Annotated in this window: 55 protein-coding genes (1 of these 55 cut by a window edge); 22 read left to right on the top strand and 33 right to left on the bottom strand. The window is 60.1% G+C overall.

All coding sequences use genetic code 11. From position 1 onward, the window contains the following. Positions 1–41: 41 nt before the first annotated feature. Positions 42–686, bottom strand: a complete 645-nt coding sequence (gene yihA / locus ACJ8HH_RS23225; RefSeq protein ID WP_019452177.1) for a ribosome biogenesis GTP-binding protein YihA/YsxC — start codon at positions 684–686, stop codon at positions 42–44. A gap of 505 nt (positions 687–1191) precedes the next feature. Between yihA and ACJ8HH_RS23220 the strand changes: the two genes are divergently transcribed. From ACJ8HH_RS23220 to hemN, 3 genes are all read left to right on the top strand, one after another. Beyond that, positions 1192–1395: a hypothetical protein gene (locus tag ACJ8HH_RS23220; protein ID WP_223182053.1), complete on the top strand. Its 204-nt coding sequence runs from the start codon at positions 1192–1194 to the stop codon at positions 1393–1395. Between the two features lie 25 nt (positions 1396–1420). After that, a complete protein-coding gene (yihI, locus tag ACJ8HH_RS23215) occupies positions 1421–1960 on the top strand; it encodes a Der GTPase-activating protein YihI (RefSeq protein WP_071883854.1) in 540 nt (179 codons plus the stop codon). A gap of 182 nt (positions 1961–2142) precedes the next feature. Beyond that, on the top strand, positions 2143–3516 hold the full coding sequence (gene hemN / locus ACJ8HH_RS23210) for an oxygen-independent coproporphyrinogen III oxidase (protein WP_033649750.1): 1374 nt from the start codon (positions 2143–2145) through the stop codon (positions 3514–3516). A gap of 34 nt (positions 3517–3550) precedes the next feature. Here the strand turns inward: hemN and ACJ8HH_RS23205 are convergent, their stop codons facing one another. The 4 genes from ACJ8HH_RS23205 to glnA form a co-directional block, all read right to left on the bottom strand. Further along, entirely contained in the window at positions 3551–3673 is a 123-nt protein-coding gene (locus ACJ8HH_RS23205; protein WP_015379453.1) for a YshB family small membrane protein, read from the bottom strand. 113 nt (positions 3674–3786) lie between these two features. After that, positions 3787–5199 (bottom strand): nitrogen regulation protein NR(I), encoded by a 1413-nt coding sequence (gene glnG / locus ACJ8HH_RS23200; protein ID WP_015379452.1) that lies wholly within the window; start codon positions 5197–5199, stop codon positions 3787–3789. 8 nt (positions 5200–5207) lie between these two features. Beyond that, entirely contained in the window at positions 5208–6257 is a 1050-nt protein-coding gene (gene glnL, locus ACJ8HH_RS23195; RefSeq protein WP_004931246.1) for a nitrogen regulation protein NR(II), read from the bottom strand. 193 nt (positions 6258–6450) lie between these two features. Beyond that, entirely contained in the window at positions 6451–7860 is a 1410-nt protein-coding gene (glnA, locus tag ACJ8HH_RS23190; RefSeq protein WP_004931244.1) for a glutamate--ammonia ligase, read from the bottom strand. 370 nt (positions 7861–8230) lie between these two features. Here glnA and typA point away from each other — a divergent pair, with 370 nt between their 5' ends. From typA to fabY, 5 genes are all read left to right on the top strand, one after another. Next, positions 8231–10054: a ribosome-dependent GTPase TypA gene (gene typA / locus ACJ8HH_RS23185; RefSeq protein ID WP_004931243.1), complete on the top strand. Its 1824-nt coding sequence runs from the start codon at positions 8231–8233 to the stop codon at positions 10052–10054. 166 nt (positions 10055–10220) lie between these two features. Next, a complete protein-coding gene (yihX, locus tag ACJ8HH_RS23180; protein WP_060452098.1) occupies positions 10221–10811 on the top strand; it encodes a glucose-1-phosphatase in 591 nt (196 codons plus the stop codon). A 51-nt stretch (positions 10812–10862) separates the two neighbouring features. After that, a complete protein-coding gene (locus tag ACJ8HH_RS23175) occupies positions 10863–11756 on the top strand; it encodes a virulence factor BrkB family protein (RefSeq protein ID WP_033649749.1) in 894 nt (297 codons plus the stop codon). Next, positions 11753–12190, top strand: coding sequence for a D-aminoacyl-tRNA deacylase (gene dtd / locus ACJ8HH_RS23170; RefSeq protein WP_016929644.1), 438 nt, complete (start codon positions 11753–11755; stop codon positions 12188–12190). The genes ACJ8HH_RS23175 and dtd overlap by 4 nt, the downstream gene beginning before the upstream one ends. A gap of 21 nt (positions 12191–12211) precedes the next feature. Beyond that, positions 12212–13159 (top strand): fatty acid biosynthesis protein FabY, encoded by a 948-nt coding sequence (gene fabY / locus ACJ8HH_RS23165; RefSeq protein ID WP_033636491.1) that lies wholly within the window; start codon positions 12212–12214, stop codon positions 13157–13159. Between the two features lie 36 nt (positions 13160–13195). Here fabY and ACJ8HH_RS23160 read toward each other — a convergent pair whose 3' ends face one another. Together ACJ8HH_RS23160 and ACJ8HH_RS23155 are read right to left on the bottom strand one after the other, a co-directional pair. Further along, positions 13196–14857 carry an AsmA family protein gene (locus tag ACJ8HH_RS23160; protein WP_060452099.1) on the bottom strand — a complete coding sequence of 554 codons (1662 nt, stop codon included), beginning with the start codon at positions 14855–14857 and terminating at the stop codon, positions 13196–13198. 128 nt (positions 14858–14985) lie between these two features. Then, positions 14986–16386: a nucleobase:cation symporter-2 family protein gene (locus tag ACJ8HH_RS23155; RefSeq protein ID WP_060452100.1), complete on the bottom strand. Its 1401-nt coding sequence runs from the start codon at positions 16384–16386 to the stop codon at positions 14986–14988. A 240-nt stretch (positions 16387–16626) separates the two neighbouring features. Here ACJ8HH_RS23155 and gltS point away from each other — a divergent pair, with 240 nt between their 5' ends. Then, a complete protein-coding gene (gene gltS, locus ACJ8HH_RS23150; RefSeq protein WP_033649747.1) occupies positions 16627–17838 on the top strand; it encodes a sodium/glutamate symporter in 1212 nt (403 codons plus the stop codon). 42 nt (positions 17839–17880) lie between these two features. Here gltS and recG read toward each other — a convergent pair whose 3' ends face one another. The 6 genes from recG to ACJ8HH_RS23120 all read right to left on the bottom strand — a co-directional run bounded on the left by recG (position 17881) and on the right by ACJ8HH_RS23120 (position 24572). After that, entirely contained in the window at positions 17881–19962 is a 2082-nt protein-coding gene (recG, locus tag ACJ8HH_RS23145; protein ID WP_033636486.1) for an ATP-dependent DNA helicase RecG, read from the bottom strand. Continuing rightward, positions 19959–20654, bottom strand: coding sequence for a tRNA (guanosine(18)-2'-O)-methyltransferase TrmH (gene trmH / locus ACJ8HH_RS23140; RefSeq protein WP_043148430.1), 696 nt, complete (start codon positions 20652–20654; stop codon positions 19959–19961). The genes recG and trmH overlap by 4 nt, the downstream gene beginning before the upstream one ends. Positions 20655–20659: 5 nt before the next feature. Beyond that, positions 20660–22771 (bottom strand): bifunctional GTP diphosphokinase/guanosine-3',5'-bis pyrophosphate 3'-pyrophosphohydrolase, encoded by a 2112-nt coding sequence (spoT, locus tag ACJ8HH_RS23135; RefSeq protein ID WP_019452189.1) that lies wholly within the window; start codon positions 22769–22771, stop codon positions 20660–20662. 18 nt (positions 22772–22789) lie between these two features. Further along, entirely contained in the window at positions 22790–23065 is a 276-nt protein-coding gene (gene rpoZ, locus ACJ8HH_RS23130; protein ID WP_004931221.1) for a DNA-directed RNA polymerase subunit omega, read from the bottom strand. A 54-nt stretch (positions 23066–23119) separates the two neighbouring features. Further along, positions 23120–23743, bottom strand: a complete 624-nt coding sequence (gene gmk / locus ACJ8HH_RS23125) for a guanylate kinase (RefSeq protein ID WP_033636481.1) — start codon at positions 23741–23743, stop codon at positions 23120–23122. A gap of 211 nt (positions 23744–23954) precedes the next feature. Further along, complete coding sequence (locus tag ACJ8HH_RS23120; protein WP_025304704.1) at positions 23955–24572, bottom strand: trimeric intracellular cation channel family protein; 618 nt, start codon at positions 24570–24572, stop codon at positions 23955–23957. A gap of 253 nt (positions 24573–24825) precedes the next feature. Here ACJ8HH_RS23120 and ACJ8HH_RS23115 point away from each other — a divergent pair, with 253 nt between their 5' ends. Next, on the top strand, positions 24826–25260 hold the full coding sequence (locus ACJ8HH_RS23115) for a DUF3574 domain-containing protein (protein WP_060388469.1): 435 nt from the start codon (positions 24826–24828) through the stop codon (positions 25258–25260). Between the two features lie 34 nt (positions 25261–25294). Here ACJ8HH_RS23115 and ACJ8HH_RS23110 read toward each other — a convergent pair whose 3' ends face one another. After that, complete coding sequence (locus tag ACJ8HH_RS23110) at positions 25295–26479, bottom strand: NupC/NupG family nucleoside CNT transporter (protein ID WP_004931212.1); 1185 nt, start codon at positions 26477–26479, stop codon at positions 25295–25297. Positions 26480–26840: 361 nt separating this feature from the next. Here ACJ8HH_RS23110 and ACJ8HH_RS23105 point away from each other — a divergent pair, with 361 nt between their 5' ends. Continuing rightward, complete coding sequence (locus ACJ8HH_RS23105) at positions 26841–27230, top strand: hypothetical protein (RefSeq protein ID WP_033636479.1); 390 nt, start codon at positions 26841–26843, stop codon at positions 27228–27230. 55 nt (positions 27231–27285) lie between these two features. Here ACJ8HH_RS23105 and ACJ8HH_RS23100 read toward each other — a convergent pair whose 3' ends face one another. Beyond that, positions 27286–28149: a YicC/YloC family endoribonuclease gene (locus tag ACJ8HH_RS23100; RefSeq protein WP_015379441.1), complete on the bottom strand. Its 864-nt coding sequence runs from the start codon at positions 28147–28149 to the stop codon at positions 27286–27288. Positions 28150–28275: 126 nt separating this feature from the next. Between ACJ8HH_RS23100 and rph the strand changes: the two genes are divergently transcribed. Together rph and pyrE are read left to right on the top strand one after the other, a co-directional pair. After that, positions 28276–28992, top strand: coding sequence for a ribonuclease PH (gene rph / locus ACJ8HH_RS23095; protein ID WP_025160305.1), 717 nt, complete (start codon positions 28276–28278; stop codon positions 28990–28992). Between the two features lie 96 nt (positions 28993–29088). After that, on the top strand, positions 29089–29730 hold the full coding sequence (gene pyrE / locus ACJ8HH_RS23090; RefSeq protein WP_060420218.1) for an orotate phosphoribosyltransferase: 642 nt from the start codon (positions 29089–29091) through the stop codon (positions 29728–29730). A gap of 31 nt (positions 29731–29761) precedes the next feature. Here pyrE and slmA read toward each other — a convergent pair whose 3' ends face one another. From slmA to coaBC, 3 genes are all read right to left on the bottom strand, one after another. After that, entirely contained in the window at positions 29762–30358 is a 597-nt protein-coding gene (slmA, locus tag ACJ8HH_RS23085; protein WP_004931203.1) for a nucleoid occlusion factor SlmA, read from the bottom strand. A 251-nt stretch (positions 30359–30609) separates the two neighbouring features. Then, positions 30610–31068: a dUTP diphosphatase gene (dut, locus tag ACJ8HH_RS23080; protein ID WP_033636478.1), complete on the bottom strand. Its 459-nt coding sequence runs from the start codon at positions 31066–31068 to the stop codon at positions 30610–30612. After that, the gene (gene coaBC, locus ACJ8HH_RS23075; RefSeq protein WP_033649757.1) at positions 31046–32263 is read right to left on the bottom strand and encodes a bifunctional phosphopantothenoylcysteine decarboxylase/phosphopantothenate--cysteine ligase CoaBC; all 1218 of its coding nucleotides are present in this window, start codon (positions 32261–32263) and stop codon (positions 31046–31048) included. The genes dut and coaBC overlap by 23 nt, the downstream gene beginning before the upstream one ends. A 183-nt stretch (positions 32264–32446) precedes the next feature. Here coaBC and radC point away from each other — a divergent pair, with 183 nt between their 5' ends. The 4 genes from radC to mutM all read left to right on the top strand — a co-directional run bounded on the left by radC (position 32447) and on the right by mutM (position 34705). Further along, positions 32447–33130 (top strand): RadC family protein, encoded by a 684-nt coding sequence (radC, locus tag ACJ8HH_RS23070; RefSeq protein WP_033654522.1) that lies wholly within the window; start codon positions 32447–32449, stop codon positions 33128–33130. A gap of 262 nt (positions 33131–33392) precedes the next feature. Further along, complete coding sequence (rpmB, locus tag ACJ8HH_RS23065) at positions 33393–33629, top strand: 50S ribosomal protein L28 (protein ID WP_004931195.1); 237 nt, start codon at positions 33393–33395, stop codon at positions 33627–33629. Positions 33630–33640: 11 nt separating this feature from the next. Next, the gene (gene rpmG / locus ACJ8HH_RS23060; protein WP_002442576.1) at positions 33641–33808 is read left to right on the top strand and encodes a 50S ribosomal protein L33; all 168 of its coding nucleotides are present in this window, start codon (positions 33641–33643) and stop codon (positions 33806–33808) included. 81 nt (positions 33809–33889) lie between these two features. After that, positions 33890–34705: a bifunctional DNA-formamidopyrimidine glycosylase/DNA-(apurinic or apyrimidinic site) lyase gene (mutM, locus tag ACJ8HH_RS23055; protein WP_033649742.1), complete on the top strand. Its 816-nt coding sequence runs from the start codon at positions 33890–33892 to the stop codon at positions 34703–34705. A gap of 3 nt (positions 34706–34708) precedes the next feature. On the opposite strand, the gene coaD is transcribed toward mutM, so the two are convergent. Genes coaD through waaA form a run of 3 tightly spaced genes read right to left on the bottom strand, consistent with a single transcriptional unit; the run spans position 34709 to position 37249 of the window. Next, positions 34709–35194, bottom strand: a complete 486-nt coding sequence (gene coaD / locus ACJ8HH_RS23050; protein WP_004931181.1) for a pantetheine-phosphate adenylyltransferase — start codon at positions 35192–35194, stop codon at positions 34709–34711. 3 nt (positions 35195–35197) lie between these two features. Next, positions 35198–35971 carry a glycosyltransferase family 2 protein gene (locus ACJ8HH_RS23045; RefSeq protein ID WP_041037400.1) on the bottom strand — a complete coding sequence of 258 codons (774 nt, stop codon included), beginning with the start codon at positions 35969–35971 and terminating at the stop codon, positions 35198–35200. Further along, positions 35972–37249, bottom strand: coding sequence for a lipid IV(A) 3-deoxy-D-manno-octulosonic acid transferase (waaA, locus tag ACJ8HH_RS23040; protein ID WP_025304695.1), 1278 nt, complete (start codon positions 37247–37249; stop codon positions 35972–35974). 125 nt (positions 37250–37374) lie between these two features. Between waaA and ACJ8HH_RS23035 the strand changes: the two genes are divergently transcribed. Further along, positions 37375–38388 carry a glycosyltransferase family 9 protein gene (locus tag ACJ8HH_RS23035; protein WP_048322028.1) on the top strand — a complete coding sequence of 338 codons (1014 nt, stop codon included), beginning with the start codon at positions 37375–37377 and terminating at the stop codon, positions 38386–38388. Positions 38389–38432: 44 nt separating this feature from the next. On the opposite strand, the gene ACJ8HH_RS23030 is transcribed toward ACJ8HH_RS23035, so the two are convergent. The 3 genes from ACJ8HH_RS23030 to rfaQ are packed head-to-tail and all read right to left on the bottom strand — an operon-like array spanning position 38433 to position 41742. Then, positions 38433–39533 carry a glycosyltransferase gene (locus tag ACJ8HH_RS23030; RefSeq protein ID WP_048322027.1) on the bottom strand — a complete coding sequence of 367 codons (1101 nt, stop codon included), beginning with the start codon at positions 39531–39533 and terminating at the stop codon, positions 38433–38435. A 2-nt stretch (positions 39534–39535) separates the two neighbouring features. Next, the gene (locus ACJ8HH_RS23025) at positions 39536–40663 is read right to left on the bottom strand and encodes a glycosyltransferase family 4 protein (RefSeq protein ID WP_033649737.1); all 1128 of its coding nucleotides are present in this window, start codon (positions 40661–40663) and stop codon (positions 39536–39538) included. Beyond that, positions 40660–41742 carry a putative lipopolysaccharide heptosyltransferase III gene (gene rfaQ, locus ACJ8HH_RS23020; protein WP_033649736.1) on the bottom strand — a complete coding sequence of 361 codons (1083 nt, stop codon included), beginning with the start codon at positions 41740–41742 and terminating at the stop codon, positions 40660–40662. Before rfaQ ends, ACJ8HH_RS23025 begins: the two co-directional genes overlap by 4 nt. A gap of 210 nt (positions 41743–41952) precedes the next feature. Here rfaQ and ACJ8HH_RS23015 point away from each other — a divergent pair, with 210 nt between their 5' ends. After that, complete coding sequence (locus ACJ8HH_RS23015) at positions 41953–42909, top strand: polysaccharide deacetylase family protein (protein ID WP_033649735.1); 957 nt, start codon at positions 41953–41955, stop codon at positions 42907–42909. 8 nt (positions 42910–42917) lie between these two features. Then, the gene (locus ACJ8HH_RS23010) at positions 42918–44012 is read left to right on the top strand and encodes a glycosyltransferase family 9 protein (RefSeq protein WP_033636468.1); all 1095 of its coding nucleotides are present in this window, start codon (positions 42918–42920) and stop codon (positions 44010–44012) included. 36 nt (positions 44013–44048) lie between these two features. On the opposite strand, the gene ACJ8HH_RS23005 is transcribed toward ACJ8HH_RS23010, so the two are convergent. From ACJ8HH_RS23005 to rfaD, 6 genes are read right to left on the bottom strand one after another with little or no spacing between them, the layout of a single operon-like run. After that, positions 44049–45026: a glycosyltransferase family 2 protein gene (locus ACJ8HH_RS23005; RefSeq protein ID WP_039569542.1), complete on the bottom strand. Its 978-nt coding sequence runs from the start codon at positions 45024–45026 to the stop codon at positions 44049–44051. Further along, the gene (locus tag ACJ8HH_RS23000; protein WP_033649733.1) at positions 45023–46264 is read right to left on the bottom strand and encodes an O-antigen ligase family protein; all 1242 of its coding nucleotides are present in this window, start codon (positions 46262–46264) and stop codon (positions 45023–45025) included. Before ACJ8HH_RS23000 ends, ACJ8HH_RS23005 begins: the two co-directional genes overlap by 4 nt. Positions 46265–46292: 28 nt before the next feature. Next, entirely contained in the window at positions 46293–47459 is a 1167-nt protein-coding gene (locus tag ACJ8HH_RS22995; protein ID WP_033654528.1) for a glycosyltransferase, read from the bottom strand. Further along, on the bottom strand, positions 47456–48421 hold the full coding sequence (gene rfaC / locus ACJ8HH_RS22990) for a lipopolysaccharide heptosyltransferase RfaC (RefSeq protein WP_033636464.1): 966 nt from the start codon (positions 48419–48421) through the stop codon (positions 47456–47458). Before rfaC ends, ACJ8HH_RS22995 begins: the two co-directional genes overlap by 4 nt. Before the next feature lie 2 nt (positions 48422–48423). After that, a complete protein-coding gene (rfaF, locus tag ACJ8HH_RS22985; RefSeq protein ID WP_033649730.1) occupies positions 48424–49470 on the bottom strand; it encodes an ADP-heptose--LPS heptosyltransferase RfaF in 1047 nt (348 codons plus the stop codon). 22 nt (positions 49471–49492) lie between these two features. Further along, entirely contained in the window at positions 49493–50422 is a 930-nt protein-coding gene (gene rfaD, locus ACJ8HH_RS22980) for an ADP-glyceromanno-heptose 6-epimerase (RefSeq protein ID WP_016929696.1), read from the bottom strand. A gap of 240 nt (positions 50423–50662) precedes the next feature. On the opposite strand from rfaD, the gene kbl reads away from it, so the two are divergent. Next, positions 50663–51859: a glycine C-acetyltransferase gene (gene kbl / locus ACJ8HH_RS22975; RefSeq protein ID WP_033636462.1), complete on the top strand. Its 1197-nt coding sequence runs from the start codon at positions 50663–50665 to the stop codon at positions 51857–51859. A 9-nt stretch (positions 51860–51868) separates the two neighbouring features. Continuing rightward, positions 51869–52894 (top strand): L-threonine 3-dehydrogenase, encoded by a 1026-nt coding sequence (gene tdh, locus ACJ8HH_RS22970; RefSeq protein WP_033649729.1) that lies wholly within the window; start codon positions 51869–51871, stop codon positions 52892–52894. A 41-nt stretch (positions 52895–52935) separates the two neighbouring features. Here the strand turns inward: tdh and ACJ8HH_RS22965 are convergent, their stop codons facing one another. The 3 genes in view from ACJ8HH_RS22965 to gpmM are tightly spaced (at most 9 nt apart) and all read right to left on the bottom strand, a layout consistent with a single transcriptional unit that may run on beyond the window. Further along, positions 52936–53889, bottom strand: coding sequence for a divergent polysaccharide deacetylase family protein (locus tag ACJ8HH_RS22965; protein WP_033649728.1), 954 nt, complete (start codon positions 53887–53889; stop codon positions 52936–52938). Between the two features lie 2 nt (positions 53890–53891). Then, positions 53892–55226: a murein hydrolase activator EnvC gene (envC, locus tag ACJ8HH_RS22960; RefSeq protein WP_049201812.1), complete on the bottom strand. Its 1335-nt coding sequence runs from the start codon at positions 55224–55226 to the stop codon at positions 53892–53894. A 9-nt stretch (positions 55227–55235) separates the two neighbouring features. Continuing rightward, positions 55236–55288, bottom strand: the 3' end of a protein-coding gene (gpmM, locus tag ACJ8HH_RS22955) for a 2,3-bisphosphoglycerate-independent phosphoglycerate mutase (protein WP_089186597.1). It continues 1492 nt past the right edge of the window; only the last 53 of its 1545 coding nucleotides appear in the window; the start codon falls outside the window, past its right edge; the stop codon is at positions 55236–55238.

The raw sequence follows: 55288 nt of genomic DNA, 5'->3' as shown, positions 1-55288 counted from the left end.
GCCGATGCGGCGAGGCATCGGCTCTGGCGTTCGGCCTGGGCTTATTCGCCGGCTTCGTCTTCTGGCAGCACTTCCGGTGGGATCTCGTTAAACCAGGTGTCCAGCTTCTGGCGCAGCTTGTCGACGCCGATCTTCTTCAGCGACGAGAAGGCTTCAACCTGGATATCCCCCATAAACGGCAGCACCGCTTCACGCACCATATTGAGCTGCGCCTTGCGTGCGCCGGAGGCCAGCTTGTCGGCCTTGGTCAGCAGCACCAGCACCGGCGTGCCGACGTCGACCGCCCACTGGATCATCTGCTGGTCGAGATCTTTCAGCGGATGGCGAATATCCATCAGCACCACCAGGCCTTTCAGGCTGTTGCGCATCTGCAGGTATTCGCCCAGCGCGCGCTGCCATTTGCGCTTCATCTCTTCCGGCACTTCGGCGTAGCCGTAACCCGGTAGGTCGACCAGGCGGATGCCGTCTTCCACTTCGAACAGGTTGATCAGCTGGGTGCGCCCCGGCGTCTTACTGGTGCGCGCCAGGCTTTTTTGGTTGGTCAGCGTATTCAGCGCGCTGGATTTCCCGGCGTTGGAACGGCCGGCAAAGGCGACTTCAATTCCTGCATCCCCCGGCAGATGGCGAATATCGGGTGCGCTGGTGACGAAATGGGTCACATGATAGTTGTAGTTCTTGCTGGTCAAAATTTTTCGTCTCCGTGAGGATGGCTAACTGGTTGGCGATTATAACTGCATCAGCGGTAAAAATGGCGTGTTTCTCGGTTTTTAAGCGGCGGGACGCGATAAAACGACAGTTATGCCGCGCGTACGTTGTGAGACATTTGCCATTCGAATCGCGGGTAATGTCGCTTTATTCGAAAGTGATGTTTCTGTTTTTATTTTAAAAACAATATGTTGTTTTTTCGTTGTAGGGAAATGTCGTCCAAATCGGCGTCAGGTGCCTTGAGCCTTGGCAACAATAACGTAAAGTAGTCGTTAACGCAGGGTTGCGCAGGATTAAGGAACATCCGGGAAGGATGACAAATCTCAGGGAATGCACAGGGCGTGCAATGAGTGCCAGGATGAACGCAACAGGAAGTGACCCTTTCGCACCGGAACAGGCGGCAGGCACATCGGATGGTGAAGTATTGGCAGTTTGGATGCCGGCAGGAAGCGCGCTCGGGAAGAGCGGATGCGAATGGATTGCGCCATGGACGATTTTTCTTTCAGGATGAAGGACGTAGTGGCAGGGAATGCGGTTATAGCAGAAGGAAAAACCGGGATGTTGCATGTGCGCAAGGAGCGCGTAACAGGAATACCCTTCGCAAGAAGGTGCGAAATAGGCGGCAGGTTTAACCTGCCGCCTTTTTTCTTTGTCCGCTTTCTGCTAGATTCCGCCGCAATTCTATACTGAATCTACATACCTAAGAGCACACGCTATGAACCAGCCATCAAAAGCACCTCGCGGCAGCGCGGCGAAGTCAAAAACGAAAAAGAAAAGCCGTATGGAGCTCGATCAGGAAGCGCGCGAGCGCAAACGCCTGAAAAAGCGCCGCGGCCACGCTTCCGGTTCACGCACCCAGGTTGAGTCCGGCAGCCAGAAGAACAAATCGGCGGCGGAAGCCAAAGATCCGCGTATCGGCAGTAAAGTGCCGGTTGCGCTGGTGGTCGACGAAACCAAAGTAAAGGCCAAACCGCAGCCGAAGCCAAAGGCCGAAGCGAAACCGCGCCTGTCGCCGGAAGAAGAGCTGGCGAAGCTGGAAAATGACGAACGCCTGAACGCGCTGCTGGATCGCATCGACGATGGCGAAACGCTGAACGCGGAAGAGCAGACCTATGTCGACAAAACGTTGGATCGCATCGATGTGCTGATGGACGTGTTAGGCATCGAACTGGGTGAAGACGACGACGAAGAAGAAGAGAAGCAGGAAGATATTCTGAAGCTGCTGAAAGGCGGCAACCCGAAAGACGCTTTTTAACACGCTATGTGGCTAATCCCGGCAATAGCCCTACTCTTGATGTGTTATCTGCTGTGGTTATTCGGTAAACTATGGCGGCTGTCTAAGCGCAAAGCGCGTTTTCGCAGCGCTTCCGTGGCCAGACAGCGCAGACAACCGCCTCTCTCCAGGCCCGGTAGAAAAAGATATCGGAAGGAGTGAGCATGTCAGAGCAGACGATTGTCTGGGATTTGGCCCTGATCCAAAAATATAACTACTCAGGGCCGCGTTATACCTCATACCCCACGGCGCTGGAGTTTAACCAGCGCTACGACGAAGCGGCGTTTCAACGCGCCGCTGCGCGTTACCCTGAGCGGCCGCTGTCGCTGTATGTGCATATCCCTTTCTGTCATAAGCTGTGTTACTTCTGCGGCTGCAACAAGCTGGTGACGCGCCAGACCCACAAGGCCGACGAGTACCTGAACGTTTTGGCGCAAGAGATCGCCAGCCGTGCGCCGCTGTTCGCCGGCCGCAAGGTCGGCCAGATGCACTGGGGCGGCGGTACGCCGACCTACCTGGATAAAGCGCAAATCAGCCGGTTGGTGGCGTTGCTGCGCGAACACTTTGATTTCCTGCCCGATGCGGAGATGTCGATCGAGGTCGATCCGCGCGAGATAGAGCTGGATGTGCTCGATCATTTACGCGTCGAAGGCTTTAACCGTCTGAGCATGGGGGTGCAGGATTTCAACAAGCAGGTGCAGCAGTTGGTCAACCGCGAGCAGGACGAAGCCTTTATCTTCGCCCTGATTGAGCGGGCCAAAGCGCTGGGCTTCCGCTCGACCAATATCGATCTGATCTACGGCCTGCCGAAACAGACGCCGGAAAGCTTCGCTTTCACGCTGCAGCGGGTGGCTGAATTGAATCCCGATCGCCTCAGCGTGTTCAACTACGCGCATATGCCGAACTTGTTCGCCGCCCAGCGCAAAATCAAAGATGCCGATCTGCCCAGCGCCCAGCAGAAGCTGGATATCCTGCAACAGAGCATCGCTTTCCTGACCGGCGCCGGCTATCAGTTCATCGGCATGGATCACTTTGCGCGCCCGGACGACGAGCTGGCAATCGCCCAACGCGAAGGCAAGCTGCACCGCAATTTCCAGGGCTATACTACCCAGGGCGACAGCGATCTGCTGGGGCTGGGCGTGTCGGCCATCAGCATGCTCGGCGACAGCTATGCGCAGAACCAGAAAGAGCTGAAGCATTACTATGAGAGCGTACCGGCGCAGGGCAACGCCCTGTGGCGCGGGCTGGCGCTGACGGACGACGATTGCCTGCGGCGCGATCTGATCAAAACCCTGATCTGCAATTTCCGGTTGGCGTATCAGCCGCTCGAACGGCAATACGGCATCGATTTCACCGCCTACTTCGCCGAAGACCTGCAGCTGCTGGCGCCGTTTGAACGCGATGGGCTGGTGGAGCGCGACGAGCAGGGCATTCGCGTCACGCCGCGCGGGCGCTTGCTGATCCGCAATATCTGCATGTGTTTCGATCGCTATCTGCGGCAACAGGCGCGCAGCCAGCAGTTCTCTCGGGTGATCTGAGGATGAAAAAACAGCCGCTGATGCGGCTGTTTTTTTAACTGAAGAAGTTAATCAGCGCGGCGCACAATACCGCGGCAACCGCCGCCTGCGGGGTGTGGCTGGCGGCGGAGCCCAGCTCCGCGCCCTGAGAAATGAATACGATGAATGAGTCCAGCATCGTCAACCTCCAGAGTGTGCGACACGATCATACTGCGCCCGCACCGGCTGTAAAGCCTGCGGTTGGCGTTTTTTTGTGCGCCGGACGGTGTTTTTCATCATCCATCCCCGTTCCTATTCCATACCCAGCTCTTTGAGCTTGCGGGTCAGGGTATTGCGCCCCCAGCCCAGCAGGCGCGCGGCTTCCTGTTTGTGCCCTTGGGTGTGGCGCAGCGCGGTGGTGAGCAGCGTGCGCTCCATTTCCGGCTGTGCTTCCGACAGCAGGTTTTGATGACCGGAACGCAGCGCGCGATCGGCCCACTGCGCCAGCAGCGTGGCCCAGCTGTCCGGCAGACTGTGGCTGGGGCTTTCCGGCGCGGCGGTTTCGAACAGCTCACCCGGCAGATCCTGGATCAGCACTTCCTGCCCGGCGGCCATCACCGTCAGCCAGCGGCAGGTGTTCTCCAGCTGGCGCACGTTGCCCGGCCAGGGCAGGCGGGTCAGCGCGGTTTCGGTTTCCGGGTGCAGGTTCTTGGCCTCGACGCCTAACTCTTTGGCGGCGATCTGCAGGAAGTGGCGCGCCAGCCGCGGGATGTCTTCACGGCGCTCGCGCAGCGGCGGCAGGTGTACGCGAATCACGTTCAGGCGGTGGAACAGATCCTCGCGGAACTTGCCTTCCTGCACCCGAAGCTCCAGATTCTGGTGCGTGGCGGCGATGATGCGCACGTCGACCTTCACCGGCGCATAGCCGCCGACCCGGTAGAACTGGCCGTCCGCCAGTACCCGCAGCAGGCGCGTTTGCACGTCGAGCGGCATATCGCCGATCTCGTCGAGGAACAGCGTGCCGCCGTCGGCCTGTTCAAAACGGCCCTGACGAATTTGGTTCGCGCCGGTGAAGGCGCCTTTCTCGTGGCCGAACAGCTCGGACTCGATCAGATCCTTGGGGATGGCGGCCATGTTCAGGGCGATGAACGGCGACTTGGCGCGCGGGCTGTGGCGGTGCAGCGCATGCGCCACCAGCTCCTTGCCGGTGCCGGATTCACCGTTGATCAACACGCTGATCGACGAACGCGACAGCCGGCCGATGATGCGAAACACGTCCTGCATCGCCGGCGCCTCGCCGATGATGTCCGCCGCCGGATCGCTGGCCGGCTGGCTGCGCACCGGCTGCTGCTGCTCCTGATAATGGCTGATGGCGCGCTCGACCAGCGCCACCGCTTCGTCGATATCGAACGGCTTCGGCAGGTAGTCGAAGGCCCCTTGCTGATAGGCGCTGACGGCGGCGTCCAAATCCGAATGCGCGGTCATGATGATCACCGGCAGCATCGGATGGCGCTGTTTGATCTGTTTGAGCAGCGCCAGGCCGTCTATGCCCGGCATGCGGATATCGGACAGCAGCACGTCGGGGGTTTGCGTGGCCAAGGCTTCCAGCACGTCATTGCCGCCTTCGAAGGTGGCGCAGCTCAGGCCCGCGCCGGTGAGCGCGCGCTCAAGCACCCAGCGGATGGAGCTATCGTCATCGACGATCCAGACTATCCCTCGTTGCATAGCAAACCTCACTGACGAATGGGCAGGTAGACCGAGAATTCGGTATGACCTGGCCAACTGTTGAATTCAATTTTTCCGCAATGCTGATCGATAAGATTGCGGGCGATGGATAATCCCAGGCCGGTACCGCCTTCACGGCCGCTGACCATCGGGTAGAACAGCGTGTCCTGCAGCTGCGCCGGCACGCCGGGGCCGTCGTCTTCGACGTCGATGCGCGCCGCCAGGCGGTAGCGGGTGCCGTGCAGCGTAATCTGAAACGCGGTGCGGGTGCGCAGCGTGATGGTGCCGCCCGCTTCGCCCAGCGCCTGCAGCGCGTTGCGGGTAATGTTCAGCAGCACCTGTTCTATCTGATCCGGGTCGTGGGCCATTTCCGGCAGGCTCGGATCGTAATCGCGCACCAGCGTGACGTTATCCGGCATTTCCAGCGACACCAGCTGGCAGACGCGCTCCGCGACCTGATGGATGCTCTGGGTAATGTGCTGGCCGGGCCGCTGTGGGCCGAGCAGGCGATCCACCAGATTGCGCAGCCGATCGGCCTGCTCGATGATCACCTTGGTGTATTCGGTCAGCGCCGGATCGGGCAGCGCTTTGGCCAGCAGCTGTGCCGCGCCGCGCAGGCCGCCCAGCGGATTTTTAATCTCGTGCGCCAAACCGCGCACCAGATCGCGGGCCGCCACCTGTTGGGCATGCTGCAGCTGTTCCTGGCTCAGGCGGCGCTGATTGTCCATCGGCGCCAGCTCGACCAGAATATAGCCTTCCGGCAGCGCCTGAGCGGTCAGGGAAAGGATATGCGCACGGCCGTCGACCACCAGGGTCACTTCGTTGTCGGTGAAGCCCTGACCGGCGCGCAGGCTTTCACGCATCAAAGAGACGTTCAGCGAAAAATAACCGAGCAAATCGGGCAGCGGCGTGCCGAACAGCTTGCGGGAGCTTTGCGCCAGCAGCTGCTGTGCCGCAGGGTTGGCGTAGTGAACCGCCAGAGAGTCATCCAACAGCAGGATGCTGTTGATGAGTGAATTGAGGATCTGCCCAGCATCGGGCAGCTTGCCAGTTGCCATACAGCAGACTCCTGCACCTTTTTAGTGCATCTATCCTACTCCATCCGGGATCGGCGCGGTATGGAATAGTTTTGCAGAAAATACGGTGGAGAAAAAAACCCATCCGAAGATGGGCTGAAAGTTTCCACGGCAACAAAAAAGCGATAACAAAAATGTGGGCGCCGTCCGCCTGCGCAGACGGCGCGGGTAGGGCTTAGACGCTGTAGTACAGTTCGAACTCAACCGGGTGTGGCGTCATGCGAATGCGGTCCATCTCTTCTTTGCGCAGTTCGATGTAGGCATCGATCGCATCGTCGGTGAACACGCCGCCGCGGGTCAGGAACTCGCGGTCTTCGTTCAGTGCGGCCATCGCCTCGTCCAGCGAGCCGGCCACTTTTGGGATCTCGGCTTCTTCTTCCGGCGGCAGGTCGTACAGGTTTTTGTCCATGGCGTCGCCAGGGTGGATCTTGTTGATGATGCCGTCCAGGCCGGCCATCAGCAGCGCGGCGAAGCACAGGTATGGGTTAGCCGCCGGATCCGGGAAGCGGGCTTCGATGCGGCGCGCTTTCGGGCTGGCGACCACCGGGATGCGGATGGACGCGGAGCGGTTACGGGCGGAGTAAGCCAGCATCACCGGCGCTTCGTAACCCGGCACCAAACGTTTGTACGAGTTGGTGGTCGGGTTGGCCAGGGCGTTGATCGCCTTGGCGTGCTTGATGATGCCGCCGATGTAGAACAGCGCGGTTTCAGACAGGCCGCCGTATTTGTCGCCGGCGAACAGGTTGGTGCCGTTCTTGGACAGCGACATGTGGCAGTGCATGCCGGAACCGTTGTCGCCGAACATAGGCTTCGGCATGAAGGTCGCGGTTTTGCCGAAAGCGTGCGCCACGTTGTGCACCACGTATTTGTAGATCTGAATTTCGTCGGCTTTCTTGGTCATGGTGTTGAAGCGGGTTGCCACTTCGTTCTGACCGGCGGTCGCCACTTCGTGGTGGTGCGCTTCAACCACCAGGCCCATCTCTTCCATGGTCAAGCACATGGTGGAACGCAGATCCTGCGAAGAGTCGACCGGTGGAACCGGGAAGTAACCGCCTTTCACCGCCGGACGGTGGCCTTTGTTGCCGCCGTCGTATTTTGTACCGGAGTTCCAGGCGCCTTCGATGTCGTCGATGGCCACGTGGGAACCGCGGATGCTGCTGCCGAAGCGGATGTCGTCGAACAGGAAGAACTCAGGCTCTGGCCCGAACAGCACGGTATCCGCGATGCCGGAGGAGCGCAGGAAGTCTTCGGCGCGTTTGGAGATGGAGCGCGGGTCGCGATCGTAGCCTTGCATGGTGCCCGGCTCGAGAATGTCGCAGCGAATAATCAGGGTAGGTTCTTCGAAGAACGGATCCAGAACCGCCGTGCTGGCGTCCGGCATCAGCACCATGTCAGATTCGTTGATGCCCTTCCAACCACCGATAGAGGAGCCGTCAAACATTTTGCCTTCTTCGAAGAAGTCGGCGTTTACCTGGTGAGCCGGGATAGTCACGTGCTGTTCCTTACCCTTGGTGTCAGTGAAACGCAGGTCTACGAATTTCACTTCATGCTCATTCAGCATCGTCAAAACGTGTTCAGCGGACATACTTAACTCTCCCGGTTTATCATTGTCGTCGTCGTGGAACGAATCTGTGGAACTGGCTTTTTTTCGCCTTGAAAAGACTAAAGCGAAAAGCGTGCCAACTTTTTAAAAAGGCGTTCATCGCCTTTCTGCGCGGGTTTTACCCAGCCACAGTATGCACCACCAACGATAAATTGCACTGCTATGGTGCAATAAGGGTGGGTGCAGGCACCGAAATGGTGCAAAAGTGCAGCGATTGCGGCTTTTTGCACCGTGAAAGGGATCACAAACTGACCGGTACGCGGTTGTTTATAAGAGATGGTTGTGATCTTGTTTAGTCCCTCGCTTAATACGTGTACAATAGCGCGCTATTTCTAATGCCCGAGGCAAAGCTGTGATCGAAAATTTGCGTAACATCGCCATTATTGCCCACGTTGACCATGGTAAAACCACCCTGGTTGATAAGCTGCTGCAACAATCCGGTACTTTCGGAGAGCGTGCGGAAGCCACCGAACGCGTAATGGACTCCAACGATTTGGAGAAAGAGCGTGGGATTACCATCCTCGCAAAAAACACCGCCATTAATTGGAACGGTTACCGTATCAACATCGTGGATACCCCAGGACACGCCGACTTCGGCGGCGAGGTAGAGCGCGTGATGTCGATGGTTGACTCGGTGCTGCTGGTTGTGGATGCAATGGATGGCCCTATGCCGCAAACCCGCTTCGTGACCAAGAAGGCCTTCGCCAACGGTCTGAAGCCGATCGTGGTCATCAACAAGGTTGACCGTCCTGGCGCGCGCCCTGACTGGGTTGTGGATCAGGTGTTCGACCTGTTCGTGAACCTCGACGCGACCGACGAGCAGCTCGACTTCCCGATCATCTACGCTTCTGCGCTGAACGGCATCGCCGGCGTCGACCACACCGACATGGCGGAAGACATGACCCCGCTGTATCAGGCGATCGTCGACCACGTGTCTGCGCCGCAGGTTGAGCTGGAAGCGCCATTCCAGATGCAGATCTCCCAGTTGGACTACAACAACTACCTGGGCGTTATCGGCATCGGCCGCATCAAGCGCGGTAAAGTGAAGCCGAACCAGCAGGTCACCATCATCGACAGCGAAGGTAAAACTCGCAACGGTAAAGTGGGCAAAGTGCTGGGCCACCTGGGTCTGGAGCGTATCGACAGCACCTTGGCGGAAGCGGGCGACATCATCGCCATCACCGGCCTGGGCGAGCTGAACATCTCCGACACCATCTGCGACACCAACGCCGTAGAAGCGCTGCCGGCGCTGTCCGTCGACGAACCGACCGTCACCATGTTCTTCAACGTCAACACCTCGCCGTTCTGCGGTAAAGAAGGCAAGTACGTGACGTCGCGTCAGATCCTTGACCGTCTGAACAAAGAGCTGGTGCACAACGTAGCGCTGCGCGTTGAAGAAACCGACGATGCAGACGCCTTCCGCGTCTCCGGCCGTGGCGAACTGCACCTGTCGGTGCTGATCGAAAACATGCGTCGCGAAGGTTTCGAGTTGGCGGTTTCCCGTCCGAAAGTTATCTTCCGCGAAATCGATGGCCGCAAGCAGGAGCCATTCGAGAACGTGACGCTGGATATCGAAGAGCAGCATCAGGGTTCCGTGATGCAGGCGATGGGCGAGCGTAAAGCCGACCTGAAAAACATGGATCCGGACGGTAAGGGCCGCGTGCGTCTCGACTACGTGATCCCAAGCCGCGGTCTGATCGGCTTCCGTAACGAATTCATGACCATGACTTCGGGCACCGGTCTGCTGTACTCCACCTTCAGCCACTACGACGACGTGCGTCCGGGCGAAGTGGGCCAGCGTCAGAACGGCGTGCTGATCTCCAACGGCCAGGGCAAAGCGGTCGCGTTCGCGCTGTTCGGCCTGCAGGATCGCGGCAAGCTGTTCCTGGGCCACGGTGCGGAAGTGTATGAAGGCCAGATCATCGGTATTCACTCGCGTTCCAACGACCTGACCGTAAACTGCCTGACTGGTAAGAAGCTGACCAACATGCGTGCTTCCGGTACTGACGAAGCGACTACCCTGGTTCCGGCCATCAAAATGACCCTGGAGCAAGCTCTGGAGTTCATCGATGACGACGAACTGGTAGAAGTGACGCCAACCTCGATCCGTATCCGTAAGCGTCACCTGACGGAAAACGATCGTAAGCGTGCCAGCCGCGGTCCTAAAGACGCTTAATCGCTGATTGAGTGCCTCATGCTTAGGGCGCGGTTCTCGCGCCCTGAGTTTTTTCCTCTGTTGTTCCCCGTTTGTGCGGCGCGCTATGCGCTTTTCCGTTCGCTCCCTGTTCAGCTGTTCCTTTTCCCGCTACAGTGAAATCTCACCGGCCCATCAGGAGAGGACTATGCTGTATATCTTTGATTTAGGTAATGTGATCGTCGATATCGATTTCAAGCGTGTGCTGGGCGTGTGGAGCAATTTGAGCGGCACGCCGTTGGCGGTGCTGTCCGATCGTTTCACTATGGGTGAGGTGTTCCAGCAGCATGAGCGCGGTGAAATCAGCGACGAAGACTTCGCCGGCAAGCTGTGCGATGAAATGGGCATCGCGCTCAGCTTCGAGCAATTCGCCACCGGCTGGCAGGCGGTATTCGTCGCGCTGCGCCCGGAAGTGATCGACATCATGCAGCGCCTGCGCAACGAGGGCCACCGGGTGGTGGTGCTGTCGAACACCAACCGTCTGCACTGCAACTACTGGCCGCAGCACTATCCTGAAGTGGCCGCCGCCGCCGATCATCTCTATCTGTCGCAAGATCTCGGCATGCGCAAGCCGGAGGCCGAGATCTACCAGCATGTGCTGGCCGCGGAAAACACCGCCGCCGCCGACGCGGTGTTCTTCGACGATCAGCCGGCGAACGTCCTCGCCGCGCAGGCGCTGGGGATCAAGACGGTGCACGTCACCGATCGCGACGTGGTGCCGGCCTATTTTGCTCAATGAGCGTAGGGCGCGTTAAGCTTAAGGCGTATCAACGGACATCAAGGAGTGACCATGTCGTTTTTCCGCCGCAAGAAGCTGCCCTCTGCGATTAAGCCCGGCGTCACCTTCGGACGGCTGCTGTACCAGCGTATCGATCACGATGGCCTGACGATGTTGGCGGGCCATCTCGCCTATGTTTCCCTGCTGTCGCTGGTGCCGCTGGTCACCGTGGTGTTCGCGCTGTTCGCCGCTTTCCCGATGTTTTCCGACATCAGCGAACAGCTGAAGAGCTTCATCTTTTCCAATTTCGTGCCGGCCGCCGGCAACGTCATACAGAACTACCTGGAACAGTTCGTCGCCAACTCCAACAAGATGACCGCCGTCGGCACCTGCGGGCTGATCGTCACCGCGCTGCTGCTGATCTCCTCGGTGGACAGCGTGCTGAACACCATCTGGCGCAGCAAGAACAAGCGGCCGATCGTCTTTTCCTTCGCCGTGTACTGGATGGTGTTGACGCTGGGGCCGCTGCTGGTGGGCGCCAGCATGGCCATCAGCTCCTACCTGCTGTCGCTCAACTGGTTGGCGCAGACCGGCGTCAACGGTTTGGTGGATCAGATGCTGCGTATCTTCCCGCTGATTTTGTCGTGCATCTCCTTCTGGCTGCTGTATTGCATCGTGCCGACGGTGCGGGTACCGCCCAAAGATGCGCTGATTGGCGCAGTGGTGGCCGGGTTGCTGTTCGAGCTGGGCAAGAAGGGATTCGCGCTGTACGTCACCATGTTCCCCTCCTATCAGCTGATTTACGGCGTGTTGGCGGTGATCCCGATTTTATTCCTGTGGGTCTACTGGAGCTGGTGTATCGTGTTACTCGGCGCGGAAATCACCGTGACCATCGGCGAATACCGCGACTACCGTCGGCAGAAGGCGGAGCAACAGGAACAGAAACCAGAAGGGCAGCAGGAATGATTGCGTTGATTCAACGGGTGTTAAACGCCAGCGTCACGGTGGGTGGCGAGACGGTAGGCAAGATTGGCCCCGGTTTGTTAGTGTTATTGGGCGTGGAGCAGGGCGATAACGAGCAAAAAGCGCAGCGCCTGTGCGAACGCGTGTTGGGATACCGCATTTTCGGCGACGAGAACGACAAGATGAATCTCAACGTCCAGCAGGCCGGGGGCAGCGTGCTGGTCGTTTCGCAGTTCACCCTGGCGGCGGACACCCAAAAGGGCATGCGGCCCAGCTTCTCGCGCGGCGCCGCACCTTTGGTCGCCGATCGGTTGTATCAATATTTTGTTGGCCAGTGCCGCGAACGCGGCGTAGAGACCCAGACCGGCGAATTCGCCGCCGACATGCAGGTGGCGCTGGTCAACGATGGTCCGGTGACATTCTGGCTACAGGTCTAAGCATTCGGAGAACAGGCGTCTATGTATCACCTACGAGTACCCGTAACAGAGCAAGAACTGAAGGAGTATTACCAGTTTCGCTGGGAAATGCTGCGCAAGCCGCTGCACCAGCCGGTGGGTTCGGAAAAGGATGCCTATGACGCCATGGCCCATCACCAAATGGTGGTGGACGAGGCCGGTAAAATCGTCGCCATCGGGCGGCTGTACATCAATGCCGACAACGAGGCGGCGATCCGTTTTCTGGCGGTAGACCCGACGCTGCAGGATAAAGGGCTGGGGACGCTGGTGGCGATGACGCTGGAGTCCGTCGCGCGGCAGGAGGGCGTGAAGCGGGTGGTGTGCAGCGCCCGTGAAGACGCGGTGGACTTCTTCGCCAAGCTGGGGTTCGTCAATCAGGGGGAGATCACTGCGCCGCAGACCACCCCGATCCGCCACTTTTTGATGATCAAACCGGTAGCGACGCTGGACGATATCCTGCATCGCCCCGACTGGTGCGGTCAACTGCAGCAGGCCTGGTATGAACACATCCCGCTGAGCGAAAAGATGGGCGTGCGCATCAGCCAATACACCGGCCAGCGCTTCGTCACCACCATGCCGGAGACCGGCAACCAGAATCCGCACCACACGCTGTTCGCCGGCAGCCTGTTCTCGCTGGCGACGCTGACCGCCTGGGGGCTGATTTGGCTGCTGCTGCGCGAGCGCCACCTCGGCGGCACCATCATTCTGGCGGACGCGCACATTCGCTACAGCAAACCGATTACCGGCAGGCCGCGGGCGGTGGCGGATCTCGGCTCGCTGAGCGGCGACTTGGCGCGTCTGGCGCGCGGCCGCCGCGCGCGCGTACACGCCGAAGTGCATCTGTTCGGCGACGAGGATAAAGGTGCGGTGTTCGAAGGCACCTACATGGTGCTGCCGGCCGAGCCGGATGTGCCGCTGGATCAGGGCGGCTCTGAGGCGCTGGAAGAGTAAGACGGCGGCCTGCCTGAGGGCGGGCCGCGCAGGGCATTACGGCAGTTGCTGGTTCACCGCTTGGCCGTCGCCGGCGGTGGCCTGCAGATTTCCCTTCAACGAGGCTTTGAACGGCCCGTCGCTGTTCAGCAGCCCTTTCAACTGCAGCTCAAGGTTGCCGTCGCCCGTCAGCGGCACCGGCTGCCATCCCCATTGCTGCAAGGTGTTGATCGGTACCGAACGGCCGTGCAGCGTCAGCTGGAACGGCTTGCCCGGCAGCTGATCGACGGTCGCTTTGGCCTCAAGCAACCCATTAGACATAAAGGCGCTGAGCTCGGTGACGTTAATCTGATTGGCGTCGGCGTTCAGCGCCAGCGAAGGGCGCCGCACGTCTATCTTGTTGAAGGTCGCCTCGCTGCCGTTCAGGTTGAGCGATCCGGACCATATGCCCCACTGGCGATCGCGCGCCAGCAGCAGGTTGCTGCCGTAGCCGTCCAGCGCGGTGATCTGGAACGGGAATGCCGGGTTGATATCGATGATCAGATTGCGGTTGGTGGTCAGCTTGGTGACGTACACCTCCGCCAGCCAGTCCGGCAGCGGTTTCAGCCACAGTTCGCGCCAGTCGCTCGGCAAGGTGTACTCCAGCGCCGCCATGGCCACTTCATCCAGCTGCAGGCGTTTGCCGGCGCGCAGCCAGTTGCCGGAGGTGCGCAGCAGCCCGCCTTCCCAGCGGGTGGTGAACTGTTGAATGGCGATGCCGGCGGAGGAGAGACGCAGGGTGGCGATCGGATCGATCAGGTGGAAGCCGCCGTTGATCACGTCGCTGGCGTTGACGTTGAGCGAGCCGTCTTCGCTGCGCCAGTCGCCTTTTTCGACGCTGACGTTTTGCAGCGACAGATCGAGATCGTTAAACGCCCATGCCTTGCCTTCCAGGCGCGCGTCGATCAGATCGAAACGCTTGAGGGTGACCGGCGGCAGGGTGGTAAAGCGCTGCATGAATTCCGCCAGCGTCAGCGGGGTCTGCATGCGCACGCCGCTCAGCCGCAGGCGATCCACCTGCCAACTGCCGTCGGCGGCGCGGCTGGCCACGCCGGTCAGGTCGCCCTGCGCCAGATCGGCGCCGAAGTTGTTCAACAGCAGCTGGCCCTGCTTCAGCTCCCCCTGCACCAACACCTTCGAGGCGGGGATGCCGTTCAGCGTCATCGAACCGGCGCTGAACTGGAACTGGTTGTTGTCCCCCAGCAGATGGCCGGCCAGCGGGCGCCACGGCGTGATGCCGGCAGTGACCTGCTGCGCGTTGAGCTGCCACTCGCTATCGTTGGACTGCAACGCCATGTTGCTCAGCTGCAGCACGTCGGCCTGTACAGGCAGCGCCGCCGCCTGGGGCTGCACGTTCAACGTGCCGTCGCGCAGCGTGACGCTGTGGAAATAGCGTGGTTCGGTGATTTGGCGCAGGCTGAGGCCGAGATCGACGCGTTTGGCGACCAGCGCCTGCGGCTGGCCGTTGCGCGCCAGCTGCACGTCTTCCAGAGCGATCTGGTCCGGCTGGCTCCACGAATGGGTGATTTTTCCTATCGACAGGCGGTATTCGCTGTTGTCGCTGATCCAGGCGCTCAGGCGGCCTGCCGCCCAGCGAGTTTGCCCCACCAGGTACAGCACCACCACCGCCAACACGATCAGCAGCAGCAACGTCAGCAACAGCTTTCCGATAAATTTCATCGTCTACATCCGCATCGGTCAAAAAAGATACCCTGTTTATGCCGCAATTGGCCGGGCATCTCAAGGGCAATGGTCTGATAGACAATAAAAAACGGCCGCAAGCGGCCGTTTGAACATCAATGGACGGGTTACTTTTTCTCGTGTTCCTGCGGGAACACCAGGTTCAGCACGATGGCGGTAATACCGCCGGCGGCGATGCCGGAAGAGAGCAGGGTTTTCAGCCAGTCCGGCGCGAACTGCAGGATCAGCGGCTGCTGGGAGACGCCCATGCCGACGGCCAGCGACAGCGCCATGATCATAATGGCGCGGCGATTCAGACGCTCGCGCGACACGATGCGCACGCCGGAGGCGGCGATGGTGCCGAACATCACGATGGTCGCGCCGCCCAGTACCGGTTCGGGGATGTGCTGCACGAAGCCGGCCACCGCCGGGAACAGCCCCAGCGCGATCAGCATCAGCGCCACCACGAAGCCGACGTAGCGGCTGGCGACGCCGGTCAGTTGGATCACGCCATTGTTCTGGCCGAAGCAGGAGTTGGGGAAGGTGTTGAACACCGCCGACAGCATCGAGTTCAGGCCGTTGGCCAGCACGCCGCCCTTCAGGCGCTTCATATACAGCGGCCCGCTGACCGGCTGTTCGGAGACGTCGGAGGTGGCGGTGATGTCGCCGATGGTCTCGAGCGAGGTGACCATAAAGATCAGCATCAGCGGCAGCAGCAGGTTCCAGTCGAAGCCCAGGCCGTAATAGAGTGGCGTGGGGATAGTGATTGCCGCCGTGGGGGCCGCCGGTGCATCGGCGGGCAGCATGTCCATCGCCCAGGCCAACAGATAGCCGACCGCCATGGCGATCACCAGCGAAGCCACGCGCAGGTAAGGGTTGCGCTGGCGGTTCAGCAGGATGATTACCGCCAGCACCGCGCCGGCCAGCAGCAGGTTTTTCGGCGAGCCGAAGCTATGATCGTTCATCGCGGCGTAGCCGCCGCCGATCGAGGTCAGGCCGACCTGAATCAGCGACAGGCCGATGATCATCACCACGATGCCGGAAACCAGCGGGGTGATGATGCGGCGCGCCAGATGCAGCACGCGCGACAGCAGAATTTCGGTGCAGGAGGCGACCATCAGGGTACCGAACAGCGCGGCCATCATGGTCGGCACGTCGGCGCCGCCGTTTTTCAGCGCCAGGCCGCCCATGATCAGCGGCGAAACGAAGTTGAAGCTGGTGCCCTGAATCGACAGCAGCCCGGAACCCACCGGCCCCCAGGTTTTGATTTGCAGAATGGAAGCCAGACCGGAGGCGAACAGCGACATGCTGATGATGTGCTGGGTATCCTGTGCCGGCAGACCCAGCGCCTGGCAGATCAGCAGGGCCGGGGTGATCACCGCGACGAACATCGCCAGCAGATGCTGGCCGGCGGCAAACAGCGTTTGCGGCAGCGGCGGGCGATCTTCCAGGCGATAAATCAGTTCACTGTCGCGGGGTTCTGAGGCGGCTTGGCGCGCGGCATCAAGCTCGGAGGATGACATGCTCATGGTGTGGCGTTTCCAGATACGGCAAAGCAGGCATTTTAATGCTCCGTCCCACAAAAGCAAACGGTTGCGCGTAAATATTATGTTGCCGACTTTCCTGTTTATGTCGCATTTTCATTCATTTTTTCTTGTCATCTCAGCGTTTTTTACTTCTAATCCTGCACTCATCAAGTTTAAAAACTCAGTGGTTTTCTATAACTTATTATTTTTATTTGGATCTTTTTCCTTACATGGAGTACCTGGATGTTTCATCTTGATACTTATGGCACGTTAGTCGCGGCGACGCTGGTTTTGCTCCTCGGGGGCAAGTGCGTCAGAACCATTCCTCTGCTGCGAAAATATACCATTCCCGCTCCCGTCGCCGGCGGTTTGCTGGTGGCCCTCCTGCTGTTAGCCCTGAAAAAGCTCGTCAACTGGGAAATCAGTTTTGACATGTCGCTGAAGGATCCGCTGATGCTGGCCTTCTTCGCCACCATCGGCCTGAACGCCAACCTGGCGCGTTTGCGCGCCGGCGGCAAGGTGCTGGTGGTGTTCCTGTTCGTGGTGCTGGGGCTGCTTATCGTGCAGAACGCCATCGGCATCGGCATGGCGAAAATGCTGGGGTTGGATCCGCTGATGGGCCTGATCGCCGGGTCGATCACCCTGTCGGGCGGCCACGGCACCGGGGCGGCCTGGAGCAAGCTATTCATCGAGCGCTACGGCTTCGAGAACGCCACGGAAGTCGCCATGGCCTGCGCCACCTTCGGCCTGGTGCTGGGCGGCCTGATCGGCGGCCCGGTGGCGCGCTATCTGGTCAAGCACTCCTCCACGCCGGAAGGCACCCCGGATGACAGCGTGCAGCCGAGCGGCTTCGAGAAGCCGGAAAGCGGCCGTCTGATCACCTCGCTGGTGATGATCGAAACCATCGCCATGATCGCCATCTGTCTGAGTCTGGGGCAGCTGATTGCCGGCCTGCTGAGCGGCACGGTGTTTGAACTGCCGAACTTCGTTTGCGTGCTGTTCGTCGGGGTGATCCTCAGCAACACGCTGGCCTTCACCGGTTTCTATACCGTGTTCGAGCGGGCGGTGTCGGTGCTGGGCAATGTCAGCCTGTCGCTGTTCCTGGCGATGGCGTTGATGAGCCTGCGCCTGTGGGAGCTGGCCTCGCTGGCGCTGCCGATGCTGGCGATCCTGGCGGTGCAGACGCTGGTCATGGCGCTGTACGCGATCTTCGTCACCTATCGGGTGATGGGTAAAAACTACGACGCGGCGGTGCTGGCTGCCGGCCACTGCGGCTTCGGCATGGGCGCCACGCCGACGGCGATCGCCAACATGCAGGCGATCACCGATCGTTTCGGCCCGTCGCACGTGGCGTTTTTGGTGGTGCCGATGGTGGGGGCGTTCTTTATCGATATCGCCAATGCCATCGTCATCAAGCTGTATCTGCTGCTGCCGGTGTTCCCGGCGGTGGGGTGATATCGCGGGTCATCGCGAAAAGGGCGCCTGCGGCGCCCTTTTTTATGCGTTGGAGTAGCGCGCCTTCTCCGGCAGCCAGCGTTCGATCAGCGCCTGGGCGTGCTCCGGATAGTGCTGGTGGAGATGGCGAGCGACGCGCTGCACTTCGGGGATCATCGCCTGATCGCGCAGCAGATCCGCCACCTTGAATTCGGCGCTGCCGGTCTGGCGGGTGCCCAGCAGCTCGCCCGGGCCGCGGATCTCCAGATCGCGCTGCGCGATGACGAAGCCATCGTTGCTGTCGCGCAGCACCTGCAGGCGCGTTTGCGCAGTCTTGCTCAGCGGCGTTTTGTACAGCAGCACGCAGTGTGAGGCCACGGCGCCGCGCCCTACGCGGCCGCGCAGCTGGTGCAGCTGAGCCAGGCCCAGCCGCTCCGGGTTTTCGATGATCATCAGGCTGGCGTTCGGCACGTCGACGCCGACTTCGATCACCGTAGTGGCCACCAACAGCTGCAGCTCGCCCTGTTTAAACGCCTGCATCACCGCCTGCTTTTCCTGCGCTTTCATGCGGCCGTGCACCAGCGCTACCTTCAGCTCTGGCAGCGCGGTTTTCAGTTCTTCCCAGGTGGCTTCCGCCGCCTGCGCTTCCAGCAGCTCGGACTCTTCGATCAGCGTACATACCCAGTAAGCCTGCCGCCCCTCTTCCAGACAGGCGCTCTTCACCCGTTGAATGATGTCGGCGCGGCGGGTATCGGGGATGGCGACGGTGGTCACCGGCGTGCGGCCCGGCGGCAGCTCGTCGATGACCGAAGTATCGAGATCGGCATAGGCGGTCATCGCCAGCGTGCGCGGGATCGGCGTGGCGGTCATGATCAGCTGATGGGCGTGGAAGCCTTGCTCTTCGCCTTTCTCCCACAGCGCCAGCCGCTGATGCACCCCGAAGCGGTGCTGCTCATCAATGATCACCAGCGCCAGGCCGTTGAACTGCACCTGCTCCTGGAAGATGGCGTGGGTGCCGACCACCATCGACACCTGGCCGCTGGCGATAGCCTCCTGCTGCGCGATGCGCGCCTTGCCTTTCTGTTTGCCGGCCAGCCAGCCGACCTCCAGCCCCAGCGGTTCAAACCACTGACGGAAATTGTTGGCGTGCTGCTCGGCCAGCAGCTCGGTCGGCGCCATCAGCGCTACCTGCTTGCCGTGCGCGATGGCGCGCAGCGCCGCCAGCGCCGCCACCAGCGTTTTGCCGGAGCCGACGTCGCCCTGCACCAGCCGCATCATCGGGAAGTCTTTTTGCATATCGGCTTCGATGTCGGCCACCACGCGCGTTTGCGCGCCGGTCGGCGAGAACGGCAGCTGGGCGAGAAAACGGTTTTTCAGCCGATCGTCCGGCAGCAGCGGCTGCGCCTGATAGCTCTGCGCGCCGGCGCGCACCGCCAGCATGCTGAGGTTATGCGCCAGCAGCTCTTCAAGGATCAGGCGTTTTTGCGCCGGGTGTTTGCCCAGCTCCAGATCCGCCAGCTGGATGTCCGGCGGCGGGCGATGCAGGGTGTGCAGCGCCTGCGGCAGGCTCATCAGGCCGCCGCTCAGCTCTGGCGGCAGCAGCTCGGCGATAGCGCAGGTATCCAGCAGCTCCAGCGCCTGATCGGTTAGCTTGCGCAGCGTGGCCTGCCGCACCCCTTCGGTGGTGGGGTAGACCGGCGTCAGCGACTCTTGCAGCTCAACCTCGCTGGCTTCGCCCTGAATGCGGTATTCCGGATGGATGATTTCCGCGCCGTGGTTGCCGCGCTTGATCTCGCCGTAGGCGGTCACGCGGCGGCCTGTGGCCAGGCTGTTCTTCATTGCGGCGTTGAAGTTGAAGAACCGCATGGTGAGGATGCCGGTGCCGTCGCTGATCTGGCAGGTCAGCATGCGGCGGCGGCCGAAGCTGATGTCGCTGCGCAGCACTTCCCCTTCTACCGTGGCGTAGATGCCCGGCAGCAGATCGTTGATCGGGTAGAGGCGGGTGCGGTCTTCGTAGCGCAGCGGCAGGTGCAGCAGCAGATCCTGAATGGTCTCGAGGCCGAGTTTGGCCAGTTTGCCCGCCTGGCTGGCGCCAACCCCGGAAAGCGTGGTGAGTGGGACAGCATCCAGCAGGCGGCCTTTCATTTGCGCACCGTCGCCTGCATGGCCGCCCACCATTCGGCGCTGGCGACCACCTGGCCCTGCTCGTCAATCTGCGGGCGTGGCAGCCCTTTGCGCTTGGCCACGTTGGCCAGCACCGGGTAGCCGCCTTCGAACAGCAGACGCTGCTGCTCTTCTTTATCCAGCATGCTGTTGTCGCGGCGATACAGGCCGGCATTCTGCCGCTGGCGCTGCGCTTCATACAGGATCAGCGCCGAGGCCACGGAGACGTTGAGCGATTGCACCATGCCGATCATCGGAATGACGATGTCCCGATCGGCCAGCGCCAGCGCTTCTTCGGTGATGCCGGTTTTTTCCTGGCCGAGCAGCACGCAGGTGGGCCGGGTGTAATCCACCTCGCGGAAATCGACCGCGCGCGCAGACAGGTTGGTGGCCAGAATTTGCATGCCCTGCGCTTTCAGGTGACCGACCGCGTCGCCGATGGAACGATGGGTTTTGACGCTGACCCAGCTGTTGCTGCCGGCGGCGGAGGAAACCAGGGTGCGCATGCGGGTGGTGGGCCACACGGCGTGGACCTGATGCACGCCGACGGCGTCGGCGGTGCGGATAATGGCGGAGACGTTATGCGGCTTGTGCACTTGCTCCAGGCAGACCGTCAAATCCGGCTGCCGGGTCGCGAGCATTTCACAAATCCGCGCATAGCGTTCAGGACTCATAAGCGCTAGTTTCGGTTGCGGTTAACTTTGATCACATCCGGCATGATACGGATTTTACGCATAATGTTTGCCAAATGGATGCGATCGCGGGTGGTCAAGCGGATAAAGGCGCTATAAACCCGACCGTCTTTCTCTTCGGTGTTCAGGCTCTGAATATTGGACTCGGCCGCGTTGATCGCCGCCGTCAGGTTGGCCAGCGCGCCCTGGTGGTTGAACATATCCACCTTGATCTCGGCGATGAACTCCTGCTCGGTCTCTTTATCCCACTCGACCGCCATGAACTTCTCAGGCTCTTTCTGATAGCCGCGAATATTGCGGCAGGACTCATGGTGGATCACCAGCCCTTTGCCCGGGCTGACGTGAGCGATAATCGGATCGCCCGGAATCGGACGGCAGCACTTGGCGAAGGTGATCAACACCCCATCGGCGCCCTTGATGGCCAGGTTACGCACGCCGGAGGATGCGCCCAGGCTGGACTGATCGCCCTGCAGGTTCTTCGCCACCACCACGCTCATGGCGTTGCCGAGGCCGATTTCCGCCAGCAGATCGTCCAGCGTCGCCAGCTTCATGCGGTCCAGCTCGTGCTGAATGTTTTCCTGCGGGATTTCGGCCAGCTTGCGGCTGCCGCCCAACGCGTGGTTGAGCAGACGGCGGCCGAGGCCAACGGAGTCGTCGCGCTTGAGATTCTTCAGCATCTGGCGAATTTTGGCGCGCGCTTTCGAGCTGACCACGAAGTTCAGCCAGGCGGCGTTGGGCCGCGCGCCCGGCGCGGTGATGATCTCGACGGTCTGGCCGCTGGTCAGCGACTGCGACAGCGGGTACGGCTGACGATCGACGCGCGCGCCGACGCAGGCATGGCCGATATCGGTATGCACCGCATAGGCGAAATCGACCGGCGTGGCGCCGGCGGGCAGCTCGACGATGCGGCCTTCCGGGGTGAAAACGTAAATCTCATCCGGGAACAGATCGGATTTGACGCTCTCGATAAACTCAAACGAACTGCCGGCGCTTTGCTGCAGTTCCAGCAGGCTCTGCATCCAGCGCTGGGCGCGGATCTGCGCCGTGGTGCCGGTTTCGCCCTGTTCTCTTTCCTTGTAAGCCCAGTGCGCGGCTACCCCCATCTCAGCCATCTGGTCCATGTCTTCGGTGCGGATCTGCACTTCGACCGGCACGCCGTGCGGGCCGATCAGCGAGGTATGCAGCGATTGATAGCCGTTGGCCTTGGGAATGGCGATGTAATCTTTCACTCGCCCCGGGCGCGGTTTGTACAGGCTGTGCACCTGGCCGAGCACGCGGTAGCAGGTATCGACCTCTTTCACGATCACCCGGAACGCGTAGATATCCATGATGGAATGGAAACGCTGTTCTTTGAGATGCATCTTGAGGTAGATGGAGTAGAGGTGTTTTTCCCGCCCGCTGACGCGGCAGGCGATGCCGGCTTCGGTCAGTCGCCCTTCGATCTCGGAGAGGATTTTTTGAATCATCTCTTTGCGGTTGCCGCGCGCGGCTTTCACCACTTCCTTGATCACGCGATAACGGTTCGGATACAGCGCCTCGAAGCCCAGCTCTTCCAGCTCGGTCTTCAGGTGATGAATACCCAGACGGTGGGCGAGCGGGCTGTAGATTTCCAGGGTTTCACGCGCGATGCGCCGGCGTTTGTCGGGGCGCAGCGAACCGAGGGTGCGCATGTTGTGCGTACGGTCGGCCAGCTTGATCAGCACGACGCGGATATCCTGCACCATCGCCATGATCATCTTGCGGAAGTTTTCCGCCTGCGCTTCTTTCTTGTCCTGGAACTTCAGCTTGTCGAGCTTGGAGACGCCCTCAACCAGTTCGGCGACGCTCTTGCCGAACAGCTGTTCCATATCTTGATAGGTGGCTGGGGTGTCTTCGATGACGTCGTGCAGCAATGCCGCCATCAGCGTCTCGTGATCGAGACGCATTTCCGCCAGGATGCAGGCCACGGCGACCGGGTGAGTAATGTAAGGCTCACCGCTGGAGCGTGTCTGGCCCTCGTGCGCGTCGCGCGCGACGAGGTATGCCTGTTTGAGGCGCTTAATCTGCTCCTCGGGCAGGTAACGTTGAATCAGCAGATTCAGGCTTTCAAACAGGTACAAGGCGGACTCGCAGTCTAATTAACGACGACCTTCAGCAATCGCGGTAACCGCTTGAATCTCTGCGGCTTCCTGCTCTTGCTGTTCCTGGCGCTCACGCACGTCGAGGATCTGGCTGGTGATCAGGCCTTCTTCGATTTCGCGCAGGGCGATAACGGTGTACTTGTCGTTCTCTTCCGGAACCAGTGCATCTTTGCCGCCGGTCTGGATCTGACGCGCCCGACGAGCAGCGACCAACACCAGGTCAAAACGGTTACCAATTTTCTCTACAGCGTCTTGAACAGTTACGCGTGCCATATTTGTGCTACTCCACAGGTGACGAAAAGACTGGGCATGATACTGAAACTGCCTTCAGTCTGCCAATAGTTTGCTGATTAAAGCGTCATGCCGCAGCAACTGGCGGCCCAAACGCAGGCGTTCGGCGCGAATGATGGTCTTCAGATCGGACAGCGCCAGATCGAAATCATCGTTCACGATCAGGTAATCGTACTCCGCGTAATGCGTCATTTCCGCCACGGCCTGAGCCATGCGCTTGGCGATCACCTCTTCGGAATCCTGCCCGCGCCCGCGCAGGCGGCGGCCCAGTTCTTCCTTCGACGGCGGCAGAATGAAGATGCTGCGCGCCTGCGGCATTTTGGCGCGGATTTGCTGCGCGCCCTGCCAGTCGATATCCAGAAACACGTCTACACCGGTCGACAATACTTGTTCGATGGCGGCGCGCGAGGTGCCGTAATAGTTGCCGAACACTTCGGCGTGCTCAAGAAACGCGTCCTGCTCGATCATCCGGCGGAATTCGTCTTTCGAGACGAAGAAATAGTGCTCGCCGTGATTTTCACCCGGGCGGCTGTCGCGCGTGGTGTGCGAAACCGAAACCTGCGTGTCGTACAGCGGTTGCGTCTTTAACAAAGCCTGAATCAGACTTGATTTACCTGCGCCACTGGGAGCAGAGACAATATAAAGCGTGCCTTGAGCCATGATGATGTTCGTTGATAACGGTTGATATGCCAATAACAGCGGATGTGTATTTTCTCCGCACAGTATACACGGCTAACGCGCCGGGTGCAGCGTTAGCTCGCATTTTGCCCGCCGCTTTGCGCGGAAAAAGCGGCGAATGAGCGAATTTGCGCGTCGAAGGGCGACATTTCTGCAGTTTTGGCCTCGGCGGCGGCGCGTTGCCGCCCCGAGATCAGTGATCCGGATGCTGGTAGTTGAACACCGGCAGGCCGAGGCGGAAGCGCAGGGCGATAAGACGCGCGCTCAGGCCGGCGACCAGCGTGAGGATCACCACCAGATTGTGCGGCAGGCTGAGGTGCTGCAGGCCGATATACAGCCAGGCGGCGCTGAAGGAGATGCCGGCGTAGATCTCTTTCTGGAAAACCAGCGGGATACGGTTGCAGAACATGTCGCGCAGCACCCCGCCGAAGACGCCGGTGATCACTGCGGCGATGGCGGCGATAATGGCGCTGTGTCCCATATCCAGGGCCACCTGCGCGCCGATGATCGAGAAAACGATCAGGCCGACGGCGTCGAGCACCAGGAACAGGCGGCGCAAATGGCGCATCAGGGGAGCCACCCAGGTGGTGACGATCGCCGCTATCGCGACGATGACGATGTATTCCGGGTGTTTGACCCAGCCCAAAGGAAAATGCCCGAGCAGCATATCGCGCACCGACCCGCCGCCGATCGCCGTGACCGAAGCGATGATGATCACGCCGAACATGTCCATTTGGCGGCGGCCGGCCGCCAGCGCGCCGGTCATGGCTTCGGCGGTGATGCCGATGATATAAAGGATGCTCAGTAACATAAGGGATTCACAGCGTACTTGCGTCAGAATGATGGCCGGCAGGGTAATCGCCGCCGAGGACGCGCGCCACTGAGTTTTTTTCACCGATGGCGTTTCGGATTAATTTAGCTAATCCAAACTCCGTTTTTATTGCCGATAACCAGCCTTTTTTAACATCTGGCTGTTGATGAAAGCATTAGAAATTTCGCGCTGGTTTCCATCGCTGACTATGCTTTTTGCAGCGAATCCTTCAACCGATAAACCGAGACTGCAGATGAAAAACTCCCCGAGATTGGCCGCCGGCGCCGTGGTGGCCGCCCTGCTGCTGAGCGGCTGCGTGGCGCCAGGCCACCAGGCTGTGCCACCCGCCCCGGCTTGCCGCACCGGCGATCCGCTGGTGCAGACAACGCTCTACTTCGGCCTGAATCGCCCGGCGGGGCCGGCGATCACCGCCGCCGAGTGGCAAACCTTCGTCGATAGCCAGGTGACGCCGCGCTTTAAAGACGGGCTGACGGTCTTTGATGCCAAAGGGCAGTGGCTGGGCCACGATGGCAAGCTGGCGCGCGAGAACAGCAAGGCGCTGCAGCTGATCCATGCGCCGGGCAAAGAGAGCGAGGCGAATATCGAGGCGCTGCGCAGCGGCTACAAGCAGCAGTTTGCGCAGGATTCGGTAATGCGGGTGGATGCGCCGGTGTGCGTGGCGTTTTAAAGCGAACTCCCGGCCCTGCGGCCGGGAGTGGGGATTACAGCACCAGGCCGGCGATGGCCGCCGACAGCAGGCTCACCAGCGTCGAGCCGTAAACCAGCTTCAGGCCAAAACGGGAAACCACGTTGCCTTGCTGCTCGTTCAGTCCCTTGATGGCGCCGGCGACGATGCCGATGGAGGCGAAGTTGGCGAACGACACCAGGAACACCGACAGAATGCCCAGCCCGCGCGGCGACAGCTCCGCCGCGATTTTCTTCAGCTCAATCATCGCCACGAATTCGTTGGCCACCAGTTTGGTCGCCATGATGCTGCCCGCCTTCAGAGCCTCTTCCGCCGGGATACCGATCAGCCAGGCCAGCGGATAGAACACATAGCCGAGGATCTGCTGGAAGCTGATGCCGAGCACCGCGGAGAACAACGCATTGACGGCGGAGATCAGCGCGATAAAGCCGATCAGCATCGCCGCGATGATCATCGCAATCTTGAAGCCGGCCAGAATGTATTCGCCCAACATTTCGAAGAAGCTCTGATCTTCATGCAGTTTGTTCAGCTTCAGCTCCGGCTCGTCTTCGACCTGATACGGGTTGATGATCGACAGAATGATGAAGGTGCTGAACATGTTAAGGATCAATGCCGCCACCACGTACTGCGCGTCGATCATCGACATGTAGGCGCCGACGATGGAGAGCGATACCGTCGACATGGCGGTCGCGGCCATGGTGTACATGCGGCGCGGCGAGATATCGCCGATGATGCCTTTATAGGCGATGAAGTTCTCCGACTGCCCCAGCACCAGCGTGCTGACGGCGTTGAACGATTCCAGCTTGCCCATGCCGTTGACCTTGGACAGCAAGGTGCCGACCAGGCGAATGATCAGCGGCAGGATGCGGAAATGCTGCAAAATGCCGATCAGGGCGGAAATAAAGATGATAGGGCACAAAACGCCGAGGAAGATGAATGCCAGACCATCCTTGCTCATGCCGCCGAACACGAACTCCGATCCTTGGGCGGCGTAGGCGAGCAGGGTGTCGAAGAAGCCGGCGACGTGTTTGATCACGCTGAGCCCGCTGGCGGAGTGCAGGAAGAAATAGGCCAGCGCGCCTTCGATCACCAGCAGCTGGATGATATAGCGCAGGCGGATTTTCTTGCGATTATTGCTGACCAGCAGCGCCAGGGCGATGATCACCACCAGAGCCATAATAAATTGCAGAATTTGTGGCATAAACGGTCCGTACGGTTCACGGGCAGGAAAAAAACACATTTAGCCACAGCATCGCCACCCTTTCATTACCTTGCGTGATAATTAGAACAAAATACTTATGGCGCGCGGGATATCTTGCCGATTGTCATCCGCACGCGCTGCTCGGCAGTTTTTCATAAGCTTCCCGGTGGCCGGTTGCCCAGAGGCCTGCCGGCTCGCAACCTGATGCAATCGCCGTCACTCGCGTGCAAACGCCTGGAATCTGGCTCGCAACTGGCGCTTTTTCATGGTGTAAAGCGTGGTTTTCTCGAGAGAGGCAGAGAAAAATGCTTGAACAAAGCGCCACGACCGGCGCGTATTTTCTCGGACAAGGAGGCGAACGATGAATACCGGCACGTTGCTCAGGGCGCTGGCCAACGGCGTTAATCCCGACACCGGCGAGCTGTTGAGACCGGCTTCGGCGGCCTGTGCGCCGGAGGCTATCCGCCTGCTGTTCGCGTTGGCCAACGAGTTCGACGGTGAAGCCGAACTGCAGAAAAAAGCCCGGCTGACGCCGGAGGAGAAGCGGCAGAAGAATCTGGCCGAGGGCCGGCCGGCCAATGCCTACTTCCCTTGGCCGGAAGAAGAAAAACTGCGGCTGCGTGAGAGCCATGCGGCCGGGGCGACGCTGGAAGCGCTGAGCGATGAGTTCGAGCGCTCAACCTGGAGCATTGCGGTGCAGCTGCAGAAAATGGGGCTGATTGATGAAGAGCAGGCGGCCGCCCATCGCTGATCTGCAGCCATAAAAAAGCCCGCTTGGCGCGGGCTTGATGGCATGCGGGGCAGGATCACTCGATGTTCTGGATCTGCTCGCGCATTTGCTCGATCAGCACTTTCAGCTCGATGGCGGAAGCGGTGACGTCGGCATTGATCGACTTGGAGGCCAGGGTGTTCGATTCGCGGTTGAACTCCTGCATCATAAAGTCGAGGCGGCGGCCGACGGCTTCTTTCTTCTTCAGAATGTTGTGCGTCTCTTTCACGTGCGCTTCCAGACGGTCCAGCTCTTCGGCGACGTCGATGCGCTGCGCCATCAGCACCAGCTCTTGCTCCAGGCGGGTGTTTTCCAGCTGTACCTGTGCCTCTTCCAACTTGCTGACCAGGCGCTCGCGCTGCCATTGCAGGATGTTCGGCATCTGGGCGCGCACTTTGACCACTTCGGCGCTGACGCCGTCGAGGCGCTGTTCGATCAGCGTTTTCAGCGCGGCACCTTCGCTTTCGCGTGCGACGATGAAGTCATCCAGCGCGCCGTCCAGCGCCTGCATCAGCTCGGCGCTGATGGCGTCCAGATCCTGCTCCTGCGCGGACATCACGCCCGGCCAGCGCAGCACGTCGATCGGGTTGATTTCACCTTCGTCGCTCTGCATTTTCACCCAGTTGGCGGCTTCGACCAGCTGTTTGGCCAGTTTTTCGTTCAGGATCAGCGAGCTTTGCGCGCTTGGATCCAGCTCGAAACGCAGGTTGCATTCGACTTTGCCGCGGGTCAGGCGGCCACGGATACGTTCACGGATCACCGGCTCCAGGCTGCGGAATTGTTCCGGCAGGCGGATGTAGGTTTCTAAGTAGCGCTGGTTAACGGAACGCAGCTCCCAGGCTGCGCTGCCCCATTCACCCTTGATTTCACGCCGGGCGTAGGCGGTCATGCTGCGGATCATTGATGCGTACCCGTAATAGGAAAAGATGGGGCGATTATAGCGTCGCGGCTGCGGGCAGGATAGGCATTACGTCACGAAGCCCGTATAATGCGCAGCCAATAGTTGATTTGAAGCCGGAGAGAGCCCATGCGTCCTGCAGGCAGAGCACCACAGCAAGTTCGCCCCCTGACACTGACCCGTCACTATACCAAACACGCTGAAGGTTCAGTGCTGGTTGAGTTTGGCGATACCAAAGTCTTGTGCACCGCCACGGTAGAAGAGGGCGTTCCGCGCTTCCTGAAAGGCCAGGGGCAAGGTTGGATCACCGCCGAGTACGGCATGCTGCCGCGCTCCACCCACAGCCGCAACGCCCGTGAAGCCGCCAAAGGCAAACAGGGTGGCCGCACGCTGGAGATCCAGCGCCTGATCGCTCGCTCGCTGCGCGCCGCGGTGGATCTGAAAAAGCTCGGTGAATTCACCATCACCCTCGACTGCGACGTACTGCAGGCCGACGGCGGCACCCGCACCGCTTCCATCTCCGGCGCCTGCGTGGCGCTGGCCGACGCGCTGAACACGCTGGTGGCCAACGGCAAGCTGAAAGCCAATCCGATGAAGGGCATGGTGGCGGCGGTTTCCGTCGGCATCGTCAATGGCGAAGCGCTGTGCGATCTGGAGTATGTGGAAGATTCCGCGGCGGAAACCGACATGAACGTAGTGATGATGGAAGACGGCCGCATGATTGAAGTGCAGGGCACCGCCGAAGGCGAGCCGTTCAGCCACGATGAGCTGTTGGCGCTGTTGGCGTTGGCCCGAGGGGGCATCGAAACCATCTTCCAGGCGCAGAAAGCGGCGCTGGCGGACTGATTTTTCAAGGCGACTGAGAAGTCGCCTTTTTTATGCCCGGCGATCGGGCGGCAGTAATGACAAGACCCAAGCAGATTCAGACGAGGAGAAGCAGCAATGAAAGCCTATCAGCGCCAGTTTATCGAGTTCGCGCTTAACAAGCAGGTATTGAAATTCGGCGAGTTCACCCTGAAATCCGGCCGCACCAGCCCGTATTTCTTCAACGCCGGCCTGTTTAATACCGGGCGCGATCTTGCGCTGTTGGGGCGCTTCTACGCCGAAGCCCTGATGGATTCCGGCATCGATTTCGATCTGCTGTTTGGCCCGGCCTATAAAGGCATTCCTATCGCCACCACCACGGCGGTGGCGCTGGCGGAACACCATGAGCGCGATGTGCCTTACTGCTTTAACCGCAAGGAGGCCAAGACGCACGGCGAAGGCGGTTCGCTGGTGGGCAGCCTGCTGCAGGGGCGCGTGATGCTGGTGGACGATGTGATCACCGCCGGCACCGCGATCCGCGAGTCGATGGAAATCATCGGCGCCAGCGGCGCTTCGCTGGCGGGCGTGCTGATTTCCCTCGACCGTCAGGAACGCGGCCGCGCGGATATCTCCGCCATTCAGGAAGTGGAACGCGACTATCACTGCAAGGTGATTTCGATCGTGACGCTGAAGGACCTGATCGCCTATCTGGAAGAGAAGCCGGAAATGGCGGACCACCTGGCGGCGGTGCGCGCTTACCGCGAGCAGTACGGGGTGTAAGTAAAAACGCCGGGCATGCCCGGCGTTATCTTTATTGCAGCTGGGCCGCCAACAGCGGCCAGCGGGCGTCGAATTCCTGCGTTGGGCGATAGCGGAATTCCGAACGCACATAGCGCGACAACATGCCTTCGCAGAAGGCCAGCAGCTGGCTGGCCAGCAGCGTTTCATCGACGATAAAGCCTTTGCCTTCGCGCAATTTTCGCTCTTTCAGCACCTGTCGCAGCTGCGCCTCGATGCGTTCGAACAGCTGGTTGATGCGGCCCTGCAGGCGATCCTGTTCAAACATCAGCGCGTGGCCGGTCATGATGCGCGTCAGCCCCGGGTTGCGTTCCGCAAAGCCCAGAATCAGCAGTAAAATCAGGCGCAGACGATTAAACGTCTCTTTCTCGTCCTGCAAGATCAGGTTGATGCGGGTGATCAGGCTGTCTTCGATAAACTCGATCAGGCTGTCGAACATCCGTGTCTTGCTGGGGAAATGCCGGTACAGCGCAGCTTCAGAAACACCCACGTTCGCGGCGAGCTTGGCGGTGGTGATGCGTTGGCTGCCGTCGCTGGACTCCAGCATCTGGGCTAACGCCTGCAATATTTCCTCGCGCCGATTCCTTTTCGTCTTTTCTTTTTCTGCCATGTCTGATTAGACCCTTGCTAAAACTTAACTGACGGAAACCCGGGCACCGGCCGCTGCAGAGCAGGCTCTGTGCGGCTTATGTGATAGCTTTTTTACGATGCTGGGGTCAGCGGCCTTAACGGCCTTTTCCGCGCTGCCTGGTGTGCGCTGCAATTGTCGCGGTAAAACCTTGCCGCAGAGAACATCCTTCTCCCCGGAAAGGCAAGGTTCAGGCGACGTTTCCCTGCCGGCCCTCATGCCTTGGGTGGCGCTTAGTGGCGCCCCGAGTGGCCGAAGCCGCCTTCGCCGCGCTCGCTGCCGTCGAATTCTTCCACCAGGTTGAATTCTGCCTGCACTACCGGCACGAAGACCATCTGCGCGATGCGTTCACCCGGCTCTATGGTGAAGTGCTTCTGGCCGCGGTTCCAAACGGACACCATCAGCTGGCCCTGATAATCGGAGTCGATCAGGCCGACCAGGTTGCCCAACACGACGCCGTGCTTATGGCCCAGGCCTGAGCGCGGCAGGATCACCGCCGCCAGGCTTGCGTCGGCGATATGGATCGCGAGGCCGGTAGGCAGCAGCGTGGTTTCACCCGGCGCCAGCTCTACCGCGCTGTCCAGGCAGGCGCGCAGGTCGAGACCGGCGGAGCCCGGGGTGGCGTAGGTCGGTAGCGGGAAATCCTGACCGATGCGCGGGTCGAGGATCTTAACGTCGATTTTTTTCATCATAACGGCTGACTATCTCGTCTATTAAACGTTGGCCAAGGAGTGCCTTGTCGCTCAGCGCCAGGCGTTTCTCTCCATCCTGCCAAAAAAGGTGCAGGGCATTGGTGTCGCTGTTGAACCCGTGCTCTGCAAGCGATACATCGTTAGCGCAAATCAAATCCAGCTTCTTACGCGCCAGTTTTTGCCGCGCGTATTCTTCCACATTCTGGGTTTCGGCGGCAAACCCCACGACAAACGGTCGATTTTTGGTCATCGCCGCCACGCCGGCGACGATGTCGGGGTTTTTTACCATCTTGAGGATGATTTCATCACCCTGTTTTTTTATTTTTTCATCGGCGATCCGCTCGGGGCGGTAGTCGGCCACGGCGGCGCAGGAGATGAAAATCTGCTGTTGCGCGGCGCGCTGTTGCACCGCCTGCTCCATCTCCAGCGCGCTGGTGACGTCCACTCGGGTGACCGATGGCGGCGTCGGCAGGCTGACCGGCCCGGCGATCAGCGTCACCTGCGCGCCGCGGGCGGCGGCGGCGCGGGCGATGGCGAAGCCCATTTTGCCGGAGCTGTGGTTGCTGATGAAACGCACCGGATCCAGCGCTTCACGCGTCGGGCCGGCGGTGATCATAACCTGCAAATGTTGCAGATCCTGCGGGGCGGAGAAATGACCGTTCGCCAGGTCGACGATGTCCAGCGGATCCAACATGCGGCCCGGGCCGACGTCGCCGCAGGCCTGGCTGCCGCTGTCCGGCCCCCAAAGCAGCATGCCGCGCGCCTGCAGCGTTTGCAGGTTGGCCTGCGTGGCGGCGGCGCGATACATCTGCTGGTTCATGGCGGGCGCGGCGGCGATGGGGGCATCGGTCGCCAGGCAGACGGTGGTCAGCAGATCGTTGGCCATGCCGGCGGCGACGCGCGCCAGCAGATCGGCGGTCGCCGGCGCCAGAATAACCAGATCTGCCCACTTGCCGAGTTCGATGTGGCCCATGGCGGCTTCGGCGGCGGGATCCAACAGATCGTCGGACACCGGGTAGCCGGAAACGGCCTGCAGCGTCAGTGGCGTAATGAACGCCTTGGCGGCGTGGGTCATCACCACGCGCACTTCCGCACCCCTGTCTCGCAGGCGGCGCACCAGCTCTGGGCATTTGTAAGCGGCGATGCCGCCGCTGATGCCAAGCACAATATGTTTGCCGGAAAGTCCCGTCATCATCATTGTCCGATTGAAAGCCGAAAGATGCGCCATTTTAGCATATCCGCCGTTCAGGTGAGCGATTCCGCAATGGCTGCAGGGCGTTACATTGTGCTTTGCGAAACACTTCGCAATGTTATCAAACACCTGTCGAACGCGCCGGGTGGCACATGGCATGCTGTAGCCCTTTCAGGGAGGAACACGATGAGCAACTCGATTGTGGCGTGCTGGCCGGGCGCGCTGGCACCGCGTGAAAAGCTGTTGATGCAGGGGGCGGCGGCGCTGTCCGACGCAGAGCTGTTGGCCATTTTCTTGCGCACCGGGTTGCCCGGCGTGCACGTGATGCAGCTGGCGGAGCAGCTGCTGCGCCGGTTCGGCTCGCTTTATCACCTGATGTCGGCCGATCATCAGGCTTTTTGCAGCCAAAAAGGCCTGGGGGACGCCAGCTATACGCAGCTGCAGGCGATTGCCGAGCTGGCGCTGCGCTTCTTTTCCAGCCATTTGTCGCAGGAAAACGCCATGCTCAATCCGCGCGTCACTCAGCATTATCTGCAAAGCCTGCTGGCGCATCGCGAGCGGGAGGTCTTTTTGGTATTGTTTTTAGACAATCAGCACCGGGTTATTCGCCATCAGGAGATGTTTGCTGGTACCATCAGCAGCGTCGTCGTCTACCCGAGAGAAATTGTGCGCGAAGCGTTGAAGGCTAATGCCGCCGCGCTGATTCTCGCGCATAATCACCCTTCGGGTAAGGCTGAACCCAGTCATGCCGACCGCTTGATAACGGAACAGGTGGTGAAAGCCTGTCAGTTATTGGAGATCCGAGTGCTTGATCATTTGGTGATCGGTCGGGGTGAATGCGTCTCTTTTGCCGAGCGCGGATGGCTTTAAGCGATTTTTTCGCGATCCTTGTGGGATCTTTAGCTGTTCGGGACTTGAGCACTTACGCTTCAGAGCGTATACTACGCCACCTTTGAGAATCTTGGGTTTGGCGCAAGAGCCTATCTCAGCAGGTTTCTGACCTGATGTGTGGTTTCTACCTGATGACGAGAGTCTCCTCAGTATGAAGTTTGCTGAGATGGGCTCTAAAAGCCTGACGAGGCGGCCATACCCTATACGAAGCTCGAGCTGATTTGATTTTTGGAGAATAGACATGTCCCGAGTCTGCCAAGTTACTGGCAAGCGCCCGGTGAGCGGTAACAACCGTTCCCACGCAATGAACGCGACCAAACGCCGTTTTCTGCCTAACCTGCACTCACACCGTTTTTGGGTTGAGGCTGAGAAGCGCTTTGTAACTCTGCGTGTATCTGCTAAAGGTATGCGTGTTATCGATAAGAAGGGTATTGAGACGGTTCTGGCCGATCTGCGTGCCCGTGGTGAGAAGTATTAAGGAACTGAATCATGGCTAAAGGTGTTCGCGAGAAGATCAAGCTGGTTTCTTCTGCTGGTACTGGTCACTTCTATACCACCACGAAGAACAAGCGTACTAAGCCGGAAAAATTGGAACTGAAGAAATTCGATCCAGTTGTCCGTCAGCACGTAGTATACAAAGAAGCTAAAATTAAATAATTTTAGTGGATTAATGAAAAACCCGGCCTTGGCCGGGTTTTTTGTTTTATAAAGGGTAGAAAACGTCGGAGGGGAAGCCAGATGCCTGAATTACCGGAAGTTGAGACGAGCAGACGCGGTATAGAGCCTTATCTTGTCGGCCACAGCATTCAGTATGCGGTGGTGCGCAACGCGCGCCTGCGCTGGCCGGTTTCCGAGCAGATCCTGACGCTGAGCGATCGGCCGGTGCTCAGCGTGCAGCGCCGGGCCAAATACCTGCTGATCGAGCTGGAGAACGGTTGGATTATCGTGCACCTGGGCATGTCGGGCAGCCTGCGCATGCTGCGCGAGGAAAACGAAGACGAAGCCGGCAAACACGACCACGTCGATCTGGTGATCAGCAACGGCATGATCCTGCGCTATACCGATCCGCGCCGTTTCGGCGCCTGGCTGTGGTGCGAAGATTTGGCGACCAGCAGCGTGTTGGCGCATCTGGGGCCGGAACCGCTGAGCGAAGCGTTCAACGGCGACTACCTGTATGAAAAATCACGCAATAAGCGCACGCTGATCAAACCGTGGCTGATGGATAACAAGCTGGTGGTTGGGGTCGGCAATATTTACGCCAGCGAATCGCTGTTCAGCGCCGGGATCCTGCCCGATCGTCCGGCGGGATCCTTGAGCAAAGCCGAAGCGGCGCTGCTGGCGCAGACCATCAAGGCGGTGTTGCAGCGCTCTATCGAGCAGGGCGGCACGACATTGCGCGACTTTTTGCAGTCTGACGGCAAACCGGGGTATTTCGCGCAGGAACTGCAGGTTTACGGGCGGGCGGGAGAGCCGTGCCGCGCGTGCGGTACGCCGATCGAATCGGCCAAGCACGGGCAGCGCAGCACCTTCTTTTGCCGCCGCTGCCAGCGCTGAGCATCACTCGGCGGCGAGCTTCGCCATCAGTGCCTGGGTGACCACGTCAGGCAGGAAAGGCGCGATATCGCCGCCGTGACGGGCGACCTCCTTCACCAGTGAGGAGGAGATGAACGACCACTCTTCGGAAGGCATCAGGAACACGCTTTCTAGCGTCGGCATCAAATGGCGGTTCATGTTCGCCAGCTGCAATTCGTATTCAAAGTCAGACACTGCACGCAGGCCGCGCACCAGGATATTGGCATTTTGGTGAGCGGCAAAGTGCGCCATCAGCTCGCTGAAGCCCAGCACTTCCACATTGTCCAGATGCGAGGTGACCTGCGTCGCCAACGCCACGCGTTCATCCAGGCTGAACAGCGGCTTTTTGCTCGGGCTGGCGGCGATGGCCAGAATCACGTGATCGAACATCAGTGACGCGCGCGTCACTAAATCCAGGTGGCCGTTGGTCATGGGATCGAAGGTCCCGGGATAGATGGCTTTGCTGGTCATGATTCACTTCTCTGAGTAGTTGCGGCCCAATGCCCATAATGCGGCATATTTATTGAAGGTATATTGCGCGTTGACCACCGCTAACAGCAACCCCTGTTTACCGTCGAGGAAGCCGGCCCGCAGCAGCCAGGTTTTGACGAAGGCGCCGAGCGTGTGGGTCAGGATAGACAGGTAGCCGCAACGCTTGCCGGCCCGGTGGCGTTGCGTAGCCCATTCTTCGGCGTAGCGCAGCTGTTTACGCTGGAAGGCGAAGAAATCGCGGCAGGTCAGGTGCAGCATATCGCCGCTGAGGGGGATCACTTTGGCGCCGCCGATGTTCAGCGATTCGTGCACCAGATCGTCGTTATAGCGATAGCGTCGGTTGGCGTACAGGCGGTTGACGCGGTCGGGATACCAGCCGCTGTGGCGCATGAAGCGGCCAAGGAACAGATTGCGCCGCGCACAGCTGTAGACGGCGCCGTCGTCCGGCGCGTTCAACACCCGTTCGATGGATTGCCGCAGCTCGGGCGTGACGCGTTCGTCGGCGTCGATCATCAAAACGTAGTCATGGCTGGCGTAGCTTTGCGCCAGCTGGCGCTGCTTGCCGAACCCTTGCCAGTCGGTGTGCGTGAAGACTTTGGCGCCCAGGCTTTCGGCGATGGCGACGCTGTCGTCCTCGCTGCCGGAGTCCAGCACGATGATTTCATCGGCCCACTCGACCGAACGCAGACAGTCCGGCAACAGCCCGGCTTCGTTTTTGGCGATCATCACCACCGACAGGCTTTTGCGGCTGCTCATTTAGTGGCTCCGGGGCGGCAGGTGCGGTTCCAGCAGCTGCAGCAGGCGCTGCAACGCTCCCTGATTCTGATACAGCACTTCCACCGCATGGCGGCCGTAGTAGCGGCGGTAGTCTTCGTCGGTCAGCAGGGTTTCCACTTCCTTCACCAGCGAATCCACGTCGGTCACAGTGATCAGGCCTTCGGCCTGCGAAAGCTTGGCGCAGATGTCTTTGAAGTTGAAGGTATGCGGGCCCATCAACACCGGGATGGCATGCGCGGCGGCTTCCAGCGGGTTATGTCCGCCGCGTTCCACCAGGCTGCCGCCGACAAAGGCCAGATCGGCGATGCCGTACAGCAGCATCAGCTCGCCCATGGTATCGCCGATCACCACCTGGGTGCTGCCGGACGGAATTTCGCCGCTGCTGCGCAGGGTGTAGCTGAAGCCGGCTTTCTGCACCAGCTCCTTGGCGGTCGGGAAGCGCTCCGGGTGACGCGGCACCAGGATCAGCAGCAGATCGGGGTGTTTTTCCAGCAGTTTGCGGTGCGCTTCCAGCAGGATGGTTTCTTCCCCGTCATGGGTACTGGTGGCGATCCACACCGGGCGGCGCGGCGCCCATTGGCGGCGCAGCGTAACGGCGCGGGCGGCCAGCTCCGGGGTGACGGAGATATCGAACTTCAGGCTGCCGGTCACGGCCAGCTGCGAGCGCTTCAGGCCCAGCTCGATAAACCGATCGCCGTCTTCCTGGTTTTGGGCGGCGATCAGCGTGATGCGGCGCAGCATATCGCGCATGAACCCGCCAATTTTCTTATAGCCGGCGGCGGAGCGGGCCGACAGGCGCGCATTGGCGATCACCAGGGGGATCTGCCGCTGATGCAGCGCGTTGATCAGGTTGGGCCACAGCTCGGTTTCCATGATGATCACCAGCTTGGGATTCACCTGATCGAGGAAGCGGTTCATGGAGCCGGGCAGATCGTAGGGCAGATAGACATGATGCACGTCTTTGCCGAAAGCGGACTGGACGCGTTCTGAACCTGTTGGGGTCATTGTGGTCACAGTTATCGGCAAAGCGGGGTAACGATGGCGCAGCGCCCGCACCAGCGGGATGGCCGCCAGCGTTTCGCCGACGGAGACGGAATGCAGCATGATGCCGCCTGGCACGACTTTCCCGGCGCAGAAGCCATAGCGTTCCGCCCAGCGTTTACGGTAGGCTGGAGCTTTGCGGCTGCGCAGCAGTAAGCGGAGCCAGATCAGGGGTTGGATGAGGTAGAGTAGTACCTGATATAAACGCAGCAACATTCTATCAATTTCATTTATATGGGTTATTCGGAATAGTACCATAACTGGAAGGGAAAGGCGCTAATTTGGTAACCTTGGGTGTCAGTTTCAGACAACCGGCGAGCGATTTCGCCGACAGGCTCGGAATGAAGAATATTTTAATTATTCGCCGCGATAACATCGGCGATCTTGTTTGCACCACGCCCTTGATTGAAGGGGTGAAAATTGCCTATCCGGACGCAAAAGTTTATCTGCTGATCAATAAAGTCAGCCAGGACGTCGTTAAAAACAACCCTCATCTCGAGAAAGTCTTTGTCTATAAAAAGGCCAAGCACAAGGCGAAAAATGAAACGACGCTGGGCGTTTATTTCGAGCGTCTGATGATCTTCCTGAAGCTGCGCAAAATAAAATTCGATGCGGTCATTCTGGCTAACCCGGTGCCTTGCAAATACAGTTTGCGTTTAGCGAAAATGGCTGGCGCCACCCATATCATCGGCGCCGATTTGGGCACGAAAGATATTCATCGCCCGTTCCGCAAGGACGATTTCAACGGTCAACATCAGGTCGAACATACCTACAGCTATTTATCGGCGATAACCGATCAATCCATTCCGATCCCGCCGGTGCGGGTGTTTCTGACGCCTGAAGAGCGGCAATTGGCGGCGCAACGGCTGCAGGAGCGTCTGCCGCCGGTCGAACGGATATGCGCCGTGCATATCAGCAGCCGCAGCCCGAAAAGGCGTTGGCCGGTTGAACGCTATGCCGAAATCATCAACCGTCTGGTTGCCGATCCCCACACCGGCGTGCTGATCTTCTGGTCGCCGCAGGGCACGCTGGCGCCGGACGACATCGGCGACCAGCAGCGCGCCGAACAGCTGCTGGCGCTGTGTCAAAACGAACGCGTCGCGCTTTATCCGACGGCGTCGGTGCGTGAGCTGTTGGGCGGGTTTGATTTATGCGACCGGGTGCTGTGCAGCGACGGTGGGCAGATGCATCTTGCCGCTGCGTTGAATAAGGACATGGTAGTGTTCTTTGGCGATACCGATAAAGCCTCCTGGCATCCATGGACCGGCCGTCATCATATTTTGCAAAGTGAGTCGGGGCACTGTGAGGATGTTTCTGTCGATGAGGTTTGGCAGAAAATGCAGGCGCTCAGCTAGCGAAGAAAATAAGGCAGGCATCCCCTGCCTTATTTCATTCTTTATTATTTTCTTTCCAGTTCCAGATATTGGCGGCAAATAGGCTCAAGCCCATAGCTCAGCAATTGCTGTTGATTTATCTGCGGCGGATTGGCGTAAATCTCCGCCATTTTTTCTGCCAGCGACGCTTCGTTTAATTCCGCCAGCGCGTTAGCCATGCCGGCTTTTTCCAGAATTTCCGCAGGGCCACCCGGACAACGGGTGCTGACCACCGGTGTGCCGCACAGCAGCGATTCTACCAGCACGTTGCCAAACCCTTCGCTGTCGGAGCTGAGCACCAGCAGCGAGGCATGGAGAATAAACGGGTAGGGATTAGCCTGGAAACCGAGAAACAGCACGCGCTCTGCAATGCCCAGGTCTGTCGCCAGACGTTTGACCTCGGCGACTCTGGCGTCGTCCCCGGCGCCGATCAAGGCCAGCGGCGCCTGAATGCCGGAGTACGCATAGGCTTTCAGCAGGCGGTCATGCCGCTTGGTGGCGTGAAAGCGGCCGACGTGCACCAGATAGTCCTGGCCGGCCAGTTCGCAAGGCATCGCCGCCTGTTGCTGGATGGCGTCGATATCGAACGGGTTGTTGATGACCGCCAGCCGGCGCGGGCGGATCGGCAAGTTCTGCTGCAGATCGTCGCTGACCGCCCGTGAAACGGCGACGATATTTCTTCCCTGGTAAACGTTGGCGATTTTGCGTTGCTTCAGCCAGCGATCCAGGCCCTTGCGGTGGCCGAGGTAGGAGGTGGAGAGAATGCCGTGAATGCAGAACCACAGGCGATCCGCGGCCAACCGCTTGCTGCGGCTGACGATGCGATCGGTTTTATGCAGGTTGGAGAACACCAGATCGAACGCGCCGTGTTGGCGCTCGTGTTCGGCTATCGCCCGATCCAGCGCGCCGGCGCGGCGCGACAGCTCGGTCAGCTTGCGCCAGGGGGCGCGGCTGCGATCGGCCACCACCTGATAATCAATGCCCGGCGGGATAGGGTAATTGCAGACGTCGCGCAGCGAGATCAGACTGACGTCATGCCCCTGTTGCTGCATGCCCTGGCACAGGGTCAGCACCACTTTTTCCGCGCCGCCTCCCGGCAGGCCGTCGATGATCATCAGAATACGCATAGCTAATCCAGTAACCGGTTATAGAGGGAAATAAGCTGTTCGGACAGATGCGCCGGCGTAGCCGGCATAATACGCAATCTTGCCGCTTCGCCCATGGATGATCCCAGCGCCTGGCGCGGCAGCGCGCGAATGGCCTCCGCGATGGCCGGTACGTCGAGCGCATCGGTCACGAAGCCGTTCTGGCCGGGGGTGATAAACTCGGCGCCGCCGCAGGTGGTGCTGGTGATAACCGGCAGGCCGCACGACATCGCTTCCAGAATCACATTCGGGAACGGATCGTACAGCGTCGGCAGCAGCAGCGCATCTGCGGCCTGATAAAACGGCAAGGTCTGCTTCTGCACGCCCATAAAGTGAACCCGATCGCTGCAGCCCAGCGACTGTGCCAGCGCCCGGTAGCGTTTTTCGGCCTTGTCTTTGCCGACCACCAACAGGTGGCTGTCGGTCGCTGCCACGGCGCGGATGGCGGCCGCCAGCCCTTTGCGCTCAAAGCCGGAACCGACGAAGATCAGGCAGTGCGCCTGTTGCGGGATCTGATACTGCTCGCGCAGACGTTGGCGCAGGGCCTCGTCGGCGGGCGGGAACTTTTGATTATCGATGGCGTTATAGATCACCGTGATTTTTTCGGCGGGCACGCCAAAGTCCGCGATGATTTCCTGCTTGATCATCTCGGCGTTGCAGATGACGGCTTTCAGCTCCGGTGCGGCATACATGGCGCGTTCGGCGCACATCACATAGCGGTGATAACGGTTGGAGAACAGCCATTTGCGGCGCCATTCCGGCAGCAGACGCGCGCGTTGCAGCAGCCAGCGGCGGTGTACGCCGTCGCCGGCGCGGTAGATGTCGCAGCCGGGAATGCGCTCGTGGCTTTGCACCAGATCAAAATGCTCTTTCTGCCACAGCGCCCTGGCCGCCACGGCGAAGCCCCGTTCGCGGCTGATGCGGCCGAGTTTTAGCGGGTTGCACAGGTGGATATGCCAGTTGGGATTGGCGTCACCCTGCCATTCGCGGGTGATGACGTTCAGATCGAGATCCTGTTGCTCCAGCGCCTCCAGGGCGCGGGAAACGAAACGTTCGGCTCCGCCGTCCGGGCGGTATTTTTGGCGAACGATCGCCAAACGAAATGCTTTCATGCCAGCGTGCTCCGCGCGGCTGCAATCACCGCGTCTGTAGGAATAAGGTCGAGATACCGTTCGTCGGTGCCGGTATCGATGGCGTCCGGATCGGGCAGTTCGCCGAAGTCGCCGGCCCAGATCACGGCGCCGGTAGCCTGCCACGGCCGCCAGAAAGTCAGCTTGGAAGGGCCGAACAGCGCTACGCACGGCGTGTGCAGCGCGGCGGCCATGTGCATCGGCACCGAATCCACGCCGATAAACAGCTTGGCGTGGTCGATCAGGGCGGCCAACTGGCGCAGCGTCAGCTGGCCGGCTAACGAAATCACGCCCTGCGGCGGGCAGAGCGCCAAAATGCGCTCTACCATGGCTTGTTCTCTGGCGTCGGGGCCGGAGGTGATCACCAGCTGGTGGCCGTCGGCCTGCAAGGCGGTGAGGGTGGCGGCCATTTTCTCTTCGCTCCAGCATTTGAAGAACCAGCGCGAGGTGGGCTGCACCACAATATAACTGCCGGTGACGCCCTGTTTCTGTAACCGTTGCTCACATGCCTGCCAATCCTGCGGATCGTAACTCATGGTCACATGATCACTGAGCGCGGGCAGGTTCAGCGGCGCCAGCAGCGAGAGGTTTTGTTCGACGGTATGCAGGTGGGCGTGATTGTCGACCGGCACCAGCTGCGTGTGGCAGTGGCGCCACAGGAAGCCGCGACGTTTGGGGAAATCGAAGCCCAGACGGATGCGCGCGCCGGTCAGGCGCGTGAGGATGGCGCTGCGCCACTGATCGGCCAGGTTGACCACCAGATCGTAGCGCTGCGCCTTCAGGCGGCGCAGCAGCGCCAGCTCGTGCCCCAGATGTGCGCGGGCACCCTGTTTTTTCCATTGGCGGTCGATGGCGAACAGCGTCGACAGTTCCGGATTACTGGCCAGCATCTCCTGCGTTTCCTGATACAGCAGCACATCGATCTGCGCCTGCGGGTAGTTTTGCCGCAGGCTGCTGATGACCGGCGTGACCAGCAGCATATCGCCGTGATGGCGCAGTTTTATGATCAAAATACGCTGTACGGATGGGGCGGAAGTTGGGGCTGGCGCGTCGTTCATCATGAGTCGCTTTCTGGGAAACCAATCTTTGATTCTAAATGACCCGATCGCATGTGGCTACTGTTGCAAGGTTTTCTTGCCGGGCCGCAAAAAAATCGCCTAGCCGGGGACGAATGCGTTTCAATGTTGTCCAAACCAGGCAGCAAAGTCGTTTGCCCTGGCGAAACGGGCTGCGTAACATAGTGCATTCTGTTGATATCAGGCTCGATATTCATGACTAAACCGGCGTTTCTCATCACCATTGATACCGAAGGCGATAATCTGTGGCAAAACCACGATCGCATCGCGACCGAAAACACGCGTTTCTTGCCGCGCTTTCAGGCATTGTGCGAAAAATACGCCTTCAAACCGGTTTATCTCACCAACTATGAAATGGCGATGGATCCGGCTTACGTCGAGTTCGCGCGTGACGTGATCGCCCGCGGCGCGGGTGAAGTCGGCATGCACCTGCACGCCTGGAACAGCCCGCCGCTAACGCCGCTCACCGACGACGACTGGCGCCACAAACCGTATTTGATCGAGTATCCCGCCGATCAGATCCGCGCCAAGGTCGATCACATGACCAAGCTGCTGGAAGATGCCTTCCAGACCAAAATGCTCAGCCATCGCGCCGGCCGCTGGGCGTTCAACGAATATTATGCCTCGCTGCTGCTGGAGTATGGCTATCAGGTGGACTGTTCGGTGACGCCGCGCGTCAACTGGCAGTTTTCGCCGGGCAATCCGCAGGGCAACGGCGGCACCGATTACAGCCGGTTCCCGTCGCAGGCCTATTTCATCGATCCGCAGAACATTGCCAAACCGGGCGCTTCGGCGCTGCTGGAAGTGCCGATGAGCATTCAGTACAAGCACTCGGCGCTGATGAACGCGTTCAAGCAAGGTTATGATCGGCTGCGCGGCAAGCGGCGTTCGCCGTCCGTCAACTGGCTGCGGCCAAGTGGCGGCAACGTGGCCAAGATGATAGGGGTGGCTGAAGCGTCGCTGGCGCAGGGGCATGACTACGTCGAATTTATGCTGCACTCCTCCGAGTTTATGCCGGGCGGCAGCCCGACGTTCAAAACCGAGCAGGATATCGAAGTGCTGTACCGCGATCTGGAACAGCTGTTTGACTGGCTGCAGCAGCGCACGGTGGGCATGACGCTGGCCGAGTATTATCAACTTAAAGCGAATTAAGCACGCACATGTCGAAAAAATGGAAAATCAAGGTTGCCGACTGGTTCTTGCGGCGCTATACGGCGAAGTACGGTCGTTTTCAGGATAAGACGACGTTCGACGGCGCCCAGCAGTTTGACAATATCGTCATCTATTCCACCACGGCGTTGGGCGACTTCATGTTCAACACGCCGGCATTGAGGGCGATGCGGGAACGCTACCCCAACGCACACATCACACTGGTGGTGCACAAGAAAAACCGCGAGCTGGTGGAAAACGGCCGCTATTACGATCGCGTGGTGTATTGGGACAGCAAGATCAAGACGATCCGCCCGTTGCTGAAATCGCTGCGCGAACATCAGCCGGATTTGGCGCTGATTCTGCACTCCCACCTGCCTTATGACATCATCAGCGCCGTACTGGCCGGGGCGAAGTACATTATCCGCGATAACTACAGTTCGGGCATTTGCGGGCTGGAGCCTTGGCTGACCAACTATGTCTTCCATTATTACGGCCACTTCGTGCGCCGCAAGCTGGAGCTGATTTCCATTTTGGGCTGCCGCAGCGACGATCCGACGATGGAAATTCCCGTGGATTATCAGCGCGGCGTCAAAAGCAGCGAGCATCCCACCATCGGGTTTCAATTGGGGGCATCTACGGAGTCGCGTTGCTGGCCGGTTTCGCACTATGCGCGGCTGGCCGATGAGCTGGTGGCGAAGCACCCTAATGTACGCATCGTGCTGATTGGCGCACCGTTTGACGACGGCAAGGCCAAACAGTTTATGAGCCTGATCGGCCCGCAAACGCAGGCCTGCGTGGATAACCAGATCGGTAAAACGGGGCTGCAAGGCTTGCTGACGTTGATCGACAGTTTCCATGTTCTGGTCACCGGCGATACCGGGCCGCTGCACCTGGCGGTGGCGTTGAAGGTGAAAACCATCAGCCTGTTCGTGACCGCCGACTCACGCTCCACCGGGCCGATTCAGGATGCTGAACTGCACCGCATCATTCAGGTGTCGCGTACCGGTTATACGATGCCGCTGGAGGCGGAAAGCCCGATGGGGGTCATCCAACCGCAGCGGATTTATGACGAGCTGGTCGCACACGTGCCTTTAGCGCGCTAAAGGCGAGACGACCCATCGGCCGCCAGGCCGATGCGGTTAGCGCGGCCTGCGCCCGCGCAGCTTAGAAAGAAAGGTATCCACTCGCGCATAGCGCATCTGGCGGACTTTTTTGCCCGGCACGTCGCTGTTGCGGCAGACGTCGGCGGCGCGGCGCAGGATGTGCAGCGTTGCCGGCGCGTAATGGTAATAGCCGTAGACCGCCTTCGACATGCTTTTCACCTCGGAAAAGCAGTTGGCCAGCATCAGGGCGGCCAACCGGCGCAGCGGCTCATCCCCGGGATGCTGCGCCACAAAACGCAGCATCTTCTCCATGGCGAACAACATATCTTCAATATCTTTGGGTTTGATATTGCGGGTGATGCCCTGGCTGTTGTCCCGATAGAAGTAGAGTTCGCCGTCAAGATGGGCGATGCGGCGAGTTTTGAAATACTGAAAAGGCGTAAAAATTACGTCTTCGTAGCGCCTGCCTTCTTCGAACGCTTCCCCTGCCAGCAGCGTGCGTTTATATACCCGGCTCCAGAGATGCCACATCGAGCGTGCAAACAGCGGTTGCAGGCTGCCCAGCCCCAATTGTGAAAAGTCGTAGGCTACGGGCCGCGCCGCGCGGTTATCCGGTGTCGGCGGATGCTCGGTGAACTTCTGATAATTAAAATCGATCAGATCATATTCACCGGCGGTAAGCTGGGGGCGCAGGATCGCTAGATAGTCGTCGCTCAGCAGATCGTCGCCGTCGAGGAAGGTGATATAGCGTCCGGTGGCCAGACGTAAGCCGACGTTGCGGGCGTGCGCAATGCCGCCGTTGGCCTGTGAAGTAAAGACCACGCGCGGGTGCCGCCGCTGCGCCAGATATTGGCTGACCAGTGCGCCGGAGGCGTCGGTGGAGCCATCGTCGATGATCACCACCTCGATATCGTCGCTAATCTGTGCAAATAACGAATCCAGCGCAGCGATAACGAACGCTTCGTTATTATAAAACGGCACGATAACGCTGAGCAGCGGCTGCTGAGGATTCACGGGGTGGGCTCCTGAACAGGGGGCTGTTTCGTGACGGAAAGAACGGCGGCGATCAGCGCCAGGCCGAACATGGCGGTACCTTCCGTGCTGAAGAAGATGACGTCGCTCAGGCCGTAAACGAACAGGCTGGCGCTGACGCTCAGCAGCAGCGCGTTGCGCTGTGGCCGGAAGGAAGAGAAAAACAGGCTGACATACAGCGCCAGCAGCAGCAGTACACCCCAGACGCCCTTGAGCGAGTAAGTTTCCAGCAGCTCGTTGTGCAGGTGGACGTTGATGTAGGGCATGACGCCAGACAGGCGGGGTTGCTGTGCGACCATCGCACGGATCTCTTCGCCGCGCTGTTCGGCGGATTGGCCCCACGGGGCTTGTGACCCGGTATGCCATGCCAGCGTTTGCATCGACAGCCGGGAAATGATGGAGTTTTCAGTCTGCGGCTGGTCCATCAGGCGCATGTCGGTCTCAAAAGCCTGAATGCGTTCTTCTATCTGCGGTTTAAACACCAGGCCGCAGGCTACGAGCAGCAGCGGTACCGAGGCCACCAACGCAAGCTTGTGTTTTCTGGAAACCAACTGCTTGGTGGCCAGCAGCGACAGGCAGACCGCCACCGGATAGACCAACATGGCCGCGCGCGTGCCGGTGAGCACCAGCGCAGAGAAGGACAGCAGGAATGCCGCAATGTACAACACCAGGCGGTAGCGGGTGCGCAGCATCAGGATGGCTTGCATCATGACCAGATCGATGGCGGTCATCAGATAGGCGGCGACCGTGGCGCGATCGAAGTTGAGCTCTACGCGCGGGATATCCAGACGCAGCCCCTGATAGAGGGAATAACCGTTGATCGCCAGACCGGTGGCGAGAGCCACAACGATCAGCAGGCGCTGTACGCACAACCGCTCATTGAGCGCAATCAGCAAGATGAAAGCGGTCGCGAGCTGCAGTTTGCCGGTCGACATATAAGAGCGATAAATATTGATGTACTCACCCGGCTGTTTGAAGTGATGCATCCAGAGGATGGTTCCCATGCCCACGCTGAACATCAGCGCGGGCAGCAGCAGGTTTCTAACGTTGCTGAAGTAGTAGCGCGGGTACAGGCAAACGGCGATAAAGGCGATGTAGCTGGAAACGTAAAACAGATTGCGTCCGGTCGCGGAACCGAAAGGAATGGTGCAAAAAGCGATAGCGCACCCCAGATAGATCAGATAGCTGAAGGCAGGGTGCGGCGTTCTGTGTTTTAGCATCGGGCGTATTTTCCGGCTCACGTTTCAATTAAGCGATAAAGGATCGCAGCGTGTCGTCGAATTCAACTTTGAACTGAGCATAGTTAAAATGTTCCGCAGGATAGCGCTGCGCATTTCGGCTCAGAGTCTGGTAGGTTTCTCGCTCCAGCAATTTCTCAACGGCATCCGCACAGTCGATATGCGACAGCAGCTTGGGCGCGACCAGGCTGTCGGTCAACGGATCGTAGACCTCATGCGGGAAGTCGACCTCGATATCGGTGAGCTGCCGGTGTTGTTCGATGGTGACCGACGGCGTCAGGCCAATGCCGCAGACCCCGTCTTTCACCGCTTCCGGCTGGCCGTCGACCTGCGGGAAGATGACCGGCACGCCGAAATAGAGCGATTCCATGCAGGACAAGCCGAACGGCTCGGTGATCGGCGTGCTCATGTAGATGTGCGTGCGATTGAAGAAGCCGGCGACGTCATCCTGATAACCGCTGAAGGTGACGCGATCGCCGAGCTGTAGCCGGGCCGCCAGCGCCTCGAACGCCGCGCGATCCGGCCCTTTGCCGGCCACTTCCAGCGTGACGTCATGCCCGCGCCGCAGCAGTTCCTGCATCATCAATAATGACACGCTGATGCCTTTCAGGCTGACCAGGCGTGAGGCAGTACCGATCCTGACCGGCTGCGACAGGGTTTTCGGCGCAGTGTCGATTCCCGCCGGCGTTTTGATGCGGTTGATCACCACGTGATTTGGGCAAGGCAGATTAAAGCGCAGTTCCATCACTCGCTTCGACGCGTGTGAGGCGGAAATGACGCCGTCCAGCATGGCGAAGAAACGCAGCGTCTTTTTATTCTTGGGGTAACGCCAGGAGCAGCCGTGATCGTAGTAAACCAGCTTGCCACGTTTGGGTTTGGCCGCCAGCCCCGGCACCAGGTCCCAGACGATCACCACGTCGGCGTTCGCCCGCTCGATTTTCCACTTCAGCAAAAATTTGCGCAGGAACTGCGGGCAGCGCAACGGCAGCGCATTGATCAGGCGGTTGGCGAAGGTGACGGGCTGATGCGCAGGCAACTGGCGGCGGATTTCTTCGCCAATGTCGCCGCTGATGCACAAGACCTGGTTGCTGCCGTCGGTGGTATCGTTGATGTACTGCAGGAACAGGCGTTCGACGCCGCCCATTTTACCCAGGTTGATAATGTGCAGTTTTTTCATGCTATAACCTTTTGCAACGCCTGCCATGCCGTATCGGCGTCGATTGTCGCCATGCTTTTTTCCGGCGAAATCAACGAGTGCTGATTTTGCCCGTAGCCGCCGATCAGGCCGGGATCGGTCGGCCCGAACAGCGTGATGTTCGGTTTGTCGAGCGCGGCGGTCAAATGGCTGAGCCCGGTGTCGACCGAGACCACGCCCTTGGCGCCGGCCAGCACCTCGGCCACCTGCTGCAGGCTGAGCTTCGGCAGCACTTCGACATGTGAAAAACCTTCCGCCAAGCGCAGCGCGCGCTGATGTTCATGCTCTGCACCCCACGGCAGTTTGATCTTCAACCCGCTGTCGGCCGTCAGCGCGATCAGCTCGCGCCAGTTTTGCTCCGGCCAGTGCTTGTCGTCACGCGTCGTCGCGTGCAAAAACACCAAATACCGCCCGGCATCGGCCGGCGGGCTGCTGAGAAAGCGCGCGGCGATGGCGTAATCGCCGTAGCTGCCCGGTTTATCGTAGCCAAGGCTTTTGGCGAACAGTTCGCGCGTGCGTTCCACCGCGTGCTGCTGCTTGTCTATCTCATGGCGCACGTTGTAGAACCAGCTGGCGAACGGCTCGCGCGCGCTCTTGCAGTCCAGGCCATGTTTGTTGCCTTTGGCGATGCGCGTGATCAGCGCGGCGCTTTTGATCAGGCCCTGCGCGTCGATCACTACGTCATAACGGCGTTCTTGCAGCGCGCGCTTGAAGTCGCAGCGCTGTTGCCGGGTGTCGTTGCCGAACCAGTTCTTGCGCCAGCGGCGAATGGCCACCGGGATCACGCGATCCACCGCCGGGTGCCAGGTCGGGATTTGGCTGAAACCTTCTTCCACCACCCAGTCGAAGCGGATATCGGGAATGGCCTGCAGCGCGTCGGTCAGGGCGGGCAGCGTATGCAGCACGTCCCCCATTGAGGAGGTTTTTACGATTAACACCTGCATGGCTATTCCTCGCTGGCGACAAGTAGCGGCGTCAGCGCATCCAATACTTGCTGCGGCTGAATATCGATCAAACTTTGGTGGTATCCCTGCTCGGCATCGCCCTTACGCACCTTGTGGTAGCCGCTGATCAGGCGAATTACCCGCGCCTTGTCCGAGAGCGGCGGCGTGAAGTCGGGGCTGCTTGGGCCGTACAAGGCTATCAGCGGTTTATTCAACGCTGCGGCAACGTGCATTAAACCGGAGTCGTTGCTGACCACCGCCCGGCAGGCCGCGATCAGGATCACCGCCTGCTCCAACTGGGTTTTTCCGGCCAGGTTAAGGCAGAAATCGCGGGCGTCTTCCTGCAGCGCGGCGCGGATCTGTTCGCCGGCTTCGTGATCTTTCGCCGAGCCGAACAGCGCGATCTGATAGCCGTTCTCGATCAGCCGCTGAGCCAGCGTCGCGTAGTGATAGTGCGGCCAGCGTTTGGCGGGGCCGAACTCCGCGCCCGGGCAGAAGCCGACGATCGGCCGGCTGTCGGTCAGGTTGAAGGCCGCGGTGGTGTCGGCGATCTCTTCGTCGCTCACCTGCAGCTGTGGCCACAGCAGCGGCTGCGGCAGATCGTCGGCGCGCTGAATGCGGCCTTTGTCATAGGCCAGCGCCACGTAGCGCTGCACCATCAGCGGGAAGGCCGCCTTGTCGAGCACGCGGACGTCGTTCAGCAGGCCGTAACGCATTTCGCCCCGCCAGCCGGTGCGCTGCGGGATATCGGCGAAGAAGGGCACCAGCGCGGATTTGAACGAGTTGGGTAGAACGTAAGCGCGATCGTAACGGTTGGCGCGCAGGGCGCGCCCCAGGCGGCGGCGTTCACCGAGCCCCAGCGCGCCGTGGCCCAGCGGCATCGCCAGCGCCTGATTGACTTCCGGCATGCGCGCCAGCAGCGGGCGGCACCAGGCCGGCGCCATCACATCGATCTCCGCCGACGGGTATTCGGCCTTCAGGGTGCGATAGAGACTTTGCGACATCATCATGTCGCCAACCCAAGAAGGGCCGATAACCAGTATTTTCATACCCAGCGTTAATTCCTTCAGCTTATGCGGTGCGGTTCAACCAGGCCATGTACTCTTTCACCCCTTCGGCGACCGTTTTGAACGGTGCGTCGTAGCCGGCGGCGCGCAGCTTGGTCAGATCGGCCTGGGTGTACGCCTGATAGCGGCCCTTCAGCTTCTCCGGGAACTCGATGTATTCCACCGCGCCCTTCTGGTGGAAGTCCACCACCGCGTCGGCCACCGCCTGGAAGGTTTCCGCCCGGCCGGTGCCGCAGTTGAAGATGCCGGATTTGCCGGTTTCCCAGAACCACAGGTTAACCGCCGCCACGTCGCCGACGTAGATGAAGTCACGCTTGAAGTTTTCGCTGCCGGCGAACAGTTTCGGGTTTTCGCCGCGGTTGATCTGGGTATTCAGGTGGAAGGCGACGCTGGCCATGCTGCCTTTGTGGCCTTCGCGCGGGCCGTAAACGTTGAAGTAGCGGAAGCCGCAGATCTGCGAGTCCGCTTCCGGCAGGATCTCGCGCACGTACTGATCGAACAGGAATTTGGAGTAGCCGTACACGTTGAGCGGCGCTTCATACTCACGCTCTTCGATGAACTCTTCGCGGCCGCCGTAAGTGGCGGCGGAGGAGGCGTACAGGAACGGGATTTCGCGATCCAGGCAGTAGTGCAGCAGGTCTTTGGAGTACTGATAGTTATTGTCCATCATGTACTTGCCGTCCCACTCGGTGGTCGCGGAGCAGGCGCCTTCGTGGAAGACCGCTTCGATATCGCCCAGATCGTCACCGGCCACGATGCTGGCGATAAAGTCTTCTTTATCGATATAGTCGGCGATGTCCAGATCGACCAGGTTGACGAACTTGGTGCCGTCTTTCAGGTTATCCACCACCAGGATATCGCGATATCCCTTGTCGTTCAGTGCCTTAATGATGTTGCTGCCGATCATGCCGGCGCCGCCTGTGACGATAATCATTGGGTTACCCCTGCTAAGCTGCCTGGCGGGGCACAATGCCCCACGCTCAATGGCGGTTATAATAGCATTTCATGCCGCGGCAAACAGCGGAAGGGCTCCGAATATCCCGCATTGCCATTGAAGTCCGCTTTTTGCCGTGATATCTGCTGCAATTTTAATATTCTCTCCCGCGCATTCTCGTCAGTTTGGTTACAAATCAGTAAAATATGCCGCAAATAGCCCAATCCTGGAGATAACCGAATGTCAGCGTCTTTTTATCAGCAGTTGGAACAACAGCTTGCCGCCACTCGCAGTGAAGGGCTGTTCAAGGAAGAACGCATCATCACCTCCGCGCAACAGGCGGATATCGCCGTCGCCGACGGCAGCCATGTGATCAACTTCTGCGCCAATAACTACCTGGGCCTGGCCAACCATCCGGCGCTGATCGCCGCCGCCAAGTCGGGCATGGACAGCCACGGTTTCGGCATGGCGTCGGTGCGCTTCATCTGCGGCACCCAGGACAGCCACAAGCAGTTGGAACAGAAACTGGCGGCCTTCTTGGGCATGGAAGACGCGATCCTCTACTCCTCCTGCTTCGACGCCAACGGCGGGCTGTTCGAAACCCTGCTCGGCCCGGAAGACGCCATTATCTCCGATGCGCTGAACCACGCGTCGATCATCGACGGCGTGCGCCTGTGCAAGGCCAAGCGCTATCGCTACGCCAATAACGACATGGCCGAGCTGGCCGCGCAGCTGAAGCAGGCCAAAGCCGACGGCGCGCGCCACATCCTGATCGCCACCGACGGCGTCTTCTCGATGGACGGCGTGATCGCCAACCTGAAAGGGGTGTGCGATCTGGCGGACGAGTACCAGGCGCTGGTGATGGTGGATGACTCCCACGCGGTGGGCTTTGTCGGCGCCAACGGGCGCGGCACCCATGAATACTGCGAAGTGATGGGCCGCGTCGATATCATCACCGGTACGTTAGGCAAAGCGCTGGGCGGCGCGTCCGGCGGCTACACCGCCGCCAGGAAAGAAGTGGTGGAGTGGCTGCGCCAGCGTTCGCGCCCGTACCTGTTCTCCAACTCGCTGGCGCCGGCGATCGTCGCCGCGTCGATCAAAGTGCTGGAACTGCTGGAAGAGGGCGATGCCCTGCGCGATCGCCTGTGGGCCAACGCGCGTCTGTTCCGCGAAAAAATGACCGCCGCCGGCTTCACGTTGGCCGGCGCCGATCATGCCATCATCCCGGTCATGCTGGGTGAGGCGAAGCTGGCGCAGGAATTCGCCAATGCGTTGCTCAAGGAAGGCATCTATGTGACCGGTTTCTTCTATCCGGTGGTGCCGAAAGGCCAGGCGCGCATCCGTACCCAGATGTCTGCCGACCACACCCCGGAGCAAATCGAACGCGCAGTGGCGGCGTTTACACGTATCGGTAAGGATCTTGGCGTTATTGCATAAGGTAAAACCATGAAAGCACTGTCAAAACTGAAAGCGGAAGAAGGGATTTGGATGACCGACGTGCCTCAGCCGGAGCTGGGCCACAATGACATCATGATCAAAATCCGCAAAACCGCGATCTGCGGCACCGATGTGCATATCTACAACTGGGACGAGTGGTCGCAAAAAACCATTCCGGTTCCGATGGTGGTCGGCCATGAATACGTCGGCGAAGTGGTGGCGATCGGTCAGGAAGTCAAAGGCTTCAGCATCGGCGATCGCGTGTCCGGCGAAGGCCACATCACCTGCGGCCATTGCCGCAACTGCCGCGGCGGCCGCACGCACCTGTGCCGCAATACCGTCGGCGTGGGCGTGAACCGTCCGGGCAGCTTTGCGGAATACCTGGTGATCCCGGCGTTCAACGCCTTCAAGATCCCGGATAACATCTCCGACGAACTGGCTTCGATCTTCGATCCGTTCGGCAACGCGGTGCACACCGCGCTGTCGTTCGATCTGGTCGGGGAAGACGTGCTGGTGTCCGGCGCCGGCCCGATCGGCATCATGGCGGCGGCGGTGTGCAAACACGTCGGCGCTCGCCATGTGGTGATCACCGACGTTAACGAATACCGCCTGGAACTGGCGCGCAAGATGGGCGTGACCCGCGCGGTGAACGTCAGCAAGGAAAACCTCAGCGACGTGATGGCCGAGCTGGGCATGACCGAAGGGTTCGACGTCGGTCTGGAAATGTCCGGCGCGCCGCCGGCGTTCCGCACGCTGCTCAATGCGATGAACCACGGCGGGCGCATCGCCATGCTGGGCATTCCGCCTTCGGACATGTCGATCGACTGGAACCAGGTCATCTTCAAAGGGCTGTTTATCAAAGGGATTTACGGCCGCGAAATGTTCGAAACCTGGTACAAGATGGCGGCGCTGATCCAGTCCGGTCTGGATTTGAGCCCGATCATCACCCACCGTTTCTCGATCGACGAGTTCCAGCAGGGCTTCGACGCCATGCGCTCCGGCAAGTCGGGTAAAGTGGTGCTGAGCTGGGATTAATCTCTGCAGACGTGACAAGGGCCGGAATTCCGGCCCTTTTTTTACGCTTGCGGTTTGGCTTGCGTCCAGTGCTGCCAATGACGCTTGATGAAGGTCACCGGCGGCGAGGTGGCGATGCTGTCGGCGATGACGCCCAGCGCGGTGCCGGCGTTGGTTTTTTCCTTCGGCGGTTTGACCTTGCACTGCTTGATGCCGCCGCTGAACGGGTTCTTCGGCTGCGGCTTTTGCGGTTTGACCGGCGGTGGGACGTAGCCGCCGCCACCGTTGCCCTGCGGTTCGTTCAGCAGCGCGCTCGGCTTGACCAGCACGATATCGGCGGGCAGCGACGGCAGCATCTGCTGCAGCACCTTCACCGTCGCCGGGCGCGGGTGGCCGATGGCGATGGCGGAGCCGTTGCGCCGCGCCAATTCGACCGCGCGGTTGAACTGGCGGCGGATGTCGGCTTCGTTCGCGGTATCGTCGAGGAACACCTTGCGTTTGATCACCTTCACGCCGGTGCCGGCCGCGGCGCGGGTCGCCTGGCTGCTGCCGATGGTCATGCTGTCGAGGAAGTACAGGCGGTAGCTTTCGAGCGCCTGCATCACTTTCTGCATGCCCGGCAGGCTGGAGGTCATGGCGCTGCCCATGTGGTTGTTCATGCCGACCGCGTAGGGCACGTTGTTCACCGCATTGCGGATGATGCGCTGGATCTCGTCGCTGCTCATGGAAGGCTGCAGGGTATCGCGCTCCAGCGGCTGCTTGCTGAGCGGCGCCATCGGCATGTGGATCAAGACTTCGCGGCCCTGGCTGTGGGCGCGGGTGGCCATCAGGCGGGCATGCGGCGCGTTGGGCAACACCGCGACCGAGATCGCCGTCGGCATTTGCAGCACCGCGTTTTCTTCGTGAGGGCGGTAGCCCACGTCATCGATGACGATGGAGAGTTTTCCTGCCTGCGCAGCGTAAACCTGCAGCAGACAGCCTATTAACAGAGCTGTTCGGGTTTTGACATAGCGCAAATCTATCTTCCCAACCACGGCAGTGGGTTAACCGCCTGTCCCTGACGACGGATTTCGAAATAGAGCGACGGCGTTCCCTGGCCGCCGCTGGTGCCGACCAGAGCGATCGGCTGGCCGGCGCGCACCTGCGCCCCGACGTTGACCAACGCGCTTTGGTTGTAGCCGTACACGCTCATGTCGCCTTTACCGTGTTCGACCACCACCATCAGGCCATAGCCTTGCAGCCAGTCGGCCAGCAGCACGCGGCCATCGGCGACGGCTTTCACTTCGCTGCCTTCGCGGGCTTCGATCACCATGCCTTTCCAGCGTAGCTCGCCCTGCTGCTGTTCGCCAAAGCCGTGCAGCGTGCGCCCGCGCACCGGCCACATCAGCTGGCCGGCCGGACGACCGAGGCCGCCGGTTCGCGCCATCAGCGAGCGATCGGCTTCGCTAGGTTTGTAGGTCGTGCCGGTTTTCTTCGCCTGCTGCTCCTTGATGCGCACCTGTTCGCGCACCTTGGCCGCTTCACGCGCTTCGCGTTCGGCGCGCGCACGGGCTTCGCGCTCCGCCCGAGCGATCTTGTCGCGCATGCGGGCTTCGTTCTGGCGCAGTTCCACCAGGCGTTGTTGGTCTTTTTCCAGCGAGGCTTCCAGCGCGGTCAGCGTTTTCTTGCGGGCGCCACGCGCCTGCTCCAGCTTCTGCTGCTGCGTCTGTTGCTCGCCCAGTAAGGATTTTTGCTGGCCCTGTTTGGCCACCAGCGTGGTTTTTTGCTTCGCCAGCTCGGCGCGGGTCTGCTTCAGCTCTTCGATGGTTTTCTGACGCGCTTCGTTCAGATAGCCGAAATAGGCCAGAATACGTTCGCTGCGCTGGCTTTCTTCACCGCTGAGGATCAGCTGCACGGCGCTGTGCTGCCCTTGCCGGAAGGCGGCGTCGAGCTGTTTGGCGAGGAGGTTTTGTTGGGTCGATTGCTGCTTTTGCAGTTTGGCTATCGAGGCGTTCAGGCCGGAAATGTCTTTGCCCAGCTGGGTGAGCGTGCCCTGGGTGTCGCGCAACTGGCGGCTGGCCTGGGCGATGGTTTTTTCCTGCTGACGCAGCTGATCCTGCAGCGAGCTGCGCTGCTGTTGCTGCTGCTTCACCGCTTTTTCTTTCTCGGCGATGCTCTGCTGGATGTCTTTCAGCTGGGATTTATTGTCTTCCGCCGCCTGGCCGGCGAGCGGCAACAGCAAGACGCCAGCGCAAAATACGCTGGCGCACATGGCGGTGAACGTCCTTGGCGCGGTGCGTTCAGGCAGCGGTCGGCTGCCTGCGTTTGCGCTTCGGGTTACCCTTGATAGTGCAAAAAACGCCTTCTCCCTCATGGAGAAGGATTATTCCACGATGAACAGCGGCTTACCAGTCATCTCTTGCGGGATTTCCATTC

Source organism: Serratia sp. CY32780 (assembly GCF_052169135.1).
GTDB classification, from domain to species: domain Bacteria; phylum Pseudomonadota; class Gammaproteobacteria; order Enterobacterales; family Enterobacteriaceae; genus Serratia; species Serratia sarumanii.
The sequence above is the reverse complement of the archived record's forward strand: the minus strand, read 5'-3'. Positions and strand labels throughout refer to the sequence as shown.

Excerpts from the sequence above, each read along its gene's own strand:
- ACJ8HH_RS23220 (WP_223182053.1), top strand. The coding sequence starts at position 1,192 with ATGGACGATTTTTCTTTCAGGATGAAGGACGTAGTGGCAGGGAATGCG.
- yihI (WP_071883854.1), top strand. The coding sequence starts at position 1,421 with ATGAACCAGCCATCAAAAGCACCTCGCGGCAGCGCGGCGAAGTCAAAA.
- hemN (WP_033649750.1), top strand. The coding sequence starts at position 2,143 with ATGTCAGAGCAGACGATTGTCTGGGATTTGGCCCTGATCCAAAAATAT.
- ACJ8HH_RS23205 (WP_015379453.1), bottom strand. The coding sequence starts at position 3,673 with ATGCTGGACTCATTCATCGTATTCATTTCTCAGGGCGCGGAGCTGGGC.
- glnG (WP_015379452.1), bottom strand. The coding sequence starts at position 5,199 with ATGCAACGAGGGATAGTCTGGATCGTCGATGACGATAGCTCCATCCGC.
- glnL (WP_004931246.1), bottom strand. The coding sequence starts at position 6,257 with ATGGCAACTGGCAAGCTGCCCGATGCTGGGCAGATCCTCAATTCACTC.
- glnA (WP_004931244.1), bottom strand. The coding sequence starts at position 7,860 with ATGTCCGCTGAACACGTTTTGACGATGCTGAATGAGCATGAAGTGAAA.
- yihX (WP_060452098.1), top strand. The coding sequence starts at position 10,221 with ATGCTGTATATCTTTGATTTAGGTAATGTGATCGTCGATATCGATTTC.
- ACJ8HH_RS23175 (WP_033649749.1), top strand. The coding sequence starts at position 10,863 with ATGTCGTTTTTCCGCCGCAAGAAGCTGCCCTCTGCGATTAAGCCCGGC.
- dtd (WP_016929644.1), top strand. The coding sequence starts at position 11,753 with ATGATTGCGTTGATTCAACGGGTGTTAAACGCCAGCGTCACGGTGGGT.
- fabY (WP_033636491.1), top strand. The coding sequence starts at position 12,212 with ATGTATCACCTACGAGTACCCGTAACAGAGCAAGAACTGAAGGAGTAT.
- ACJ8HH_RS23160 (WP_060452099.1), bottom strand. The coding sequence starts at position 14,857 with ATGAAATTTATCGGAAAGCTGTTGCTGACGTTGCTGCTGCTGATCGTG.
- ACJ8HH_RS23155 (WP_060452100.1), bottom strand. The coding sequence starts at position 16,386 with ATGAGCATGTCATCCTCCGAGCTTGATGCCGCGCGCCAAGCCGCCTCA.
- gltS (WP_033649747.1), top strand. The coding sequence starts at position 16,627 with ATGTTTCATCTTGATACTTATGGCACGTTAGTCGCGGCGACGCTGGTT.
- recG (WP_033636486.1), bottom strand. The coding sequence starts at position 19,962 with ATGAAAGGCCGCCTGCTGGATGCTGTCCCACTCACCACGCTTTCCGGG.
- trmH (WP_043148430.1), bottom strand. The coding sequence starts at position 20,654 with ATGAGTCCTGAACGCTATGCGCGGATTTGTGAAATGCTCGCGACCCGG.
- rpoZ (WP_004931221.1), bottom strand. The coding sequence starts at position 23,065 with ATGGCACGCGTAACTGTTCAAGACGCTGTAGAGAAAATTGGTAACCGT.
- gmk (WP_033636481.1), bottom strand. The coding sequence starts at position 23,743 with ATGGCTCAAGGCACGCTTTATATTGTCTCTGCTCCCAGTGGCGCAGGT.
- ACJ8HH_RS23120 (WP_025304704.1), bottom strand. The coding sequence starts at position 24,572 with ATGTTACTGAGCATCCTTTATATCATCGGCATCACCGCCGAAGCCATG.
- ACJ8HH_RS23115 (WP_060388469.1), top strand. The coding sequence starts at position 24,826 with ATGAAAAACTCCCCGAGATTGGCCGCCGGCGCCGTGGTGGCCGCCCTG.
- ACJ8HH_RS23110 (WP_004931212.1), bottom strand. The coding sequence starts at position 26,479 with ATGCCACAAATTCTGCAATTTATTATGGCTCTGGTGGTGATCATCGCC.
- ACJ8HH_RS23105 (WP_033636479.1), top strand. The coding sequence starts at position 26,841 with ATGAATACCGGCACGTTGCTCAGGGCGCTGGCCAACGGCGTTAATCCC.
- ACJ8HH_RS23100 (WP_015379441.1), bottom strand. The coding sequence starts at position 28,149 with ATGATCCGCAGCATGACCGCCTACGCCCGGCGTGAAATCAAGGGTGAA.
- rph (WP_025160305.1), top strand. The coding sequence starts at position 28,276 with ATGCGTCCTGCAGGCAGAGCACCACAGCAAGTTCGCCCCCTGACACTG.
- pyrE (WP_060420218.1), top strand. The coding sequence starts at position 29,089 with ATGAAAGCCTATCAGCGCCAGTTTATCGAGTTCGCGCTTAACAAGCAG.
- slmA (WP_004931203.1), bottom strand. The coding sequence starts at position 30,358 with ATGGCAGAAAAAGAAAAGACGAAAAGGAATCGGCGCGAGGAAATATTG.
- dut (WP_033636478.1), bottom strand. The coding sequence starts at position 31,068 with ATGATGAAAAAAATCGACGTTAAGATCCTCGACCCGCGCATCGGTCAG.
- coaBC (WP_033649757.1), bottom strand. The coding sequence starts at position 32,263 with ATGATGACGGGACTTTCCGGCAAACATATTGTGCTTGGCATCAGCGGC.
- radC (WP_033654522.1), top strand. The coding sequence starts at position 32,447 with ATGAGCAACTCGATTGTGGCGTGCTGGCCGGGCGCGCTGGCACCGCGT.
- rpmB (WP_004931195.1), top strand. The coding sequence starts at position 33,393 with ATGTCCCGAGTCTGCCAAGTTACTGGCAAGCGCCCGGTGAGCGGTAAC.
- rpmG (WP_002442576.1), top strand. The coding sequence starts at position 33,641 with ATGGCTAAAGGTGTTCGCGAGAAGATCAAGCTGGTTTCTTCTGCTGGT.
- mutM (WP_033649742.1), top strand. The coding sequence starts at position 33,890 with ATGCCTGAATTACCGGAAGTTGAGACGAGCAGACGCGGTATAGAGCCT.
- coaD (WP_004931181.1), bottom strand. The coding sequence starts at position 35,194 with ATGACCAGCAAAGCCATCTATCCCGGGACCTTCGATCCCATGACCAAC.
- ACJ8HH_RS23045 (WP_041037400.1), bottom strand. The coding sequence starts at position 35,971 with ATGAGCAGCCGCAAAAGCCTGTCGGTGGTGATGATCGCCAAAAACGAA.
- waaA (WP_025304695.1), bottom strand. The coding sequence starts at position 37,249 with ATGTTGCTGCGTTTATATCAGGTACTACTCTACCTCATCCAACCCCTG.
- ACJ8HH_RS23035 (WP_048322028.1), top strand. The coding sequence starts at position 37,375 with ATGAAGAATATTTTAATTATTCGCCGCGATAACATCGGCGATCTTGTT.
- ACJ8HH_RS23030 (WP_048322027.1), bottom strand. The coding sequence starts at position 39,533 with ATGCGTATTCTGATGATCATCGACGGCCTGCCGGGAGGCGGCGCGGAA.
- ACJ8HH_RS23025 (WP_033649737.1), bottom strand. The coding sequence starts at position 40,663 with ATGAAAGCATTTCGTTTGGCGATCGTTCGCCAAAAATACCGCCCGGAC.
- rfaQ (WP_033649736.1), bottom strand. The coding sequence starts at position 41,742 with ATGATGAACGACGCGCCAGCCCCAACTTCCGCCCCATCCGTACAGCGT.
- ACJ8HH_RS23015 (WP_033649735.1), top strand. The coding sequence starts at position 41,953 with ATGACTAAACCGGCGTTTCTCATCACCATTGATACCGAAGGCGATAAT.
- ACJ8HH_RS23010 (WP_033636468.1), top strand. The coding sequence starts at position 42,918 with ATGTCGAAAAAATGGAAAATCAAGGTTGCCGACTGGTTCTTGCGGCGC.
- ACJ8HH_RS23000 (WP_033649733.1), bottom strand. The coding sequence starts at position 46,264 with ATGCTAAAACACAGAACGCCGCACCCTGCCTTCAGCTATCTGATCTAT.
- ACJ8HH_RS22995 (WP_033654528.1), bottom strand. The coding sequence starts at position 47,459 with ATGAAAAAACTGCACATTATCAACCTGGGTAAAATGGGCGGCGTCGAA.
- rfaC (WP_033636464.1), bottom strand. The coding sequence starts at position 48,421 with ATGCAGGTGTTAATCGTAAAAACCTCCTCAATGGGGGACGTGCTGCAT.
- rfaF (WP_033649730.1), bottom strand. The coding sequence starts at position 49,470 with ATGAAAATACTGGTTATCGGCCCTTCTTGGGTTGGCGACATGATGATG.
- rfaD (WP_016929696.1), bottom strand. The coding sequence starts at position 50,422 with ATGATTATCGTCACAGGCGGCGCCGGCATGATCGGCAGCAACATCATT.
- kbl (WP_033636462.1), top strand. The coding sequence starts at position 50,663 with ATGTCAGCGTCTTTTTATCAGCAGTTGGAACAACAGCTTGCCGCCACT.
- tdh (WP_033649729.1), top strand. The coding sequence starts at position 51,869 with ATGAAAGCACTGTCAAAACTGAAAGCGGAAGAAGGGATTTGGATGACC.
- envC (WP_049201812.1), bottom strand. The coding sequence starts at position 55,226 with ATGAGGGAGAAGGCGTTTTTTGCACTATCAAGGGTAACCCGAAGCGCA.